Source organism: Pseudaquabacterium terrae, assembly GCF_013266755.1.
GTDB lineage: Bacteria > Pseudomonadota > Gammaproteobacteria > Burkholderiales > Burkholderiaceae_C > Pseudaquabacterium > Pseudaquabacterium terrae.
This window is the reverse complement of record NZ_JABRWJ010000006.1, coordinates 225,630-281,863: the sequence shown is the minus strand read 5'-3', so window position 1 is coordinate 281,863 and position 56,234 is coordinate 225,630. Positions and strand designations below refer to the sequence as shown.

Annotated in this window: 49 protein-coding genes (1 of these 49 only partly in view); 16 read left to right on the top strand and 33 right to left on the bottom strand. The window is 69.9% G+C overall.

The window, feature by feature from the left end:
• Positions 1-239: the 5' end (the start) of a YggS family pyridoxal phosphate-dependent enzyme gene (locus HLB44_RS20550; protein ID WP_173126184.1), read on the bottom strand. It extends 466 nt beyond the left edge of the window; the window shows 239 of its 705 coding nt (coding positions 1-239); its start codon is at positions 237-239; the stop codon falls past the left edge of the window.
• A gap of 27 nt (positions 240-266) precedes the next feature.
• Here HLB44_RS20550 and HLB44_RS20545 point away from each other — a divergent pair, with 27 nt between their 5' ends.
• From HLB44_RS20545 to HLB44_RS20535, 3 genes are read left to right on the top strand one after another with little or no spacing between them, the layout of a single operon-like run.
• On the top strand, positions 267-1,310 hold the full coding sequence (locus HLB44_RS20545) for a type IV pilus twitching motility protein PilT (protein ID WP_173126181.1): 1,044 nt from the start codon (positions 267-269) through the stop codon (positions 1,308-1,310).
• 28 nt (positions 1,311-1,338) lie between these two features.
• A complete protein-coding gene (locus tag HLB44_RS20540) occupies positions 1,339-1,965 on the top strand; it encodes a cyclic nucleotide-binding domain-containing protein (RefSeq protein ID WP_343051435.1) in 627 nt (208 codons plus the stop codon).
• Between the two features lie 18 nt (positions 1,966-1,983).
• Positions 1,984-3,120, top strand: coding sequence for a PilT/PilU family type 4a pilus ATPase (locus HLB44_RS20535; protein ID WP_173126178.1), 1,137 nt, complete (start codon positions 1,984-1,986; stop codon positions 3,118-3,120).
• Positions 3,121-3,124: 4 nt separating this feature from the next.
• On the opposite strand, the gene pbpC is transcribed toward HLB44_RS20535, so the two are convergent.
• Both pbpC and HLB44_RS20525 read right to left on the bottom strand, forming a co-directional pair.
• Complete coding sequence (gene pbpC / locus HLB44_RS20530) at positions 3,125-5,482, bottom strand: penicillin-binding protein 1C (protein WP_425500835.1); 2,358 nt, start codon at positions 5,480-5,482, stop codon at positions 3,125-3,127.
• Between the two features lie 9 nt (positions 5,483-5,491).
• The gene (locus HLB44_RS20525) at positions 5,492-10,591 is read right to left on the bottom strand and encodes an alpha-2-macroglobulin family protein (protein WP_173126175.1); all 5,100 of its coding nucleotides are present in this window, start codon (positions 10,589-10,591) and stop codon (positions 5,492-5,494) included.
• A gap of 120 nt (positions 10,592-10,711) precedes the next feature.
• Between HLB44_RS20525 and HLB44_RS20520 the strand changes: the two genes are divergently transcribed.
• Positions 10,712-11,599 carry an NAD(P)-dependent oxidoreductase gene (locus HLB44_RS20520; RefSeq protein ID WP_173126172.1) on the top strand — a complete coding sequence of 296 codons (888 nt, stop codon included), beginning with the start codon at positions 10,712-10,714 and terminating at the stop codon, positions 11,597-11,599.
• A gap of 6 nt (positions 11,600-11,605) precedes the next feature.
• On the opposite strand, the gene HLB44_RS20515 is transcribed toward HLB44_RS20520, so the two are convergent.
• The 3 genes from HLB44_RS20515 to HLB44_RS20505 all read right to left on the bottom strand — a co-directional run bounded on the left by HLB44_RS20515 (position 11,606) and on the right by HLB44_RS20505 (position 13,254).
• Positions 11,606-12,238 (bottom strand): BON domain-containing protein, encoded by a 633-nt coding sequence (locus tag HLB44_RS20515; RefSeq protein WP_173126168.1) that lies wholly within the window; start codon positions 12,236-12,238, stop codon positions 11,606-11,608.
• Entirely contained in the window at positions 12,235-12,795 is a 561-nt protein-coding gene (locus HLB44_RS20510; protein ID WP_173127103.1) for an SIS domain-containing protein, read from the bottom strand. The genes HLB44_RS20515 and HLB44_RS20510 overlap by 4 nt, the downstream gene beginning before the upstream one ends.
• 63 nt (positions 12,796-12,858) lie before the next feature.
• Entirely contained in the window at positions 12,859-13,254 is a 396-nt protein-coding gene (locus HLB44_RS20505; protein WP_173126165.1) for a YraN family protein, read from the bottom strand.
• Between the two features lie 10 nt (positions 13,255-13,264).
• Here HLB44_RS20505 and rsmI point away from each other — a divergent pair, with 10 nt between their 5' ends.
• The 4 genes from rsmI to HLB44_RS20485 all read left to right on the top strand — a co-directional run bounded on the left by rsmI (position 13,265) and on the right by HLB44_RS20485 (position 17,435).
• Entirely contained in the window at positions 13,265-14,152 is an 888-nt protein-coding gene (gene rsmI, locus HLB44_RS20500) for a 16S rRNA (cytidine(1402)-2'-O)-methyltransferase (RefSeq protein WP_173126162.1), read from the top strand.
• A 9-nt stretch (positions 14,153-14,161) separates the two neighbouring features.
• A complete protein-coding gene (tldD, locus tag HLB44_RS20495) occupies positions 14,162-15,625 on the top strand; it encodes a metalloprotease TldD (protein ID WP_173126159.1) in 1,464 nt (487 codons plus the stop codon).
• A gap of 239 nt (positions 15,626-15,864) precedes the next feature.
• Positions 15,865-17,004 (top strand): 3-deoxy-7-phosphoheptulonate synthase, encoded by a 1,140-nt coding sequence (locus tag HLB44_RS20490; RefSeq protein ID WP_173126155.1) that lies wholly within the window; start codon positions 15,865-15,867, stop codon positions 17,002-17,004.
• Between the two features lie 140 nt (positions 17,005-17,144).
• The gene (locus tag HLB44_RS20485; protein WP_173126152.1) at positions 17,145-17,435 is read left to right on the top strand and encodes an EF-hand domain-containing protein; all 291 of its coding nucleotides are present in this window, start codon (positions 17,145-17,147) and stop codon (positions 17,433-17,435) included.
• 10 nt (positions 17,436-17,445) lie between these two features.
• On the opposite strand, the gene HLB44_RS20480 is transcribed toward HLB44_RS20485, so the two are convergent.
• Entirely contained in the window at positions 17,446-18,030 is a 585-nt protein-coding gene (locus tag HLB44_RS20480) for a cob(I)yrinic acid a,c-diamide adenosyltransferase (protein WP_173126149.1), read from the bottom strand.
• Between the two features lie 165 nt (positions 18,031-18,195).
• Here HLB44_RS20480 and HLB44_RS20475 point away from each other — a divergent pair, with 165 nt between their 5' ends.
• A complete protein-coding gene (locus HLB44_RS20475) occupies positions 18,196-19,614 on the top strand; it encodes an FAD-binding oxidoreductase (protein ID WP_173126146.1) in 1,419 nt (472 codons plus the stop codon).
• Positions 19,615-19,623: 9 nt separating this feature from the next.
• Here the strand turns inward: HLB44_RS20475 and HLB44_RS20470 are convergent, their stop codons facing one another.
• The 6 genes from HLB44_RS20470 to HLB44_RS20445 form a co-directional block, all read right to left on the bottom strand.
• Positions 19,624-23,013 (bottom strand): sensor domain-containing protein, encoded by a 3,390-nt coding sequence (locus HLB44_RS20470; protein ID WP_173126143.1) that lies wholly within the window; start codon positions 23,011-23,013, stop codon positions 19,624-19,626.
• Between the two features lie 208 nt (positions 23,014-23,221).
• Positions 23,222-24,781 (bottom strand): SpoVR family protein, encoded by a 1,560-nt coding sequence (locus tag HLB44_RS20465; protein WP_173126140.1) that lies wholly within the window; start codon positions 24,779-24,781, stop codon positions 23,222-23,224.
• A gap of 82 nt (positions 24,782-24,863) precedes the next feature.
• Positions 24,864-26,156 carry a YeaH/YhbH family protein gene (locus HLB44_RS20460; RefSeq protein ID WP_217283749.1) on the bottom strand — a complete coding sequence of 431 codons (1,293 nt, stop codon included), beginning with the start codon at positions 26,154-26,156 and terminating at the stop codon, positions 24,864-24,866.
• Between the two features lie 49 nt (positions 26,157-26,205).
• Positions 26,206-28,128, bottom strand: a complete 1,923-nt coding sequence (locus tag HLB44_RS20455) for a PrkA family serine protein kinase (RefSeq protein ID WP_173126137.1) — start codon at positions 28,126-28,128, stop codon at positions 26,206-26,208.
• Between the two features lie 402 nt (positions 28,129-28,530).
• The gene (locus tag HLB44_RS20450; RefSeq protein ID WP_173126134.1) at positions 28,531-29,421 is read right to left on the bottom strand and encodes a ParB/RepB/Spo0J family partition protein; all 891 of its coding nucleotides are present in this window, start codon (positions 29,419-29,421) and stop codon (positions 28,531-28,533) included.
• Positions 29,422-29,517: 96 nt separating this feature from the next.
• On the bottom strand, positions 29,518-30,066 hold the full coding sequence (locus tag HLB44_RS20445) for an RBBP9/YdeN family alpha/beta hydrolase (protein ID WP_246312372.1): 549 nt from the start codon (positions 30,064-30,066) through the stop codon (positions 29,518-29,520).
• A gap of 64 nt (positions 30,067-30,130) precedes the next feature.
• Here HLB44_RS20445 and argC point away from each other — a divergent pair, with 64 nt between their 5' ends.
• The gene (gene argC / locus HLB44_RS20440; RefSeq protein WP_173126128.1) at positions 30,131-31,072 is read left to right on the top strand and encodes an N-acetyl-gamma-glutamyl-phosphate reductase; all 942 of its coding nucleotides are present in this window, start codon (positions 30,131-30,133) and stop codon (positions 31,070-31,072) included.
• A gap of 25 nt (positions 31,073-31,097) precedes the next feature.
• Here argC and HLB44_RS20435 read toward each other — a convergent pair whose 3' ends face one another.
• The 4 genes from HLB44_RS20435 to mnmG form a co-directional block, all read right to left on the bottom strand.
• Positions 31,098-31,874 carry a GNAT family N-acetyltransferase gene (locus HLB44_RS20435; protein WP_173126125.1) on the bottom strand — a complete coding sequence of 259 codons (777 nt, stop codon included), beginning with the start codon at positions 31,872-31,874 and terminating at the stop codon, positions 31,098-31,100.
• On the bottom strand, positions 31,874-32,647 hold the full coding sequence (locus tag HLB44_RS20430) for a ParA family protein (RefSeq protein WP_173126123.1): 774 nt from the start codon (positions 32,645-32,647) through the stop codon (positions 31,874-31,876). Before HLB44_RS20430 ends, HLB44_RS20435 begins: the two co-directional genes overlap by 1 nt.
• A gap of 62 nt (positions 32,648-32,709) precedes the next feature.
• Positions 32,710-33,393 carry a 16S rRNA (guanine(527)-N(7))-methyltransferase RsmG gene (gene rsmG / locus HLB44_RS20425; protein ID WP_173126120.1) on the bottom strand — a complete coding sequence of 228 codons (684 nt, stop codon included), beginning with the start codon at positions 33,391-33,393 and terminating at the stop codon, positions 32,710-32,712.
• A 3-nt stretch (positions 33,394-33,396) separates the two neighbouring features.
• Positions 33,397-35,403, bottom strand: coding sequence for a tRNA uridine-5-carboxymethylaminomethyl(34) synthesis enzyme MnmG (mnmG, locus tag HLB44_RS20420; RefSeq protein ID WP_173126117.1), 2,007 nt, complete (start codon positions 35,401-35,403; stop codon positions 33,397-33,399).
• 108 nt (positions 35,404-35,511) lie between these two features.
• Here mnmG and HLB44_RS20415 point away from each other — a divergent pair, with 108 nt between their 5' ends.
• Positions 35,512-35,772 (top strand): YkgJ family cysteine cluster protein, encoded by a 261-nt coding sequence (locus HLB44_RS20415; protein ID WP_173126114.1) that lies wholly within the window; start codon positions 35,512-35,514, stop codon positions 35,770-35,772.
• Between the two features lie 273 nt (positions 35,773-36,045).
• Here HLB44_RS20415 and HLB44_RS20410 read toward each other — a convergent pair whose 3' ends face one another.
• A complete protein-coding gene (locus HLB44_RS20410; RefSeq protein ID WP_173126111.1) occupies positions 36,046-36,774 on the bottom strand; it encodes a helix-turn-helix transcriptional regulator in 729 nt (242 codons plus the stop codon).
• A 116-nt stretch (positions 36,775-36,890) separates the two neighbouring features.
• Here HLB44_RS20410 and HLB44_RS20405 point away from each other — a divergent pair, with 116 nt between their 5' ends.
• A complete protein-coding gene (locus HLB44_RS20405; protein ID WP_173126108.1) occupies positions 36,891-37,337 on the top strand; it encodes a hypothetical protein in 447 nt (148 codons plus the stop codon).
• 24 nt (positions 37,338-37,361) lie between these two features.
• Here HLB44_RS20405 and HLB44_RS20400 read toward each other — a convergent pair whose 3' ends face one another.
• Genes HLB44_RS20400 through HLB44_RS20385 form a run of 4 tightly spaced genes read right to left on the bottom strand, consistent with a single transcriptional unit; the run spans position 37,362 to position 41,210 of the window.
• The gene (locus HLB44_RS20400; protein ID WP_173126093.1) at positions 37,362-38,528 is read right to left on the bottom strand and encodes an ABC transporter permease; all 1,167 of its coding nucleotides are present in this window, start codon (positions 38,526-38,528) and stop codon (positions 37,362-37,364) included.
• On the bottom strand, positions 38,525-39,307 hold the full coding sequence (locus HLB44_RS20395) for an ABC transporter ATP-binding protein (RefSeq protein WP_173126090.1): 783 nt from the start codon (positions 39,305-39,307) through the stop codon (positions 38,525-38,527). The genes HLB44_RS20400 and HLB44_RS20395 overlap by 4 nt, the downstream gene beginning before the upstream one ends.
• Positions 39,304-40,794 carry an alpha/beta fold hydrolase gene (locus HLB44_RS20390; protein WP_173126087.1) on the bottom strand — a complete coding sequence of 497 codons (1,491 nt, stop codon included), beginning with the start codon at positions 40,792-40,794 and terminating at the stop codon, positions 39,304-39,306. The genes HLB44_RS20395 and HLB44_RS20390 overlap by 4 nt, the downstream gene beginning before the upstream one ends.
• A gap of 44 nt (positions 40,795-40,838) precedes the next feature.
• The gene (locus HLB44_RS20385) at positions 40,839-41,210 is read right to left on the bottom strand and encodes a glutaredoxin domain-containing protein (protein ID WP_173126084.1); all 372 of its coding nucleotides are present in this window, start codon (positions 41,208-41,210) and stop codon (positions 40,839-40,841) included.
• A 102-nt stretch (positions 41,211-41,312) separates the two neighbouring features.
• Here HLB44_RS20385 and gstA point away from each other — a divergent pair, with 102 nt between their 5' ends.
• A complete protein-coding gene (gene gstA, locus HLB44_RS20380) occupies positions 41,313-41,921 on the top strand; it encodes a glutathione transferase GstA (protein WP_173126081.1) in 609 nt (202 codons plus the stop codon).
• 26 nt (positions 41,922-41,947) lie between these two features.
• Here the strand turns inward: gstA and HLB44_RS20375 are convergent, their stop codons facing one another.
• The 8 genes from HLB44_RS20375 to HLB44_RS20340 form a co-directional block, all read right to left on the bottom strand.
• Positions 41,948-43,528, bottom strand: a complete 1,581-nt coding sequence (locus HLB44_RS20375; protein ID WP_173126079.1) for a thioredoxin family protein — start codon at positions 43,526-43,528, stop codon at positions 41,948-41,950.
• Between the two features lie 87 nt (positions 43,529-43,615).
• Positions 43,616-44,332, bottom strand: a complete 717-nt coding sequence (locus HLB44_RS20370) for a hypothetical protein (RefSeq protein WP_343051431.1) — start codon at positions 44,330-44,332, stop codon at positions 43,616-43,618.
• On the bottom strand, positions 44,329-45,441 hold the full coding sequence (locus tag HLB44_RS20365) for a response regulator (protein ID WP_173126076.1): 1,113 nt from the start codon (positions 45,439-45,441) through the stop codon (positions 44,329-44,331). Before HLB44_RS20365 ends, HLB44_RS20370 begins: the two co-directional genes overlap by 4 nt.
• Positions 45,438-45,824 (bottom strand): response regulator, encoded by a 387-nt coding sequence (locus HLB44_RS20360; protein ID WP_173126073.1) that lies wholly within the window; start codon positions 45,822-45,824, stop codon positions 45,438-45,440. The genes HLB44_RS20365 and HLB44_RS20360 overlap by 4 nt, the downstream gene beginning before the upstream one ends.
• A gap of 94 nt (positions 45,825-45,918) precedes the next feature.
• Complete coding sequence (locus HLB44_RS20355; protein WP_173126070.1) at positions 45,919-49,410, bottom strand: GAF domain-containing protein; 3,492 nt, start codon at positions 49,408-49,410, stop codon at positions 45,919-45,921.
• Complete coding sequence (locus HLB44_RS20350) at positions 49,407-50,432, bottom strand: ABC transporter substrate binding protein (protein ID WP_173126067.1); 1,026 nt, start codon at positions 50,430-50,432, stop codon at positions 49,407-49,409. Before HLB44_RS20350 ends, HLB44_RS20355 begins: the two co-directional genes overlap by 4 nt.
• 85 nt (positions 50,433-50,517) lie before the next feature.
• Positions 50,518-51,510 carry an ABC transporter substrate binding protein gene (locus HLB44_RS20345; RefSeq protein ID WP_173126064.1) on the bottom strand — a complete coding sequence of 331 codons (993 nt, stop codon included), beginning with the start codon at positions 51,508-51,510 and terminating at the stop codon, positions 50,518-50,520.
• A gap of 23 nt (positions 51,511-51,533) precedes the next feature.
• The gene (locus HLB44_RS20340; protein WP_173126061.1) at positions 51,534-52,394 is read right to left on the bottom strand and encodes an ABC transporter substrate-binding protein; all 861 of its coding nucleotides are present in this window, start codon (positions 52,392-52,394) and stop codon (positions 51,534-51,536) included.
• Positions 52,395-52,740: 346 nt separating this feature from the next.
• On the opposite strand from HLB44_RS20340, the gene HLB44_RS20335 reads away from it, so the two are divergent.
• Positions 52,741-52,896, top strand: a complete 156-nt coding sequence (locus tag HLB44_RS20335; protein WP_173126058.1) for a hypothetical protein — start codon at positions 52,741-52,743, stop codon at positions 52,894-52,896.
• An 81-nt stretch (positions 52,897-52,977) separates the two neighbouring features.
• Here the strand turns inward: HLB44_RS20335 and HLB44_RS20330 are convergent, their stop codons facing one another.
• The gene (locus HLB44_RS20330) at positions 52,978-53,907 is read right to left on the bottom strand and encodes a LysR family transcriptional regulator (protein WP_173126055.1); all 930 of its coding nucleotides are present in this window, start codon (positions 53,905-53,907) and stop codon (positions 52,978-52,980) included.
• 115 nt (positions 53,908-54,022) lie between these two features.
• Here HLB44_RS20330 and HLB44_RS20325 point away from each other — a divergent pair, with 115 nt between their 5' ends.
• Positions 54,023-54,652: an FMN-dependent NADH-azoreductase gene (locus HLB44_RS20325; RefSeq protein WP_173126052.1), complete on the top strand. Its 630-nt coding sequence runs from the start codon at positions 54,023-54,025 to the stop codon at positions 54,650-54,652.
• A 25-nt stretch (positions 54,653-54,677) separates the two neighbouring features.
• Positions 54,678-55,550: a pirin family protein gene (locus tag HLB44_RS20320; protein ID WP_173126049.1), complete on the top strand. Its 873-nt coding sequence runs from the start codon at positions 54,678-54,680 to the stop codon at positions 55,548-55,550.
• Between the two features lie 18 nt (positions 55,551-55,568).
• Here HLB44_RS20320 and HLB44_RS20315 read toward each other — a convergent pair whose 3' ends face one another.
• Both HLB44_RS20315 and HLB44_RS20310 read right to left on the bottom strand, forming a co-directional pair.
• Positions 55,569-55,847, bottom strand: coding sequence for a DUF427 domain-containing protein (locus HLB44_RS20315; RefSeq protein WP_173126046.1), 279 nt, complete (start codon positions 55,845-55,847; stop codon positions 55,569-55,571).
• Between the two features lie 210 nt (positions 55,848-56,057).
• Positions 56,058-56,207 carry a hypothetical protein gene (locus HLB44_RS20310; protein WP_173126043.1) on the bottom strand — a complete coding sequence of 50 codons (150 nt, stop codon included), beginning with the start codon at positions 56,205-56,207 and terminating at the stop codon, positions 56,058-56,060.
• Between the last annotated feature and the right edge of the window lie 27 nt (positions 56,208-56,234).

Here is a 56,234-nt window from a genome sequence, read left to right as displayed (position 1 = left end):
CCGATCAGGTGCCACTCGAGGCCCAGGTCGGCGGTGGCGCGGATCTTGTCGAGCGCCTCCTGCACGTAGTTCTCGCCGAAGGCGCGCTGGCCGGCGGCGGCGGCCTCGCGCACCGCCTCGGCGCCGAAGGTCTTGCTCACCGCCAGCAGCGTGACGGCCTGCACGGGGCGACCGGCGGCGGCGCACGCGCTGGCAATCCGGTCATGGACTTGTTGTAACTTGGTCGGCACGCTCGTCATAATCGCCCGAGCCTACTGCACACCCATATGGACATCACGCAACTGCTGGCGTTCTCGGTCAAGAACAAGGCGTCGGACCTGCACCTCTCGGCCGGCCTGCCGCCGATGATCCGTGTGCACGGCGACGTGCGGCGCATCAATGTCGAGGCCCTCGAGCACAAACAAGTGCACGCGATGGTCTACGACATCATGAACGACGCCCAGCGCAAGCACTACGAGGACGTGCTGGAGGTCGACTTCTCGTTCGAGATCCAGGGCCTGGCGCGCTTTCGCGTCAATGCCTTCAACCAGAACCGCGGCGCCGGCGCCGTGTTCCGCACCATCCCGAGCAAGATCCTGACGCTCGAGCAGCTGAACACGCCCAAGATCTTCGCCGAGCTGGCGCTCAAGCCGCGCGGCATGGTGCTGTGCACCGGCCCGACCGGCTCGGGCAAGAGCACCACGCTGGCGGCGATGGTCAACCACCTCAACGAGAACGAGTACGGCCACGTGCTGACGGTCGAGGACCCGATCGAATTCGTGCACGAGTCGAAGAAGTGCCTGATCAACCAGCGCGAGGTGGGGCCCCACACGCTGAGCTTCGCCAACGCGCTGCGCTCGGCGCTGCGCGAGGATCCGGACGCGATCCTGGTCGGCGAAATGCGCGACCTCGAAACGATCCGCCTGGCGCTGACCGCCGCAGAAACCGGCCACCTGGTGTTCGGCACGCTGCACACCTCGAGCGCCGCGAAGACCGTCGACCGCATCGTCGACGTCTTCCCGGCCGCCGAGAAGGACATGGTGCGCGCGATGCTGTCCGAATCGCTGATCGCGGTGATCTCGCAGACGCTGTGCAAACTGAAGGACGGCTCGGGCCGCGTCGCCGCGCACGAGATCATGATCGGCACCTCGGCGATCCGGAACCTGATTCGCGAGAACAAGATCGCGCAGATGTATTCGTCGATCCAGACCGGCCAGAACCTGGGCATGCAGACGCTGGACCAGAACCTCTCGGACCTGGTGCGGCGCAACGTCGTCTCGCCGATGGAAGCCCGCGCGAAGGCCAAGTTCCCCGAGAACTTCCCGGGCTGAGGCCTGCTCCTGTGACCATCCAAACCCCGTGAAGCTGTTCAGTCGCCTGCGCAGCCGCCGCACCCCGGTGTCGGAGGAAGTCACCGATTCGGTGCTCGCCACCAGCCTGTTCCCGGCCGACGATGCGGCGCCGGTGGTCGACTGGGCGACCCGCGCCGGCGAGCTGAAAGCGCATCCGCTGCCGTCGGCTGAAGCCGCCGAACGCATGCTGCAGCTGTGGCACGCCGATCCGCCGCTGGCCGGGCTCGGGGCCGACGCACCGGCCCGGCTCGCGCGCTGGCTGCAAGGCGCCGACGTGCCGGCCGAACGCGAGCTGCTGAAGCAGGACGAGATCGGCGATCACCTGCTGGTGCTGCTCGAAGGCCGCGTCGCCGTCGAGCGCAAGCATCCCGGCGGCAGCGTCACGCGCCTGATGGAAGCGCGCGCCGGTGACCTGCTCGGCGAAATGGCCTTGTTCGACGGCGGCCCGCGTTTCTCGGCCTGCCGTACGCTGACCCCTTGTTGCGTTGCCGTGCTCGACAGCGCGGCGCTCGACGGCCTGCTGGCCGAAGATGCGCCGCTGGCTGCGGCACTGCTGGTATCGATCACGCGGCGCATTGCGCTGCGGCTGCGCCAGACCGGTGCGCGCTTGTCCGCGCTGCTGGCGCCGCAATGACTTGAAAGAGAGTTCTCCATGGAACGCGACCAGGCATCGAAGTTCGTCAACGACCTGCTGCGGCTGATGATCTCGCGCAATGGCTCCGATCTGTTCCTGACCGCCGACTTCCCGCCCGCCATCAAGGTCGACGGCAAGGTCACCAAGGTCTCGCCGCAGCCGCTGACCGGCCAGCACACGATGGCGCTGGCGCGCGCGGTGATGAACGACAAGCAGGGCGCCGAGTTCGAGCGCACGAAGGAGTGCAACTTCGCGATCGCGCCGCAGGGCATCGGCCGCTTCCGCTGCAACGCCTTCATCCAGATGGGCAACATCGGCCTGGTCTTCCGCACCATCCCGCAGCTGCTGCCGACGATCGACCAGCTCGGCCTGCCGCAGGTGATGAAGGACATCTCGATGACCAAGCGCGGGCTGGTCATCATGGTCGGCGCCACCGGCTCGGGCAAGAGCACGACGCTGGCGGCGATGGTCGACTGGCGCAACGAACACTCGCACGGCCACATCATCACCATCGAGGATCCGGTGGAGTTCGTGCACGCGCACAAGAACTGCATCATCACGCAGCGTGAGGTCGGCCTCGACACCGACGGCTGGGAGCAGGCGCTGAAGAACACGCTGCGCCAGGCGCCCGACGTGATCCTGATGGGCGAGATCCGCGATCGCGAGACGATGGAGCACGCGGTGGCCTTCGCCGAGACCGGCCACCTGTGCATGGCGACGCTGCACGCCAACAGCTCGAACCAGGCGCTCGACCGCATCATCAACTTCTTCCCCGAAGAGCGGCGCCAGCAGCTGCTGATGGACCTGTCGCTCAATTTGAAGGGCATCGTCTCGCAGCGCCTGCTGCCGCGCGAAGAAGGCAAGGGCCGCATCGCGGCGGTCGAGATCATGCTGAACACGCCGCTCGTCGCCGACATGATCTTCAAGGGCGAGGTGGCCGAGCTGAAGGAGCTGATGAAGCGCTCGCGCGAGCACGGCATGCAGACCTTCGACCAGGCGCTGTTCGACCTCTTCGAGGCCGGGCTCGTCACCTACGAAGACGCGCTGCGCAATGCCGATTCGGTCAACGACCTGCGGCTGACGATCAAGCTGCACAGCGCGCGGGCGCGCAGCAAGGATCTGGCGGCCGGCACCGAGCACCTGACGATCGTTTGAGCGCTCAGCGCGGCACGACGGTCACCGCGATGCGGTGATGTCGGCCGTGGCTGTCCAGGGCGGTGATCGTGTGGCGGCCGGGGTCCGACAGACGCAAGGTCCACGACTCGCTGCCGCGGCTGCGGCGCGCGTGCTGGCCGTCGACGAGCCAATGCACCCACGCCGCGTCGCCGCGCGCTTCGGCCTGGCCTTGCGCGGACACGGCCACATCGATGGCGGCGGCGCCGGGTGCCGCGCGCAGCACGGCGCCGTCGTCCAGGCCGGTGATGCGCAGCGGTGTGCCCGGGGCGGCCGCGCCGCCGCAGGGGGCCGGTGCCACGTCATGGCGGAAGGCGTCGAGCGCCGTCGGCCAGCGCGCCTGCGCCGGGTACGGACGGCCGTCGGCGCAGCGACCCTCAGCGAGCAGCAGCCCGTCGCTGCGGCCGCGCTCGGGCAGGGTCGGCGGCAGCGCGCCGTTCAGCGCCCAGCCGCTGCGGCGTTCAGCGCATTGCCCGGGCGCCGTCGCATCGAAGGCCAGGCCGAGCGGCCAGCAGCTGAGCGCCGGCCGCACGCTCGCCGGCCGGGACGGCGGCGCGCTCGTGCCCTCGGGCAGCACGGCGACGATGTCGTGCAGCAGCGGCGCCGCCGTGTTGGCGCCGAAATGGCCCGGGTTCGGCGTGCCGTCGGGCCGACCGACCCAGACGCCGAGCGTGTGGCGCGAGGTGACGCCGACCGCCCAGGCGTCGCGGAAGCCGAAGCTGGTGCCGGTCTTCCACGCCAGTCGCTGCGGCCCGCCGGCGAACGGCCGCTCTGGATGGCCGCCGCCCTCGAGGATGTCGCGCACGATGAAGGCCGCGCCTTCGCTCATCAGCCGGCTCTCGATGCGCGGCTCGTCCGGCGTCAGACGCGGGCGGCCGGCGATGCCCCCGCGCGCCAGCGCGCGGTAGGCGCCGACCAGCTCTTCGAGCGTCGTGCCGCCGCCGCCGAGGATCAGGCTCAGGTTCGGCGCGTCCCCCTGCAGCAGGCGCAGCCGCAGACCCGCGGCGCGCAACTGCGCCGCGAAGCGCAGCGGCCCGACCCGGTCCAGCAGATCGACGGCAGGAACGTTGAGCGACTTCTGCAGCGCCTCGGCGGCGCTGACCGCGCCGCTGAAGGTGGCCTGGAAGTTGCCCGGCTGATAACCGCCAAAGGACTGCGGCGCGTCGACCAGCAGGCTCTCGCTGTGGATCAACCCGTCGTCGAGCGCCATCGCGTAGAGGAAGGGCTTCAAGGTCGAGCCCGGTGAGCGCACGCCGCGGGTCATGTCGACGTGCGCGGCGCGCCGCTGGTCGCTGAAGTCCACCGAGCCGGCATAGGCGCGCACCGCCAGCGTATCGTTGTCCATCACCAGCACCGCCGCCGAGACCTTCGGCGGCAGCGCATGCACGCGGTCGAGCAGCAGCCGCTCGATGCTCGATTGCAGCTCGACGTCGATCGTCGAGCGCACCGGCAGGCCCGGCGGATGGCGCTGCATGAGCCCGCACGGCCGCCCGAAGGGCGAATACCGGAGGGCGCAGCCCGAAGGTGGCGCGGTCAACGCGCGCTGGCGCAGCCGCTCGGCCGCCAGCGGCGCGAGCCATTGCGCGCGGATCGGCTGCGCGGCGACCCGCTCGAGCCGCGCGTCGTCGACGGTCGCCGCAGTCCACTGCCCTTGCGCTTCGAGGCGCCGCAGCACCTTGTCGCGCGCGCTTGAAGCCGCGGCGGCAGCGCGGTCCGGTCGCAGCCGCGACGGCGCCTGCGGCAGCGCGGCCAGCAGCGCCGCCTCGGCATGGCTCAGGCTGGCCGCTGACTTTCCGAGGTAGGCGCGGCTGGCCATCTCGACGCCCTCGACGATCCCGCCCATCGGTGCATGGTTCAGGTACAGCGTCAGGATCTGTGACTTCGACAGGCGAAGCTCCAGCTGCAGCGCGCGCAGCGTCTGGCGCAGCTTGGCCGCCAGTGTGCGGCTGCCGCCGGGTGGCGGCGGCTCGAGAATGCGGGCGACCTGCATCGTCAAGGTCGAGCCTCCCGAGACCACGCGCCCGGCGCGCGCCCATTGCCAGCCGGCCCGCGCCAGCGCCAGCGGGTTGACGCCCGGATGCCAGCGGAACCAGCGGTCCTCGTAGCCGAGCAGCGCTTCGAGGTAGAGCGGCGACACCTGCGCCGGCGTCACCGGCTGCCGCCAGATGCCATCGGCGCCGGGATAGGTGCGCAGCGGCGTGCCGTCGGCGGCGACGATCACGCTGCCACGCTCGGTCGGCGGGATCGGCGGCGGCAGCGCCAGGTCGAGCACCAGCAGCGTGCCGAGCGCGCCGGCCAGCACCCGGCGCCAGCGCGAGGCGGTGACCCAGCGGGACAGCACCACCAGCCGCTCCTAGCGCCCCGAGGACGCGGCCGAGGCCGGCGCAACGGCTGCCACCGCGGCACTGCGGGGATCGGTGATCGTGATCGGCGGCTCCAGCGGCCCGATCCCGCGCAGCTCGGGCCGGTACATGTCCTCGGCGAACGCGCCCGGTACGACGTAGCGGCCCGGCGTGACGACGCGCAGGAGATAGAACACATTGAGCCAGTTGGGGTCGAGCCTCGCCGCGGCGACGTAGCGGTCGTCGCGGTACTCGCGGTGCTTGATGCGCGCATCGGCCATCGCCTCGCCGACGTTGACGTTGCCGACCGTGAACTCCTCGGCCTTCGGCCCCTGCGACAGGTTCAGGTTCTCGACCTCGAAGCCGGCCGGGATGCGGTCGACGATCAGCGCGTCCTCGATGCGCTGCTTCGAACGGGCCTGCACGCGCACGATCAGCATCTCGCCGACCGCGAAGCTGCGGCCGATGGCCGGCTTGCCGGTCATGTCGAACCAGTCGCGCTTGAGCTCGATCACGTCGCTGCGCGGCACCGGGGCCTTCAGCGGATAACCGCCGGCGTCGATCTCGACGAAGAGCGCGGCGTCGGACTGGCTGCTCAGGCTGACGCCGCGCGCCAGTGCTGCCGCATCGAAGCTGCGCATCTCGGTCGTGCGCGAGTCGATCGCCTGCACGTCGTTGCCGGTCTTCAGCTGCAGCCGCCACGGCTGGTCGGCCGCGCCGCCGGCGGCACGCGCGGCGAGGAACAGCGCGAGCCGCTCCTGCGTCGAGTAGTACTGCCGGCCGCCGACTCGCTCGGCCAGGTCGAACAGCAGATTCTCGCGCCGTGCATGCGGCATCTCGTGGCGGTGCAGCAGCGCATAGGCCAGCGCCAGGTCGCGCGGCGACGAGCCGTAGTCGCCCAGCCACTCGTAACCCCAGCCGAAGTCGCGCGGCTGGATGCCGTACGGCCGCGCCAGCGCATCGTCGAGCGCCACCTGCGCGCGGTTGGCGTCGCCCATCAGCTTCAGCGCGAGGGCCAGGTGCACCAGCGGCAGCGGCGAACGCGCGCGGTCGCGGTACTGGTCGTGCAGCAGGCGCAGCATCGCCAGCGGTGCCTTCTGCTCGCGCGCCAGCATGTAGCCCACGTGCGCCAGTTCGGCGAAGCGCTTGTGGCTGTCGCGCACCAGCTCGTAGTCTCGACCGGAGAAGGTGGGCACCGGGCCACTCGCGCGCGCCGAGGCCGGCAGCGACGGGAAGCGGTTCGGCGCCTGGTTCAACTCGCCCAGCAGCCAGTCCTGGCCGCGCTTGAGCATCGCCTCGGGCACGTTGAAGCCCTGCTGCTTGGCATCGGTCAGGAAGCCGGTGACATAGGCCGACAGCCACGATTCGTAAGGCCCGTCGCCCCACAGCGTGTAGCCGCCGTTGGCCTTCTGCATGCCGGCGAGCCGCCCGATCGCACCCTCGACGAACGCCGCGCGCTCCGCGCGGCTGCGCGGCGCCAGGCCCAGCGCCTGCGCGCCCGCTTCGTCGATGAAGAGGTGCGGATAGGCCGCACTGGTGGTCTGCTCCAGGCAGCCGTACGGGTAGTCGAGCAGGCCCTTGACGAGCCGGCTGACGTTCAGCGGCGGCTTGTTCGAGACGCTGACACTGAGCGCGCTGGAGCCACGGTAATAACGCTCCAGCAGCGCGGGTTCCAGCTTCAGTGTATTTCCGGGCTCGAGGCGTGCGCGGCGCACCTCGCGCTCCAGCGCGGCCGGCGGCTGCACCTGCAGAACGGACTCGCGCGCGATCGTGATGCCGCTCGCACTGGCCAGCTTCAAGCGCAACCGACCGAGGCCATAAGCATCGGTGGCCTCGGCCGCGAAGCGCAGCGTCGTGCGCTGCTGCGGCTTCAGCACCACTTGTCGCTCGCCGTCGGCGATGCGCACCGGCTCGGCCGCCTCCAGCTTGACCTTGACGGTCTGCGGCTCGGTGGTCAGGTTGGTCACGTCCAGCGCCAGCGTCGCGGCATCGCCCGGCGCGATGAAGCGCGGCATCGCCATCTCGGCCACCAGCGGTGCGGCCGAGACGGTCTCGCTTTCAGCATGCGCGAACTTCTCGGCCGTGGCGGCGACGGCCATCAGCCGCAGCGTGCCGTTGAAGTCGGGGATGGCAAGCGTCACCGTCGCCTCACCCTTGGCATCGAGCTGCACCGGGCCGCTGAACAGGTCGACCAGCTTGACCTTCTTCGGCATGCTCTGCGTGTCACGGGCGCGCGCGTCGCCGCCGTAGGCCAGCTTGCCGCGCTGGCCGTCCATCTTCTCGATCAGCTTGCCGTACATGTCGGCGAGCTCGGCATCGAAGCGGTGCTTGCCGAAGAAGAAGTCGGCTGGATCCGGCGTCTTGAAACGCGTGATGTTCAGGATGCCGACGTCGACCGCCGACAGCGTGACCCAGGCCGGCTGCCCGGCCAGGCCCTCGGCGCGCAGCTTGACCGGCACTGTCGTTTCCGGGAGCACCTTGGGCGGGGCCTGGATGGCAAGCTTCAGCTTGCGGTCGTCGCGGGCCAGCGGCAGGTGAACGAGGCCGAGTGAACGTGCCGGCGTCACGCGGTCCCCGGCACTGCCGGGGCGATACGCCGTGACCGTCGCATAAAGGTCATGCCGGTTCCACGCCGCATCGATCGGAATCGCCAGCGTCGTGCCCTGCGCCGACACTGCCATGCGCTTGCTCCACAGCAGCTTGTCGCCCTGCACCGTCACCAGCGCGTGGCCGTCGTGCGGCGGCGTGATGGTCAGCTGCGCGCTGTCGCCGGCCTTCAACGGCGCATTCGCGAGCTTCAACTGCACGCGGTCGGGCCGGTTGCCGATGCTCTCGGCATCCTGCGCGCCCCAGCCGGCATAGAAGCGGTAGCGCAGCTTGAGTTTCGTCTGCGGATCGTCGAGCTCGACGCGGTAGCGGCCGTAGCCGACCGGCAGCCGCAGCTTGGTGCGCGCGCCGGTCAGAGCGACGCTGCCACCTTCGAGCGGCTCATCGTTCTCGACGTAGCCCGAATGCCAGCCCTTCTGGTCGTCGTAGCGCCAGTAGTAGCGGCGCTCCTCGCGGATCAGTCGAACGGGGACGCTCACATTGGCCGGCAGGGCGACGAACTGGCCCTGCGCGTTGACGCGAATCAGCTCGAACTCGGCGATGGCGTTCTCCTGCGCAACATCGCGGTCGAACAGCGGGCGCAGCGCCAGCAGCTCGCGCGCCGGCCACACCGCGCGCTCGATCGAGCGCACCACCGGCCGGCCGCCCGATTCGAGCAGGCTGAAGCTGCCGCGCACCAGCAGCGGCGAGTGCGCGCCGGTGGCCGCCACCGGCAGCGTCACGGTCGCATCGCCGTCCTCGTCGAGGCTTTGTTCGGGCACCTCCTCGCGCTTCTTCAGCCGGTCGTCGGCGACGTCGCCGAAGATGAATCCCGGCCACTGCTGCGCTTGCGCGAAACGCAGCCGCTCGGTGGTCGCGCTGACCAGCAGCCGGTTGCCGGCCGCCGGCGCGCCGAACAGGTAGGCGCCGCGCACCTGCACGTCGAACGGGTCGTCGCGGCCGAGCACCGGCTTAGGCGTTGTCAGGTCAAGCTTCATGCGCTCGGGCAGGAACTCCTCGACCTGGAAGCTGAAACTCGCATCGGGCCGCTTGGCGCCCGGGTCGGCACGCAGCTCGAGCAGCCACGTGCCGGTCTGCGCGTCGGCGGGCAGGGCCACCGCACGCTGGAAGTAACCCGGCTGCTGGCCGCTGGGCGTCCAGGTGGCCGTCAGCACCGTGCGCCCGTCCGGCCGCTTCAAGGTCGCCGCCAGGGGCTGCGGCGCGATCGCCCTGCCATCGGCATTGCGCGCCAGCACCGAGGCCTGGAAGGTTTCGCCGGGCCGGTACAGGTCGCGCCCGGCGTAGACGAAGAGCTTGGTATTGCGCGACGGATGACCGCCGACGTCGAACTCCGACAGGTCGAGCCCCGGCTCGCGCAGCGCGATCACCGACATCTCCTTCGCGCGCCGCGCGACCAGCAGCGTCGCGGCGTCCGGCACGCTGGCGAAGAGCGCGTGGCCCTGTGCGTCCCCCGCGGCCTTGCCGAGCGAGCGCCCGTCGCCGTCGAGCAGCTCGAACTGGATGCCCGACAGCGGCTCGCCCGACTTCAGCGAGGTCGCGAAGGCGTCCAGCGAGCTGGTGTGGCGCTGCGCCTGCAGGCCGATGTCGCTGACGTAGAAGTAGGTGACCTGGTAGTCCTGCGCGAAGCGGCCCGGCTGCGACATCACCGCGACGTAGACGCCCGGCTCCTGCAGCTCCTTGATCTCCTCGACCGGCAGGAAGGTGACGCGGCGCTTGTTCGCCGCCGGCTCGGTCTTGAAGCGGCCGGCGTAGACGCTCTTCGTGCTGGCGTGCAGCTGGTCGAGGTCCCAGGAGCTGACGCGTCCTTTGAGTGATGGGTTCGAGCCGCTCTCGTAGTCACCCTCGCCTTCTTCGGCCGGTTCCTGGCTGCGGCGCGCGCCGGCGACCCGTTCGAAGAAGCGCGGCAGTTCGTCGGCCTGCACGCGCAGGAACTGCAGGTCGACCTCGGGCACGTTCAGCGTGACGATCGGCAGCCCGCCGTTCTGCTGCGCCGGCAGCACGACGCCGCGGCTGGCGAAGTAGAACGACGGCGACATCGCTTCGCTGGCCACTTCGCAGCGCTTGGGCTCGGCGAGCTTGCGGCCGTCGGCCGCCAGCACACCCGCCTGCACCTCGATGCGGAACTGGCGCTGCGGCGCGATGTACGGGAAGTAGGCGATGCGCGGGTTGTCGCCGATCACCCAGGCGCCTTGCAGCAGCTTGCCTTGGCGGTCGGCCTTGGCGCCGGCGGCCCCCAGGTCCGACACCAGCAGCTGCGTCTGCAGCTTCTGCTTGCGGTCGAGCGGCTGGCTGAACAGCACCGCCAGCGCCGGGCTGTCGTCGAGCAGCCGCGCGACGCAGTCGGTGGCGATGAAGGGCGCGTTCGGATCGCTTCCGGCGAGCAGCCCGGCACCGCCCTCACGCGCGGCGGGCAGTCGCCCCTGCTGCCACCACCAGCCGGCGGCCGCCGCGAGCACCACCACCGCGGCCGCAGCCGCTCCGATCCAGCGTGTCCTGGCTTGCATGCGAACTCTCCACACCCGATGGGCGCGCGATTCTGCAGTCTAGACAGCCGCCGTCGCACCCCCGTATCGATCGCGGCGCTGCGTGTTTCATTCGCTGCAGCGGCCTCTACACTCGTGTGGATGAAGACCTACGAACCGATCGCAGCGAAGACCGTCGCCTTTCTCGGCCTCGGCGTGATGGGCCATCCGATGGCCGGCCACCTGGCGCGCGCCGGGCACGCCGTGACGGTCTACAACCGCACGGCAGCCAAGGCCGCCGCCTGGGCCGCCGAGTACGGCGGCCGCGCGGCCGCGACGCCGCGCGAAGCGGCGCAAGGTGCGCAGTTCGTGTTCGCCTGTGTCGGCAACGACGACGACCTGCGTTCGGTCGTGCTCGGCGGCGACGGCGCCTTCGCCGGCATGGCCAGCGGCGCGGTGTTCGTCGACCACACGACGGCCTCGGCGGCTGTCGCGCGCGAGCTGAACGAAATCGCGATGCAGAGCGGCCTGCACTTCGTCGACGCGCCGGTCTCCGGCGGCCAGGCCGGCGCGGTCAACGGCCTGCTGACGGTGATGTGCGGCGGCGATGCGGCCGCCTTCGACGCGATGCAGCCGGTAGCGATGGCCTTCGCCCGCGCGGTCACGCGGGTCGGTGAGAGTGGCGCGGGTCAGCTGGCGAAGATGGTCAACCAGATCGCCATCGCCGGGCTGGTGCAGGGGCTGGCCGAAGCCATCGCCTTCGGCGACCGTGCCGGGCTGGACATGAAGCAAGTGCTCGAGGTCATCGGCAAGGGCGCCGCGCAGAGCTGGCAGATGGACAACCGCGGCAAGACGATGGTCGACGGCCAGTTCGAATTCGGCTTCGCGGTCGACTGGATGCGCAAGGACCTCGGGCTGGTGCTAGACGAGGCGCGCCGCAACGGCGCGAAGCTGCCGGTGACCGCGCTGGTCGACCAGTTCTACGCCGACGTGCAGGCGATGGGCGGCAACCGCTGGGACACGTCCAGCCTGATTCGCCGGCTGAAGTAGCGCGCGCTACTGTTGCTTCGGTGGCTGTCCGGAGGCCAGCTCGGCCTCGCTGATCAGCTCGAACACGCGCACCACCTTCTGCACGCCGCCGATCGAGCGCGCGACTTCGGTCGCGCGGTTCGCCTCGCGCTCGGTCACGCGGCCGAGCAGGAAGACCTGGCCGCGCTCGGTCACCACCTTGAAGGCGTTGGCATGCAGGTCGCGCGCGTCGATCAGGCTGGCCTTGACCTTGCTCGTCAGCACGACGTCGTTCGAGCGTGAACCGATCGAGCTGGCGGCCGTGACCGCCAGCTCGTTGACCACCGAGCGCACGTTCTCGATCTGGCCGAGCGCCTGCTCGACGGCGGCGCGGTCGGCGTCGCTGGCCACCTCGCCGGTGATCAGCACCATGCGGTTGTAGCTGGTGACGTTGACGTGCCCCCGATCGCCGATGGCCGTCTTGACGCGGCTGACCGCCTTCAGCTCGATCGACTGGTCCTCGACCTGCGCGCCCGAGGTGCGGCGATCGCTGGCCATCAGGCCGCCGACGACGGCACCACCGACCATCAGCGGCGCACAGCCGCTGAAGAGCGGGGTCGTGATCGCCGCCAGGGCCACCACGGCGGCGCAGCGCGAGACGGATGCGAAAAGTTGCTTCATGCAGGATCCTGTTGTTCACCGAGCAGTTGCAGATCGATCGCGTCGCACATGCAGTGCAACACCAGCAGCTGCACTTCGAGCACGCGCGCGCGGCGCTCGTGCGGCACCGTCAGCAGCACGTCGGTCTCGCCGAGCACCTCGCGCAGTGCGCCGCCGGTGCGGCCGGTCAACGCGATCACCGTCATGTCCTTGTCCTGGGCCGCGCGCGCCACATCGACCAGCGCGATCGCATTGCCGTCGGCATCGATCAGCAGCAGCAGATCACCGGGCTGGCCCAGCGTCTCGACCTGGCGCGGCCACGTGGCGGCATCGGGGCCGAGGGCCAGCGCGGCGAGCCCCGGCCGTTCACGTTCGAAGCCCTGCAGCAGATTGGCCGCCACCAGCTGCGCCAGCGGCGCGGCGCCGGCGAGCCCGGCGACCAGCATGCGTCCACCCGCGGTGAAGCCGGCAACGATGGCCTGCACCGCTTCGGCCACCGGACGGGACAACACTTCGGCGGCCTGGTATTTGAGGTCGGCGCTTTCGAAGAAGTGCTGCTGGATGCGCTGCTCGAGCATGCGCGGGATCATATGACAGGGGTCTGCAAGCGGCGGTTACGGAACTGCCGAAGTGCCGGTGACTCACCCGGCATCGAACGCGCCGCGCAGCCACTCGAGCTGGTCGCCGTCGATCGCGATCACGTCAAAGCGGCAGGGCGGCGGCGTGCGCAAGCGCATCAGGTAGTGCTGCGCGGCGCGCACGATGCGGCGCTGCTTCAGCCCGCTGACGCTGGCCGCGGCGCCGCCGGCGCGGCCGTCGGCGCGCGAGCGCACCTCGACGAAGACCAGCGTGCCGTCCCGATCGGCCACGATCAGGTCGACCTCGGCGCCGCGCGCATGCGGCCCACCCGCCAGCCGATAATTGCGGCACACCAGGCGCAAGCCCTGGTCTTGAAGAAACTGAAGCGCGCGCTCTTCCGCCACGTCGCCGCGTGACTTGGTCGTCGTGCCGCCTGACCTGCCGCCTGTCGTGACCATTGCTCCCTCGATGCTGCTTCAAGCCGCCGCCGCCGCCGCCGGGGGGCAGCGCTTTGCGGCCGGCGCACTCTACGTGGTCGCGACGCCGATCGGCAACCTGGCCGACCTGACGCTGCGCGCGATCCATCTGCTCGACCTGGTCGACGCGGTGGCCTGCGAGGACACCCGCGTCACCGGCCGGCTGCTGCACCACCTCGGCCTCGACAAGCCGCTGATCGCGCTGCACGAGCACAACGAGCTCGCCGCGTCGCAGCAGGTGCTGGCGCGGCTGGCCTCCGGCGAGCGCGTGGCCTATGCCAGCGATGCCGGCACGCCGGCGATCAGCGATCCCGGCGCGGCGCTGGTCGCCGCGGCCGCAGCGGCCGGTCATCCGGTGGTCGCGATCCCGGGCGCCAGCAGCGTCGTCGCCGCGCTCAGCGTCGCCGGCGATGCGCAGGCCACCGGCTTCGGCTTTCACGGTTTCCTGCCGCCGAAAGGCCAGGAGCGGCGCGACGCGCTCGACGCGCTGCTCGCGCTGCCGGGCAGCCAGGTGCTGTTCGAGGCCCCGCACCGCATTCACAAGCTGATCGAGCTGCTGGCCGAGCTCGCGCCGCAACGGCAGCTGACGATCTGCCGCGAGCTGACGAAGCAATTCGAGCAGGTGCACACCCTCGCCGCCGCCGACGCGCCGGGCTGGCTGGCCGCCGATGCGCAGCGCGGCCGCGGCGAATTCGTGCTGGTGCTGCATGCCGTGCCCGCCGCGTCGACGGCGCCGGCCGCGGCGGCCGAAGGCGAGCGCGTGCTGGCGCTCCTGCTGCGCGAGCTGCCGCTGAAGCAGGCGGTGACGCTGGCCGCCGACATCAGCGGCGCGCCGCGCAACGCGCTGTACAGCCGGGCGCTGGAGCTGCGCGAGGGCTAAGATCGGCCGATGATCTCCCGCGAACCCACCCTCGAACGCCTGGCCATCGCCCGCTCGATGCTGCTCGACCCCTTCGGCCTCGACGAGCCCGGGCTCGTCAAGGCGCTGGGCACGATCGGCGAGCACCGCGTCGACGATGCCGACCTGTATTTCCAGATCACCCGCCATGAAGGCTGGAGCCTGGAAGAAGGCATCGTCAAGAGCGGCAGCTTCTCGATCGACCAGGGCGTCGGCGTGCGCGCGGTCGCCGGCGAGAAGACCGCCTTCGCCTATTCCGACGACATCTCCGAGGCCTCGCTGCTCGACGCCGCGCGCACCGTGCGCAGCATCGCGGCGGCCGGTCAGAGCCGGCGCGTGAAGATCAGCGGCGCGCCGAAGATCGCCGGCAGCCGCGCGCTCTACGGCCCGACCGACCCGATCGCGACGCTCGACAGCGCGCAGAAGGTCGCGCTGCTGGAGAAGATCGAGCGCATCGCCCGCGCGCGTGATCCGCGCATCGTGCAGGTGATGGCCGGGTTGGCCGCCGAGTACGACGTCGTGCTGGTCGCCCGCGCCGACGGCACGCGCGCCGCCGACGTGCGGCCGCTGGTGCGCATGTCGATCACCGTGATCGCCGAATCGAACGGCCGGCGCGAGGTCGGCTCCGGCGGCGGCGGCGGGCGCTTCGGCCTCGGCTACTTCCAGGACGCTCAGCTCGAGCGTTATGTCGACCAGGCCGTCAACGCGGCGCTGACGAACCTCGAATCGCGTCCGGCGCCGGCCGGCGAGATGACCGTCGTGCTCGGCCCGGGCTGGCCCGGCGTGCTGCTGCACGAGGCGGTCGGCCACGGGCTCGAGGGCGATTTCAACCGCAAGGGCTCATCCACCTTCGCCGGCCGCATCGGCCAGCGCGTCGCCGCCAAGGGCGTCACGGTGCTCGACGACGGCACGCTGCCCGATCGCCGCGGCTCGCTGAACGTCGACGACGAGGGCCATCCGTCGCAACGCAACGTGCTGATCGAGGACGGCATCCTGAAGGGCTACATCCAGGACTCGATGAACGCCCGGCTGATGGGCGTCGATGCGACCGGCAACGGCCGCCGCGAGAGCTACGCCCACGTGCCGATGCCGCGCATGACCAACACCTACATGCTGGCCGGCGACAAGACCAAGGAAGAGATCGTCGCCAGCATCAAGCGCGGCCTGTACGCGACGAACTTCGGCGGCGGCCAGGTCGACATCACCAGCGGCAAGTTCGTGTTCTCGGCCAGCGAAGCCTTCTGGGTCGAGAACGGCCGCGTCCAATACCCGGTGAAAGGCGCGACCATCATCGGCAACGGGCCCGACGCGTTGACGCGCGTCAGGATGATCGGCAACGACCTCGAGCTCGACACCGGCGTCGGCGTCTGCGGCAAGGAAGGCCAGAGCGTGCCGGTCGGCGTCGGCCAGCCGACGCTGCGCATCGACGGGCTGACGGTCGGCGGCACCGCCTGAGCCGGCGCGGCCTGGGTCGGCGCTCGATGCAGGTATTGCGGCGCAGCAATCGCGTGCTACAGTCGCCGCCCATGCGTTCGGCCGTCTTCTTTTTTGGCTACTTTTGGTTCTCGCACCGCACCGGCGGAGGAGAGGCAAGCCTGCAGCCCAGATAGAGAAGCAAGCGAACCCTCAACGAACCGCCGGCAGCCCCGGCGGTTTTTTTTCGTCCTTTCGTCCTTTCGTTTCGGAGAGCAGCCATGACACCCAAATCCACCAGCAGCCATTCCTCCGACGGCGGTGGCTTCGGCTACGCGCTGAGCGAGAAGACCAGCGAAACCGACGACCAGCGCATCGAGGATGTCGTGCCCCTGCCGCCGCCCGAACACCTGATCCGCTTCTTCCCGATCGCCGGCACGCCGATCGAGAAGCTGGTCGGCAAGACGCGAGATGCCGCGCACCGCATCCTCTCCGGCAAGGACGATCGGCTGCTGGTGATCATCGGGCCCTGCTCGATCCACGACCCGGCCGCGGCAATCGAATACGCCCGCCAGCTGAAGGCCGAGCGCGAGAAGCACGCCGACACGCTGGAGATCGTGATGCGCGTGTACTTCGAGAAGCCGCGCACCACCGTCGGCTGGAAGGGCCTGATCAACGACCCGTACCTCGACGAGAGCTACCGCATCCACGAAGGGCTGCGCATCGCGCGCCAGCTGCTGGTCGACATCAACCGCCTCGGCGTGCCGGCGGGCAGCGAGTTCCTCGACACGATCAGCCCGCAGTACATCGGCGACCTGATCTCCTGGGGCGCGATCGGCGCGCGCACCACCGAAAGCCAGGTGCACCGCGAGCTGGCGTCCGGCCTGTCGGCGCCGATCGGCTTCAAGAACGGCACCGACGGCAACCTGAAGATCGCCACCGATGCGATCCAGGCCGCGTCGCGGCCGCACCACTTCCTGTCGGTGCACAAGAACGGCCAGGTGGCGATCGTCTCGACCAAGGGCAACAAGGACTGCCACGTCATCCTGCGCGGCGGCAAGGCGCCGAACTACGACAAGAAGAGCGTCGACGCGGCCTGCGCCGAGCTCGAAGCGGCCAAGCTGCCGTGCCGGCTGATGATCGATTGCAGCCACGCCAACAGCAGCAAGCAGCACCAGCGGCAGGTCGACGTCGCGCGCGACATCGGCGCGCAGCTCGCCGAGGGCAGCCGCTGCATCGTCGGCGTGATGGTCGAAAGCCACCTGCATGCCGGCGCGCAGAAGTTCACCCCCGGCAAGGACGACCCGGCGGCGCTGGAGTACGGCAAGAGCATCACCGACGCCTGCATCGGCTGGGACGATTCGCTGACGACGCTGCAGATCTTGAGCGACGCCGTCAAGGCGCGCCGCGGCCAACGCTGATGTAAGTGTGTGCTCGCAACGGTAGGTTGCAAGCAATCATCGAAGGTTACCCGGAGCAACCTACGGCAAGAAGGCTGGCGCGGCGCAGCGGCAGCGTTTGCAATGGGTTGCCTCTCATCGTTTCGAAAAGGAAACCCTCGATGATCCGTTCGCTGAAAGAAGCGCTGATTCCGGCACTTGCTGCCGCCCTTCTTGCCGCGCCGGCCTGGGCGCAACAGCCCATGCAGCCGCCACAGCCCGCGCCGCAGGCGCCGGCCGATCCCGCCGAAGCCGCCTTCCGCAGCGCCGACACCAACAAGGACGGCCAGCTCAGCCGCGAAGAGGCCGCCAAGCTGCCGGCGATCGCCGCGCGCTTCGACGAGCTCGACAAGAACAAGGACGGCGCACTGAGCTGGGAAGAGTTCCGCGCCGGCCAGCGCGCCGCGCCTTGATCGGCGTCGGTCAATCGTCCGCGGCCTGCTGCGCAGCGAGCCGTTCGCTGCGCCAGTAGACGTCGTCGCCGCCGAGCCCGTCGAGGTTCGCGCGGTTGAGCACTCGCGCCAGCACGAACAGCAGGTCCGACAAGCGGTTCAGGTACTGGCGCGGCGTTTCGTTGAGCGCTTCCTGCGCGCCGAGCGCGACCACCGCGCGTTCGGCGCGCCGCGCCACGCTGCGGCTGACATGCGCGAGCGCCGCGCTGCGCGTGCCGGCGGGCAGGATGAACTCGGCCAGCCGCGGCAACGCTGCGTTGTGCGTGGCCAGCGCCTGGTCCAGCCGCAGCACCGCTTCGGCCTTCAGCAGCGTGTAGCCCGGGATCGACAGCTCGCCGCCGAGGTTGAAGAGCTCGTGCTGGACCACCACCAGCAGCGAGCGCACGTCGTCGGGCAACGGCTCGGCCAGCAGCACGCCGAGGCTCGAATTGAGCTCGTCGACATCGCCCATCGCCTGCACGCGCAGGTGGTCCTTCGGCACGCGGCTGCCATCGCCGAGGCCGGTGCTGCCGTCGTCGCCGGTGCGGGTTGCGATCTGGGTCAATCGATTGGCCATGGTGTGCAAATTCGCAGCAGGGAAGCTGCGATCTTGCCCGAAGCGGCACTCCTAGAATGACCGCTTCCGTTGTTGTCGCCGCCGGCCCGCTCCCAAGGCGACAGCGCCCCCTCGGGGGGCCGACGCCGAAGGCGTCTTGGGGGCTAACGAACGCTGGGGATCGCCATGAACGCCACGCTGCCCGCCCACCTGTTGCCGCTGCAGCCGCGCCCGGTGCCCGCCGCGATGATCGACGCGCTGAAGTCGCGTTTCGGCGCCCGCTGCACGACCGCGCTCGCGGTGCGCGAGCAGCACGGCCGCGACGAATCGCCGTTCGACGTGCCACCGCCCGAGGCCGTGGTCTTCGCCGAGAGCACCGAGGACGTGGCGGCCGTGGTCACGCTGGCCGCGCAGCACGCGGTGCCGGTGATCCCGTTCGGCGTCGGATCGTCGCTCGAAGGCCATCTGCTCGCGGTGCAGGGCGGCGTCAGCATCGACGTCTCGCGCATGAACAAGGTGCTGCGCGTGCAGGCCGAGGACCTGACCGTCACGGTGCAGCCCGGCGTCACGCGCAAGCAGCTCAACGACGAGATCCGCCACACCGGGCTGTTCTTCCCGATCGACCCGGGCGCCGATGCGTCGATCGGCGGCATGGCCGCGACGCGCGCCAGCGGCACGAACGCGGTGCGCTACGGCACGATGCGCGAGAACGTGCTGGCGCTCGAAGTCGTGACCGCCAGCGGCGAAGTGATCCGCACCGGCACGCGGGCCAAGAAGTCCAGCGCCGGCTACGACCTGACGCGTCTTTTGGTCGGTAGCGAGGGCACGCTGGGCGTCATCACCGAGGTCACGCTGAAGCTTTACCCGCAGCCCGAATCGGTGTCCGCCGCGGTGTGCCATTTCCCGAGCATCGCCGACGCGGTGGCGACGACGATCGAGGTCATCCAGCTCGGCGTGCCGATCGCGCGCTGCGAGCTGCTGGACGCCAACGCGGTGCGCGCGGTGAACCGCCACGACAAGCTGACGCTGCGCGAGGCGCCGATGCTGCTGATGGAGTTCCACGGCAGCGAGGCCGGCGTGCGCGAGCAGGCCGAGATCGTGCAGGCTGCCGCCACCGAGCACGGCGGCGAGCACTTCGAGTGGGCGACGACGCCGGAGGAACGCTCGCGGCTGTGGACCGCGCGCCACCACGCGTACTTCGCCGCGCTGCAATTGAAGCCCGGCTGCCGCACCGTGACCACCGACACCTGCGTGCCGATCTCGCGCCTGGCCGATTGCATCGCGCTGGCGGTGAACGAGGCCCAAGCCGCCGGGCTGCCGTACTACATCGTCGGCCACGTCGGCGACGGCAACTTCCACATCGCCTACCTGATCGACCCGGCCATTCCCGCCGAGCGCGAGCTCGCCGAGCGGCTCAACGACCAGATCGTGCACCACGCGCTGAAGCTCGAAGGCACCTGCACCGGCGAGCACGGCATCGGCTTGCACAAGCAGGGCTTCCTGCTCGACGAGGCCGGCGCCGGTGCGGTCGAGATGATGCGGGTGGTCAAGCGTGCGCTCGACCCGAAGAACATCCTGAATCCCGGGAAGATCTTTCGGCTGTAGCCGAACCCGTCAGGCCGCCGCGAGCGGCGCGCCATGGCTGCGCAGCCAGTGCGTCAGCGCCGCGGCCTCCAGCGGCCGGCTGTACAGATAACCCTGGCCGCGCCCGCATTGCATCTGCTGCAGCAGCGCCGCCTGGCCGCTGCTCTCGATGCCCTCGGCGACGGTGGACATGCCCAGCGTCTGCGCGACGCGGATCGTCGCCTCGATCAGCGCCCGGTGGTACTCGCTGGTCTCGGCATGGCTGACGAAGGAGCGGTCGATCTTCACCGTGTCGACCGGCAGCTGGTGCAGGCAGGCCAGCGATGAATAGCCGGTGCCGAAGTCGTCGAGCGCGATCGTCAGCCCGAGCGCCTTCAGCTCGCGCAGGCGCGTGCGGGCGACCTCGTCCTGCGCCGCCAGGCTCTCGGTGACCTCCAGCTGCAGCTGCGACGGCGCGATGCCGCTGGCGTCCAGGCAGGCCTGCACGTCGGCCACCAGGCCCGCATGGCGCAGCTGCACCGTCGACAGGTTGACGGCGATCGATTGCGGCGCCAGCACCCCGAGCTCATGCTGCCAGGCGACGAACTGGCGGCAGGCGGTGTCGAGCACACGGCGGCCGAGCTCCACGATCAGGCCCGACTCCTCGGCGACCGGAATGAACTCGGCCGGCGTCACCAGCCCGCGCGTCGGGTGGCGCCAGCGCGCCAGCGCCTCGACCGCACCGGCGCGGCCGGCGCTGAAATCGACCACCGGTTGATAGACGACAAACAGCTCGTCCCGCTCGAGCGCGAGCCGCAGGTCGTTCTCGATCGCCAGGCCGCGCGCGACGCGCTCGTGCATCGACGGATCGAACACCACGTAGCGGCCGCGGCCGCCGCGCTTGGCCTCGTACATCGCGGTGTCGGCGTCGCGCATCACGGTGTGGGCATCGTTGGCCGCCTGCTCGGACGTGACGATGCCGATGCTGGCAGTCGAGTGCACGACATGCGGGCCGATGCGGTACGGCTCGGCCAGCCGCTCGAGCATGCGCCGCGCGACGGCGCAGGCATCGTCGCGGCCGCGCACGTGTTCGAGCACGACGACGAACTCGTCGCCGCCGATGCGCCCGGCGGTGTGCTCGTACGCCGGATCGTGGCCGATCACGTCGCCGGGGCGCAGCGTGCGGCGCAGGCGCTGCGCGATCTGGCGCAGCAGCTCGTCGCCGACCGCGTGGCCGAGCGTGTCGTTGACCTGCTTGAAGCGGTCGAAGTCCATGAACAGCACGGCATAGCCGAAGCCGGCCTGTTCCTGCGAGCGCTGCAGCGCCTGCTGCACGCGGTCGAACACCGCGGCGCGGTTCGGCAGCTGCGTCAGGCCGTCGGTGCGCGCGGCGTGGCGCAGCATCGCCTGCATCTGCATCTGCTCGGTCATGTCGAAGTGCAGGCCGGCCAGGCGCCGCGGCTGGCCCTGGTCGCCGCGCTCGATCACGGTGCCGCAGCTGAGCACCGTGGCCCAGTCGCCGTCGGGCCGGCGCAAGCGCTGCTCGCAGCGGAACGGGACCGCCGGATTCGCCAGGTGCAGCGCCAGCGCATCGCGACGCGGTTGGCGGTCATCGGGGTGGACCAGCGACTCGAGCACGTTGTCGCCTTCGAGGTCGAGGTCCCCCGGGCGGTAGCCGAGCATCGTCACCAGCCGGTCGTTGCACTGGAAGTGGCCGCTGGCCATGTCCCACTGCCAGGTGCCGACGCCCGCCGAGTCGACCGTCATCTCCAGCAGCACGCGCTGGTTGCGCTGTTCGGTGACGTCGATGAAACACGAGACGACACCGGCCGAGCGGCCGAGCGCATCGATCACCGGCTCGGCATTGACCATCAACCAGCGCAGCTCGCCGTCGGCGCGCGTGACACCGAGGATGCGGCCGTGCAGGCCCTCGCCGCTGCGCAGGGCGATCGTGCCCGGGCGGTCGGCCATCAGGCATTCGCTCAGGTCCTCGTTGAGCACTTTCCAATGCGGCGGCAGCGGCTCGTGGCGCAGGACCTGGTCCCGCGTCAGCTCGAGCATGCGCAGCGCCGCCGGATTGCATTCGACCGATTTGCCGTGCTCGTCCTGCATCAGCACGCCGGTCGGCAGCGCGGCCAGCAGCGCCGCGGTCTTCAGCCGTTCGGTGACGCGCTCGGTGACGTCACTGGCAACGCCGACGAATCCGGACAGCGCACCGGCGCCGTCGCGCAGCGGCTGCAGGTCGAGGTCGAGCCAGAAGTCGCGGCCTTCGCGGGTGCGGCTCAGCACCTCGACGCGCACGCCGGCGCCATCGGCCTGCGCCTGGCGAATGCGTTGCACCGCGGCGGGGTCGGCGCCGCCGGCGAGCAGCATGCGCACCGGGTGCTGGCCGATCACCTCGGCCGCACCGTAGCCCGTGATGCGGGCAAAGCCTTCGTTGATCCAGACGATGCGGCCCTTTTCGTCGGTCAGGATCACGGCCAGATGGGTGCGCTCGGCCACCAGCGCCAGGCGGGCCAGCTCATCGGCCTGGGCCGCGAGCTGGCGCGTCTGGCGCCGCACCGCGCGCGCCGTCGGCTCGGCGACACCGAGTGCCAGGAAGATCAGCATCGCCGCGATGTACAGCGCCGACGAGCGCTGCGCGCCGATCGCCTCGTCGCTGCGCGCGCGGGCGGCCTCGCTGGAGCGCACGGCCAGCGTCTGCGCGGCGTCGAGCGCCGGCTCGACCTCGATCTGCAGCGCGACGACCGCGGCGCGCAGCCACTCGGGGCCCTCGCGCTCGATCAGGCTGCGGCGCACGTTGTCGCTGCGGTACCAGAGCCGCTCGCGCGCCTCCTGCCAATCGTGCAGTGCCGGCCGCAGCAACGCGGCGGCGGTCGGCGAGGAGCGGGTCTGCACGTCGACGAGCTCGGACAGCCGCCGTGCTTCGACCTGCGACTCGGCCACCGCCTGCTGCAGCGCGCTGTCGATCGCGTCGCGGTCGTCGGGTTGCGTCTGCAGCAGCGCCGCCAGCCGCGCGATCTGCTGGCTCCACATGCCTTGCCGTCCGGCCAGGCCGACGATCTCGGTGTCGACCGCCCGTTCGTGCTCGAGCCACTCGCCTTGCTGCTGCTGACCGATGACCACCGCGGCGACCAGCACCAGCACGCTGAACAGCGCGACGCGCACGCGCTGGTGCATGCCGCCGGACAGGCGACTCTGCAATTCGTCGCCACCGGCTTCGGCGCCGGCATCGACCACGCGCCGCGCACGGTAGCGCACGCCGATGTACAGCACCGGCGCCAGCAGAACGCTCATCAGCAAGGCTCTGAGCAACGCGCCGAGCCAGCCGCTGACCGGCCCGCTTCCGTCGAACGCCAGGGTCACCATCGTGGCCGCGGCGAAAACCGCGGCCACGATCGCGAGCAGATCCAGCGCCAGGTGCAACCTGGACGACGGCATCGCTCGACGGGGGACCGGGGTCGACGGCAAACGCAAGCTCCGGACAAAGAGGGGGCCTTCGGGCGACACGCCCGATGGTCTGCTCGTCGTATCGACCCGTAATGGTGCGAACTTGAATGAGCGCGATGTGCAGGGCGTGCGCAAGCGGCCGCGCCGTGACATCGATCGCTCGACGAGAGGCCCTCGAGGGCCTCTCGCCCGCGGGCCGCTATTGCTGCGGCGCGCCGACGGACCAGCGTTTGGTCACGTCGCTCTTGGAGTTCACGCTCTCCAGGTGCACACCGAACCCCCACAGGCGGGCGACGTGCTTCAGCACTTCCTGCGCGCCGTCGTCCAGCGGCCGGTCGTTGTGCTGGAAATGGCGCAGCGTCAGCGAGCGGTCGCCGCGCAGGTTGACGTTCCAGACCTGGATGTTCGGCTCGCGCGAGCCGAGGTCGTACTGGCGCGACAAGGCCTCGCGCACCCGCTTGTAGCCGGCGTCGTCGTGGATCGCGCTGACTTCGAGCTCACTCTGCTTCTCGTCGTCGGTGATCGCGAAGAGGCGGAAGTCGCGCATCATCTTCGGGCTCAGGTACTGGCCGATGAAGCTCTCGTCCTTGTAGTTGCGCATCGCGTGGTCGAGTGTCGGCACCCAGTCGGAGCCGGCGATCTCGGGGAACCACTGCCGGTCTTCCTCGGTCGGCGATTCGCAGATGCGCTTGATGTCGGTGTACATCGCGAAGCCGAGCGCATACGGGTTCAGCCCGCTGTAGCCGCGCTCGCCGACGCGCGGCTGGAAGACGACGTTGGTGTGCGACTTCAGCCACTCGATCATCACGCCGTCGGTCAGCCAGCCTTCGTCGTACATCGTGTTCAGCAGCCGGTGATGCCAGAACGTGGCCCAGCCTTCGTTCATCACCTGGCTCTGGCGCTGCGGATAGAAGTACTGCGCCACCTTGCGCACGATGCGCACGACCTCGCGCTGCCACGGCTCCAGCAGCGGCGCGTTCTTCTCGATGAAGTAGAGCAGGTTCTCCTGCGGCTCTTCGGGGAAGCGGCGCACCTCGGCCGGCTCGTCGGCCTTGCCGGCGCGCTTGGGCAACGTGCGCCACAGGTCGTTGACCTGCTGCTGTGCGTAGGACTCGCGGTCCTTGCGGTCGGACAGTTCCTGGGCCAGGCTCTTGCGGCTCGGCCGGCGATAGCGGTCGACACCGTGGTTCGACAGCGCGTGGCAGGAGTCGAGGAAGGACTCGACGGTATCCATGCCGTGGCGCTCCTCGCACTCGGCAACGTAGTTCTTCGCGTAGACCAGGTAGTCGATGATCGACGACGCGTCGGTCCACATGCGGAACAGGTAGTTGCCCTTGAAGAAGCTGTTGTGTCCGTAGGCCGCATGCGCGATCACCAGCGCCTGCATCGCCATCGTGTTCTCCTCCATCAGGTAGCTGATGCAGGGGTTCGAGTTGATGACGATCTCGTAGGCCAGCCCCATCGCGCCGCGCTTGTAGTTGCGCTCGGTGGCGATGAATTCCTTGCCGTAGGTCCAGTGCCGGTAGTTCACCGGCATGCCGACGGACGCATAGGCGTCCATCATCTGCTCGGCGGTGATGATCTCGAGCTGGTTCGGGTAGGTGTCGAGGCCGTAGCGCTCCGCCGTGCGGCGGATCACCTCGTGGTAGCGCTCGATCAGCTCGAACGACCAGTCGCTCGGGCCGTCGAGTTTCTGGACCTTGCCGCCCCAGGGCAGCGGGCCGCGCAGCGGACGTTCGGGAATCAGGACAGCGCTCATGGGGTCGCCCGCCGGGCCGCCCCAAGGGCGATGGCTCCCCCTCGGGGGGAAGCGAACGGAGTGAGCAAGGGGGTCATGGTCGTCACGCGGCAGCCGCAGTGCCTTCCTTCTTGAACAGGTCGCGGAACACCGGATAGATCTGCGTCGCTTCGGTCGCCTTGCGCATCGCGAAGTGTCCGTAGGTCTCGGCGAGCTGGGTGTATTCCTCCCACAGATTCTGTTCCTCTTCGGCGACCTGCACGTAGGCGAAGTAGCGCACCAGCGGCAACAGCTTCTCGGCCAGCAGCTCGCGGCAGCGGCCGGAATCGTGGTGCCAGTTGTCGCCGTCGCTGGCCTGCGCGCCGTAGATGTTCCATTCGGCCGGGTTGTAGCGCGCGCGGATGATCTCTTCCATCAGCACCAGCGCGCTCGACACCACCGTACCGCCGGTCTCGCGGGCGTGGAAGAAATTCTCCTCGTCGACCTCCTGCGCCTGCGTGTGGTGGCGGATGAAGACGATGTCGATCTTCTCGTAGTGGCGCGTGAGGAACAGGTACAGCAGGATGAAGAAGCGCTTCGACAGGTCCTTGCGGCCTTCGTCCATCGAGCCCGAGACGTCCATCAGGCAGAACATCACCGCCTTGGAGGTCGGCACCGGCACGCGGATGCGATTGCGAAAGCGCAGGTCGATCGGGTCGAGGTAGGGAATGCGCTCGAGGCGCGCGCGCAGCGCGGCGATCTCTTCCTCGAGCGGCTTGATCTCCTTCTCGGCCGTCTTGTCGCCGGCCAGCGCCGCCGCCTTCAGCTCGATCAGCTTCTCTTCCATCTCGCGCAGCTCGCGGCGTGAGCCCGAGCCGATCGCGAGGCGCCGGCCGATCGCGCCGCGCATCGAGCGCACGACGTGCAGGTTGTTCGGCGTGCCGTCGGACACGTAGCCGGCGCGCTGGCTGCGCCACTCGGGCGTCTCGGCCAGCTGCGTGCGGATCAGGTGCGGCAAGGCCAGGTCCTCGAAGAAGACCTGCATGAACTCTTCCTTGCTCAGCGTGAAGGTGAAGTCGTCTTCGCCCTCGCCCTGGTCGCTGGCCTGGCCCTTGCCGCTGCCGCCGCCCTGGCCACCCTTGGGCCGCTCGATGCGGTCGCCGCGGATGTACTCGCGGTTGCCCGGGTGCACGACCTCGCGCACGCCACCCTGGCCGTGGTGGAACACCGGCTCGTTCATGTCCTTCTTGGGAATGCGGATCTCTTCGCCGCGCTCCAGGTCGCGGATGCCGCGACCATCGACGGCGCGCCGCACGGCGTCCCTGATGTGGCCCTTGTAGCGCCGCATGAAGCGCTCGCGGTTCCCAATCGACTTGTTCTTGCCGGCCAGCCGCCGGTCGATGATCTGTTGCAGCATCCCGTCCTCTCGCTTTGGCGGTTAGTTGCGCTGCCCCCTGATTCGGTTCTCAGCTCGACTTGCGAACGCGCAGGTACCACTCGCAGAGCAAGCGCACCTGCTTGGGCGTGTAGCCCTTGGCGACCATGCGGGTGACGAAGTCCTCGTGCTTCTTGGCTTCGTCGGCGCTGGCCTTGGCGTTGAAGCTGATCACCGGCAGCAGCTCCTCGGTGTTCGAGAACATCTTCTTCTCGATCACCGTGCGCAGCTTCTCGTAACTGGTCCAGTTCGGGTTCTTGCCGGCATTGCTGGCACGCGCGCGCAGCACGAAGTTGACGATCTCGTTGCGGAAGTCCTTCGGATTCGCGATGCCGGCCGGCTTCTCGATCTTCTCGAGCTCGGCATTCAGCGCACCGCGGTCGAAGACCTCGCCGGTGTCGGTGTCACGGTACTCGTGATCCTGGATCCAGTAGTCGGCGTAGGTGACGTAGCGGTCGAAGATGTTCTGGCCGTACTCCGAGTAACTTTCGAGGTAGGCGGTCTGGATCTCCTTGCCGATGAACTCCGCATAGCGCGGCGCCAGCTGTTCCTTGATGAACGAGACGAACTTCTGTTCCTGCTCCTGCGGGAACTGCTCTCGTTCGATCTGCTGCTCGAGCACGTACATCAGGTGCACCGGGTTGGCGGCGACTTCCTGGCTGTCGAAGTTGAACACCCGCGACAGGATCTTGTACGCGAAGCGCGTCGAGATGCCGCTCATGCCTTCGTCGACGCCGGCGTAGTCGCGGTACTCCTGGTAGCTCTTCGCGCGCGGGTCGGTGTCCTTCAGGTTCTCGCCGTCGTAGATCTGCATCTTCGAGAACAGCGACGAGTTCTCCGGCTCCTTCAGCCGCGTCAGGATCGCGAACTGGCTCATGATCTTCAGCGTGCCCGGTGCGCACTTGGCCTCGGCCAGCGACGAGCCGCGAATCAGCTTCTCGTAGATCTTGACCTCTTCGCTAACACGCAGGCAGTACGGCACCTTGACGATGTAGACGCGGTCGAGGAAGGCCTCGTTGTTCTTGTTGTTGCGGAAGGTCTTCCATTCGCTCTCGTTCGAGTGGGCCAGGATGATGCCGTCGAAGGGGATCGCGCCGAAGCCTTCGGTGCCCTTGAAGTTGCCTTCCTGCGTCGCCGTCAGCAGCGGGTGCAGCACCTTGATCGGCGCCTTGAACATCTCGACGAATTCGAGCAGGCCCTGGTTCGCGAGGCACAGGCCGCCCGAGTAGCTGTAGGCGTCCGGATCGTCCTGCGCATAGGTCTCGAGCTTGCGGATGTCGACCTTGCCGACCAGCGAGCTGATGTCCTGGTTGTTCTCGTCGCCCGGCTCGGTCTTGCAGACCGCGATCTGCTTGAGCACCGACGGGAAGCGCTTGACGACCTTGAACTTGCGGATGTCGCCGCCGAACTCGTCGAGCCGCTTGACCGCCCACGGGCTCATGATGCGGTTGAGGTAACGCGCCGGGATGCCGTATTCCTTGTCGAGGATCGCACCATCTTCGATCGCGTTGAACAGGCCCAGCGGCGACTCGTTGACCGGCGAGCCCTTCAGCGCATAGAAGGGCACGTCCTGCATCAGCAGCTTCAGCCGCTCGGCGATCGAGCTCTTGCCGCCGCCGACCGGGCCCAGCAGGTAAAGCACCTGCTTCTTCTCTTCGAGGCCTTGCGCGGCATGGCGGAAGTAGGAGACGACCTGCTCGATCGAGTCCTCCATGCCGTAGAACTCGGCGAAGGCCGGATAGATCTTGATGACCTTGTTCGCGAAGAGGCGAGACAACCGTTGATCGTTGCGCGTATCGATCATCTGCGGCTCGCCGATCGCCTTGAGCATCCGCTCGGCTGCGGTGGCGTAGGCGAGCGGGTTGCGCTTGCACTCGGCGAGGTAGTCCTCGAGGGACAGCTCCTCTTCCCGCGTGCGTTCGAAGCGGGCGGCGAAACTGCTGATCACGTCCATTCGGACCTCCTTAGGCGGACACAGCGCCGATGCGAGAGAGGCTCCCCATCGGCGTCGGGGAAGTTCTGATGAAGTCCCGGCTTCACGGGCCCAGGCTCCATCAGAGCTTTCCGGTCAGCATGCAGCTATGTGATCAGTTCAGTGAGTCTCCAGCATGGATCAATCGTGTCGGCTGCGAGGCACTGAGAAAACCCCGTAAGCGGGTGCTTTTCTCGGCCAGACCAGCAAGGCCCGCGCCAGGCTCGTCGCCATCGTATACGCGCTTCAACGTCGGCGCATCGGGCCTCGCCGACATGGACACACCGGCTGATGAACATCATGCGCCGAAACGCGAAGTGATGCACGCCTGCGGACGCGTGCGCGCCACAGTCTGGTGCGCGCGCCGCGAGGTGCATGATCTCGTCAACGCTCGCCGGCACCGAGCCGATCGAGCAGGCCACTGAGCTCTTCGAACGACGCGAAGGCGATCGCCACCTCGCCGCGTTGACCGCGTGCACTGCGGCGCTGCAGCCGGATCTCGACCTTCGCGGTCAGCGCATCGGCGAGCTGCTCTTCGAGGCGCAGGATGTCGCGCGACTTGTCCTGCTTCACGCGCAGCAAGGTCTTCTGCCGGCCCGGCGACTGCGTGCGCGCGACCAGCTTCTCGGCTTCACGCACCGAGAGCTTCTTGGCGACGATCTCGTTCGCACTCAGGATCTGCTCGGCCGCATCGAGCGACAGCAAGGCGCGCGCGTGACCCATGTCGAGGTCGCCGGCGATCAGCATCTGCTGCACCGGCGCGCTCAGGTTCAGCAGCCGCAGCAGGTTCGTGGCCGCGCTGCGCGAGCGGCCGACGGCTTGCGCCGCCTGCTCGTGCGTCAGGTGGAATTCGTCGACCAGGCGCTGCAGGCCCTGCGCTTCTTCGAGCGGATTGAGGTCTTCGCGCTGGATGTTTTCGATCAGCGCCATCACCGCGGCGGCTTCGTCGGGCACGTCCTTGACGAGCACCGGCACCGCGTCGAGGCCAGCCAGCTTCGCGGCGCGGAAGCGGCGTTCGCCGGCGATGATCTCGTAGCCGTTGGCGCCGACCGGGCGCACCAGGATCGGCTGCATCACACCCTGGCTCTTGATGCTTTCGGCCAGCTCGTACAACGAGCCTTCGTCCATGCGCGTGCGCGGCTGGTACTTGCCGGGCCGCAAGCGGGTCAGCGGCAGGCTGCTCGGATGCGCATCGCTGGCCGCGGCCTCGCTGACCTTGGGCCCGAGCAAGGCTTCGAGTCCGAGCCCGAGGCCCTTGGGTTTCTTCGTGACCATCAGTGCCCGCCCGGCCGTCCGAAGGGCACTGAGCGCCCCTCGGGGGCTGCGAGCGAAGTGAGCTGGGGGCTGGTCATCTCTGCGATTGTGGGCCAATCAGGTCGATGCTTCGACCGCGCCGGCACCCAATCGCATCAGCAGTTGCCACCCCTCGGCCCAGTCGCCGAGACCGCTGTCGCCATTGATGTGCCCGCGCGCGCCGATCGCATGGACATCGCAGCCCCAATCGGCCGCCATCTGCTGCCCACGCGCCAGCGTGCAGTACGGGTCGTCGCTGCTCAGCACGGCGGTCGACTTGAACGGCAGCCGCCGCGTCGGGATCGGCGCCCAGGCCTGCAGCTGCGGCGGCATGTCGGCGCGCGCGATGTCCGGCAGCGCGACCAGCAAGGCGCCGCGCACGCGGCCCAGCTGCTGCGAGTGCGCGGCCCAGGCAGCGACGAGCTGGCAGCCCAGGCTGTGCGCGATCAGCAGCGCCGGCCGCGGATCGGCGAGCAATGCCTCCTCCAGCCGCGCCATCCAGTCGCCGCGGCGCGGCCACCACCAGTCGTTCTGCTGCACGCGCTCGGCGCCGTGCAGCTGCTCCCAGCGGCTTTGCCAGTGGCCGGCAGCCGAGTCCTGCCATCCGGGCAACAGCAGCATTCGCATCCCATCGATCATGCTTGGCTTATCCTTCGGGTTCTCCCGCACTGATGACCGCAGGACTGTAGCCATGACTTATCGCATCTTCGTCGACGGCCAGGAAGGCACGACCGGCCTTCGCATCCACGAAATGCTGGCGCGCCGCAACGACGTCGAGGTCTTGCGCATCGATGCCGACAAGCGCAAGGACGCCGCCGAGCGCGCCCGGCTGCTCAACGCTGCCGACGTCGCCTTCCTGTGCCTGCCCGACGCCGCGGCACGCGAAGCGGCCGCACTGGTCACCAACCCGAACACCTGCCTGATCGATGCCAGCACCGCGCACCGCACGACGCCGGGCTGGGCCTTCGGGCTGCCCGAGCTGGCGCCCGAGCAGCGCCGGCTGATCCGCGACAGCAAGCGCATCGCCAACCCCGGCTGCCACGCCAGCGCGTTCATCCTGCTGCTGCGCCCCTTGGTCGATGCCGGTCTCGTGCCGGCGGCGCTGCCGGTTTCGGCGACCTCGATCACCGGCTACTCCGGCGGCGGCAAGAAGATGATCGAGCAGTACGAAGCCGGCGGCGACCCGGTGCTGCAGGCGCCGCGGCCCTACGGGCTGGCGCTCGGTCACAAGCACCTGCCGGAGATGGCGGCGCATGCGCGGCTCGCCCACAAGCCGAACTTCATGCCGATCGTCGCCAGCTTCTACAAGGGTTTGGCGGTGAGTGTGCCCTTGCACTTCTCGCAGCTGAAGCCCGGCACCGATGGCGCGGCGCTGCAACGCGCGCTGGCCGAGCGTTATGCCGGCGAACGTTTCGTGAAGGTGCTGCCGCTGTCGGATCCGGCGACGCTGGAGAGCGGCTTCTTCGACGTGCAGGCGTGCAACGACACCAACCGCAGCGACCTGTTCGTCTTCGCCAATGCCGAGCAGGCGATCCTGATCTGCCGCCTCGACAACCTGGGCAAGGGCGCCAGCGGTGCCGCGGTGCAGGCGATGAACGCGCACCTCGGGCTCGACGAAGGGCTGGGGCTCTAGGGCCTGCCCCCGCCGGGTGCTCCGTCTAGTGGGCGTCCGGCTCCGGCGAACGGTAGTGGTAGGCGTAGGCGTCGGCAAAGCCGAGGCGCCGATACACCGCGCGTGCGGCTGCGTTGCCCGCATCAACCTGCAGATAGGCGACCGAGGCGCCGCGGGCGCGTGCCATCGCCAGCAGGTTCGTGCATAACAAGCGCGCCAAGCCCTGCCCACGTTGGGCGGGATCGGTGAAGACGTCGTACAGGCCGACCAGCTCGGCTTCGGTCGCGATCTGCCCGCAGGCGGCAACGCGGCCATCCTCGCGCCGGCGCAGCACCCAACCTTCGTAGGGCACCGGCGACTGGTTCAGCCGTTCGGCGTGCGCCGTGCGCTGGGCGGCCGTCGAGCCCCGCAACGCACCCACCTGTTCGGCAAACGCGGCCAATGCCAGGCGTTCCATCGCGTAGCCCGGCGGCAGCGGCTCGGCGTCGACCGGACCCGCTGTCGACACCATCACGCGGGTGTCGTCGATGCGGTGCATGCCGCGCGCGGCGAGCAGCCCGTCGAGCCCGCTCGGCTGCGAGAACGGCGTGATGCGCACGAACAGCGGCAGGCCGGCGTCGCGGAACACCGCCGCGCACAGGGCCAGCCGCTCGTCGACGGGCAGGCGTCCGGCTGCCACGGCATGGATGCAGCGTGCGCGCTTGGCCTTGCCGGGAGAGAAACGCACCAGCCAGCCGTCGATCCACAGTTGTTGCGGCGGCGCGCTGGCGTTCAGGCCGGCGTCATCGATGCGCGACAGCAAGGTGTCGGACCACGCCGCCATCAGTGCAGGCCCTTCACGCGCTGCACCAGCTCGCGCGCAAACTCGATGTAGGCCTGCGCACCCTTGGCCGCCGGGTCGAACACCACGCCCGGCTGGCCGTAGCTCGGCGCCTCGGCGAGGCGGACGTTGCGCGGGATCACCGCGTCGAACACCTTGTCGCCGAAGTGCGCGCGCAGCTGATCGCTGACCTGCTGCTGCAGCGTGATGCGCGGATCGAACATCACCCGCAGCAGGCCGATGATCTGCAGGTCGCGGTTCAGGTTGGCATGCACCTGCTTGATCGTGTTGACCAGGTCCGACAGGCCTTCGAGCGCGAAGTACTCGCACTGCATCGGCACGATCACGCCATGCGCGCTGCACAGCCCGTTCAGCGTCAGCAGGCTCAGCGACGGCGGACAGTCGATCAGCACGAAGTCATAGTCCCCTTCGGTGGGGACCAGCGCGCGGCGCAGGCGTTCGTTGCGGTGCTCCAGCCCGACCAGCTCGACTTCGGCGCCGGCCAGCTCGCGATTGGCGCCGAGCACGTCGTAGCCGCCCTTGTCCGAACGCTGACGCACCTCGGCGATCGCCGCGGACTCGAGCAGCACGTCGTAGACCGACAGCGGCATCGCGCGCTTGTCGATGCCCGACCCCATCGTTGCATTGCCCTGCGGGTCGAGATCGACCACCAGCACCCGCTGCTTCACCTGGGCCAGCCCGGCCGCCAGGTTCACCGTCGTGGTCGTCTTGCCGACGCCGCCCTTCTGGTTCGCGATGCAAAAGACTTTCGCCATGCTTCGAAGTATCGCCGCTGGGGCCCAAGGACCGGCCGTCGCTCAGGCGCGCCGCTGGCGCGTCAACGTGTGCCGTGGGGCCGCAGCCACACGAGGCAACGTTGCTCGTGCAGTCCGGGAACGCGCAATGGTTCCACGTGAAACACCGACACGTTTCCTGGCAGCGCCGCCGCTTCTTCATCCGGGGCGCGCCCCTTCATCGCCAGCCAGACACCGCCCGGCGCAAGCTGCGTCCGCGACAGTTCGGTGAAGTCGGCGAGCGACGCGAAGGCCCGCGAGACGATCACATCGAAGCGCCCTTCCGCCGGCAGCGCCTCGACGCGCCCGTGCACCGAGCGCAGATTCGGCAACGCAAGCTCGCCGGCGACTTGGCGCACGAACCCGGACTTCTTCGCCACCGCATCGATGCAGGTGACCGACCAGTCCGGCTGCGCCACCGCCAGCACGACGCCCGGCAGCCCCCCGCCGCTGCCGACGTCGAGGATGCGCAGCGGCCGGCCCTTCGCGTGGCGAGCCAACGCCGGCAGCACCGCCAGGCAATCGAGCAGGTGGTGGCTCAGCATCTCGCTCGGCTCGCGCAGGGCCGTCAGGTTGTAGACGCGGTTCCAGCGCTGCATCAGCGCCAGGTAGGACAGCAGCCGGTCGAGCGCGGCGGCATCGAGCGGCACACCGAGCTGCTCGGCGGCGCCGGCGAGTATCGAGCGAGGCGCGGCGTCTTCGCCGCCGGTGATTGGAATGGCTGCCATGAATCAGGCCGCGTCGCGGTCGCCGTCGGCGGGGCGCAGGCCCGACGCTTCGCCGCGTGCTTCGCTGAACCCGGCAAACCGGCCCCGCTTCAGGTGGACCAGCAACAGCGAAATCGCCGCCGGCGTCACGCCGGAAATGCGCGACGCCTGCCCCAGCGTCTCGGGCCGATGGCGAGTGAGCTTCTGCCGTACTTCGAAGCTCAAGGCGCTGACCTGGTTGTAGTCCAGCTCGGCAGGCAGGCGCAGGTGTTCGAGGTGGGCAGCGCGCTCGACTTCCTCGGCCTGCTTGCCGATGTAGCCGGCGTACTTGGTGGCGATCTCGACCTGCTCGATCACCGCGTCGGCCAGCAAAGGATCGAGCTCCGCGCGCAACGTTTCACGTGAAACACCGGCCTCGGGCCGCGCCAGCGCCGCGATCTCTGCCACCGTGTCGAAGCCAACGCCCGGGCGCCGCAACAGGTCCGCCAGGCTGTACTCGCGCTCGATCGCCTTGCCCAACAGGCGCTCCGCATCATCTGCCGCCAGGATGCCCGGGTGCACCCAGGTCGACTTCAGGCGCTCGGTCTCGCGCGCCACCGCGTCGCGCTTGCGGTTGAAGGCCGCCCAGCGCTGCTCGTCGACCAGGCCGAGCGCATGGCCCAGCGTCGTCAGGCGCGCATCGGCGTTGTCCTCGCGCAGCTGCAGCCGGAACTCGGCGCGGCTGGTGAACATCCGGTACGGCTCGCTGACGCCCTTGGTGATCAGGTCGTCGACCAGCACGCCGAGGTAGGCCTGGTCGCGCCCCAGCGTCATCGGCTCGCGCCCCTGCGCCTGCAGCGCGGCGTTGACGCCGGCGTACAGGCCCTGCGCCGCCGCCTCCTCGTAGCCGGTGGTGCCGTTGATCTGCCCGGCAAAGAACAGCCCGCCGATCGAACGCGTCTCGAAGCTCGACTTCAGCTCGCGCGGGTCGAAGTAGTCGTACTCGATCGCGTAGCCCGGCCGCAGGATGTGCGCGCTCTCCAGCCCCGGCATCGACTGCACCGCCGCCAGCTGGATGTCGAAGGGCAGCGAGGTCGAGATGCCGTTCGGATAGAACTCGTTCGTCGTCAGCCCCTCGGGCTCGAGGAAGATCTGGTGCGCGTCCTTGTCGGCGAAGCGGTTGATCTTGTCTTCGATGCTCGGGCAGTAACGCGGACCGACCCCCTCGATCACGCCGGTGAACATCGGGCTGCGGTCGAACCCGGAGCGGATGATCTGATGCGTGCGGGCATTGGTGTGCGTGATCCAGCACGGCACTTGGCGCGGGTGTTGACCGGCATGGCCGAGGAAGCTGAACACCGGCACCGGATCCAGATCGCCGGGCTGCTCGACCAGGCGACTGAAATCGATGCTGCGGCCGTCGATGCGCGGTGGCGTGCCCGTCTTGAGCCGGCCCTGCGGCAGCTTCAGCTCCTTCAGCCGGGCCGACAGCGTCACCGCCGGCGGATCGCCGGCGCGGCCGGCAGCATGGTTCTGCAGGCCGACGTGCACGCGGCCGTCGAGGAAGGTGCCGGCGGTCAGCACCACCGTCTTCGCGCGAAAGCGGATGCCGACCTGCGTCACCGCGCCGACGACGCGTTCGCCGCCCGCGCCGTCGGATTCGACGATGAGGTCGTCCACCGCCTGCTGGAACAGCCACAGGTTGGGCTGGTTCTCCAGCCGGCGTCGGATGGCGGCCTTGTAGAGGATGCGGTCGGCCTGTGCGCGCGTCGCGCGCACCGCCGGTCCCTTCGACGAATTGAGGATGCGGAACTGGATGCCGGCCTCGTCGGTGGCGGCCGCCATCGCGCCGCCGAGCGCATCGACCTCCTTGACCAGATGCCCCTTGCCGATGCCACCGATCGACGGGTTGCAGCTCATCTGCCCCAGCGTCTCGATGTTGTGGGTCAGCAGCAGGGTCGCGCAGCCCATGCGCGCCGCGGCCAGCGCGGCCTCGGTACCGGCATGGCCACCGCCGACGACGATGACATCAAAACTCTGGGGGTGCAGCACGATGGGTGGGCCGCGCGGTGAACGCGCTTGGCTGGCAGGAGGAATCGAGCCGCGAATTGTAGGAATTCGCACTCGACCGCGGGCGGCTGCGGCCTAATATCGCCGCCGATGGAATGCCGCCCTCATTGCGCCGCCTGCTGTATCGCGCCGTCGATCAGCTCGCCGATTCCCGGCATGCCGAACGGCAAGCCGGCCGGCGTGGCGTGCGTGCAGCTGGATGAGCAAGGCCGCTGCCGGCTGTTTGGTCAGCCGCAGCGGCCTGCAGTGTGTGCCTCGCTCCAGCCCGCGCTGGAGATGTGCGGCCAGTCGCGGCAGCAGGCCATGCTCTGGTTGGCACGGCTCGACCACCTGACCCGACCGCTCGCGTAGTTTCCCTGAGCAGTGTTCGTATTCGAGGCGAAGAAGAAGGGCCTGGGACTCACCAGGCCGTCGCCGACGGCCGTTGCCGGTCGCGGCAAAAGCGGTTCCGGCTACCAGCCTCCCTTCGGATTGCGACGGATGGTGGCGGTGGCGTGGCGGCTGGCTTGCATGGCGGACCTCGTGTCTCGCTGAGGAACCCGACTCGTCGGGGATGGGCGTCATTCCAGCCCGTCCGACGCATGCCAACAATCTGTCAACTCTGACAGGTGCCTCCGCCCCCGCTCAGTGGATGAGTCCGAGCCGCAAGGCCTTCAACACCGCCTGGTGCTTGTTCGAGCAATCGAGCTTGCGCATCGCATTGCTGATGTGCAGCACCGCGGTCCGCTCCGAGATGCCGAGGATCCTGCCGACCTCCCACGCCGTCTTGCCGGCCATCGTCCAGCTCAGCGCCTCGACCTCGCGCGGCGTCAGCGCGGGCCGTTCCGGCTGCTGCCGAACCGGCACCAGCAGGCGCATCGCCGCGTCCATCGCGTACACCGTGAAAAGCTGAACGTCCGACAGCAGGCGTTGCATTTCCACCGGGTCGTTCGGCAACTCGCCATCGCGCTCGACACCCAGCATGAAGTGGTGCCGGTCGGGCAGGTGCAAGGCCAACGCCACGCCCGCGCGATAGCCGTACACGGCCTGTTCCTCCCACATCGGGCCGGCCAGCGCGTTGACGTACGTGTCCTGGTTCCACGCCAGCGGCACGCTGTACTCCTTGCAGTACTGCATCACCGGATCCGCCTGCTGCGCTCCGGGGCTGTCGAAGACGTTGCGGTACGCCGGCGGCGTGTTGTCGACGACGATGAAGCGGCTCGTCGCGCCCGCGGCTTCGCCCGGTTCGGGATCGATCACCGTCATCGCCGCCACGGTGTCGAAGCCGAGCTGCCGCGCCGCGCGCACGATCTCGTCGCGAAACTCTTCGCGGCTGCGCGCCTGCAGGATCGAGGAATACGGGACGGGCAACATCGTGCAAAGTAAGCGGCCCTTGGCCGCCCGGGAGTGGGCCCCCTGCAAGGGTTTACAGATATCCAGCACGGACCGCTTGCCGAAAACTGTCCGTCACCATCCGAAGGGAGATCGCCGTGACCGCAACAGCCGCCCCGTACTGCCCAACCTGGAGCCTGCACGCATGGAAACCGGTATTTTGGCAGCTCGACCGCATTTCTACGCTGCGACTGCGCCATCTCGGGACGCATGTCACGCAATCGCCGTCGCCGTCGCCATCGGGGCCGCAGGCCGACCCCGCCCACTGGCCCGGCGGGCACACGCTCTGGGCCGCGCACCACGAGCGGCATGGGGATGTCGCGCTGGCGTGGAACTGGATGGTCGACGAGCGTTGCGGGGCCGTGCTGATCCGCGACCCCTTCGGCATCGTCACCAACCTGCGCTTCGTCGCAGCGGACGGCGAAGTGCTCACGGCCTACCACGCGACGCTGCACCTGGGCGTCATCGTGCGCTCGCTGCCGTGGACCGAGGAGGTGCTGCGCGGCGTCTACGGCACGGAGCTGACGCTGGCCGCGGCGGCCTGAGCCGCACGCGTGCAGGAAGCGAACTCAGCGCACTGCCGCGCCGCGCAGCTGTCGCGCGACGAAGACCACACACAGCGCGGTGCCGATCGCCGCGACGAGCAGCGGCGGCAGCAGGTCGGCGCCGCTGATCAGCTCACCCTTCAGCACGCGCGCCATCAGCGTGATCTGCGCCAGCGCCGGCACCCACAGGTGCCAGGCCTTCTCGCCTTCCTGGTTGAACAGCGTCACCAGCGGCAGCAGCGAGACGGCGAGGATCACGACCGTGTTGTTGGCCTGCGCTTCCTTGAAGCTCTTGCAGCGAATCGCCACGGCCATCAGCAGTGCCGACAGCATCGCCGCCAGCGGCAGCAGCAGCGCCACGAAGAGCGACGCCTCGCGCCAGCCGAACTGAAACATCGCCGCCAGCGTTTCGCTGCGCAACAACCACTGCGCCGGCAGGAAGCTGAAGCTCGACAGCAGCGCGATCAGCATGCCGAGCGACGCGACTGCCCCCCACTTGCCGAGCACCAGCGCGGCGCGCGAAGCCGGGTTCATCAGCAGCGGCTCCAGCGAGCCGCGCTCGCGCTCGCCGGCCGTCGTGTCGAGTGCCGCATTCAGCGCGCCGTACAGCACCGCCATCAGCACGAAAAACGGCAGCATGCTGCTGGTCAGCTGCGCGGCACGCGCGCGCGGATCGGCGAGATCCCGCTCCTCGATCTGCAGTGGCTGCAGCAGCGACGGCGCGACGCCGCGCCAGGCCAGCCGCAGCAGCGCCTGCTCCTGGCCGAAACTTTGCAGCAGCCGCGCCACGCGGCCGATGCTGCCCTGCGCGCGGTTGTTCCCGCTGGCGCTGACGATCTCGACCAGCGGCGCGATGCCTTGCGCCAGGTCGGCCTCGAAGCGCGGCGGCACGACGATCACCGGATCGCCGAAGGCCTTCGTCAACAGCGAGCGTTCGTAGTCCGCCGGCGGCGACTTGATCACGTAGGTCTGGCGCTCGAGGTAGTTGCGCAGCGTCGGCGCATGCTCCATGCCGACCGCGTAGAGCTCGCGCGATTCGGCGCGCTCCTCGATGCCGGCGATCAGGAAGGACATCGCCACCAGGATCAGCGGCCCCATCGCCACCGACGACAACATCACGACCAGCAACGTGCGGCGGTCGCGCAGCGCATCGACCAGCTCTTTCAGGAAGACGATCCACGCCAATTTCATTCCGCAACCCCTGCCCCGGCGCCGGCCCGTTCCGCCGGCTCGAAGGCCAGCTGCACGAAGCAGGCCTCGAAGTCGGTCAGCCCGGTGCGCTCGAGCAGCTCGTTCACCGTGCCCTCGGCGACCGTGCGGCCGTGCGAGACCACCACCACCTGATCGCACAGCCGCTCGACCTCCTGCATGATGTGCGTCGAGAAAACGATGCACTTGCGCTGATCGTCGCGCAGCCGCCGCAGCGCCTCGCGCAGGCTGCGCGTGGCGATGACGTCGAGACCGTTGGTCGGCTCGTCGAGGATGATGTGCGAGGGGTCGTGCACCAGCGCGCGGGCCAGCGCGGTCTTCATGCGTTCACCCTGGCTGAAGCCCTCGGTGCGGCGGTCGAGCAGGTGGCGCATCTCCAGCGTCTCGGCCAGCTGCTCGGCGCGTTGTTGCGCCTGATCGTCGCCCAGGCCATGCAGGCGGCCGTAGTAGAGGATGTTCTCGCGCGCCGTCAGACGCGGATAGAGCCCGCGCGCATCCGACAGCACGCCCATGCGCGCCAGCGCCTCGCGCGGCGCGTCGGCCACGTCGATGCCGTCGACGGTGATGCGCCCGGCATCGGGCTTGATCAGCGTCGCGATCATGCGCAGCGTGGTCGTCTTGCCGGCACCGTTCGGCCCGAGCAGCCCGGTGATGCAGCCCTCGGTGGCGCGAAAGCTCAGGCCCTGCACCGCATCCACCGTGCGCGCCCGCCGGCCGCGGCCCTGCACGAAGCGTTTGGCCAGGCCCTGCACGTCGATCATCGCGACTCCTTGCCGGCCGGCGCGACCGGCGCAACGGGCACGAAGGCCGGCGGCCGTGGCAGCTTCGCCGCGCAATCGGTTTCGACCTTCAGCGCCGCGGCCTCGTCGGCCGCATCGACGAAGCGCACCACCGCGTCGCGCACGCAGGCCAGCTGCAGCACGCCGTGCCCCGCCTGCGCGACGATCACGTGGCGCGCCTTCGCGCCGAGCGCCTGCGCGATGCGCTCGCCGTGGCGCGGCGGCGTCACCGGATCGGCGCCGCCGGACAGCACCAGCGTCGGCGCCGGTGCCAGCGGGATGCGGTAGAAGTCCGCCGGCGGCGTGCCGCGCGGCCAGTCGGCGCAGACGCGGCGGTAGAGCGCGGCAAAGTGATCGCCGAAATCACGGCCCGCTGTCGCCGTGTCGGTGGGCGTGGCACCAGGCGCGACCGTCGGCAGGTCCTCGGCACAGACCACCGAGAAGTGCATGCCGGTGGCCAGGCCCTCGCTGCCGCCGAGCGCCGACGACAGGCCCAGCAGCGGCTCGAAACGCCCGGCAGCGGCGGCGTCGATCGCCGCCGGCAAGCCGGCCGCCAGCGGCGGTGCGTACAACGGCCCGCGCACCGCACCGAGCAACATGCCGCGGCCCAGGCGCACCGTCTCGAACGCGCCGGTGACCGGATGCTGGACGCGTATTTCACGCGGTAGCGAGGCCAGCAGCTGCTGCCAGCGCTCCCGCAGCGCCGGGTGGCTCCGCCGGCAGGCGTCGTCCTGTTCGCAGGCGGCGAACACCGCATCGAGCGCGGCCTGGTTGTCCTGCGAGAACGCCGCCGGCAGCACCATGTCCGGCGGCGCGACGCCGTCGATCACCGCCCGCCGCAACCGCTGCGGGAACTGGCGCTGGTACTCGAGCACCGCGCGCGTGCCGTAGGAGCCGCCGATCGCGTTGATGCGCTCGACGCCGAGCGCCTGGCGCACCGCGTCGATGTCGGCCATTGCGATCGTCGTCGTGTACTTCGTCAGGTCACCGTGCGGCAGCTTCTGCAGCACCGCGCGGCACGCCGCGAGGCGCTCGATCATCAATGCCTCGTCGAGCAGCTCGGCCAGCGGCCGCGGCGGCTGGCGCTCGGCGTCGTCGGGGCACTTCAGCGGCGCGCTCTCGCCGGTGCCGCGCTGGTCGACGAAAACCAGGTCGCGGCGGTTCGAGAAGCGCGCGAAACGCTTCGACAAGGGCCCGGCCAGCTCGACCGCGCTCTGCCCCGGCCCGCCGGCGAAGAAGAACACCGGGTCCGGCCGCTTGTGGCGCGCCAATGCCGGCAGCACCGCATAACGCAGCGTGATCCGGGTGCCGTTCGGCAGCGCCGGATCGAGCGGCCGCGACAGCGTGCCGCACAGCGCCTCGTGCTCCACGCCTTTCAGGCGGCAGGGACGCAGCGACGCGGCGTCGGCCGGCGGCGTCGCCAGCGCGGCGGCAGCGGCGAGCACGGTCATCCATGCGAAAGGCTTCATGGGGCGCGATTCTGGCGCGGCCCGTCCCGCCGCCTCACCGGCGCTCAGCGCTGCTGCAGCAGCCGCTGCAATTCGCCGCTGTGAATCAGCTTGCCGAGGTCGTTGGCGCCGCCGACCAGCGTGCCCCTGACGAAGACCATCGGGAAGGTCGGCCAGCCGGTCCACAGTTTCAGCGCCGTGCGGCGCCGCCACTGGCTCAGGTAGCTGCCGTACTCGAGGTAGTGGTAGAGCACGCCGGCCTGCTCGAGCAGGCGTCGAGCCTTGCGCGGGAAGGGGTTCTGCTTCATGCCGACGACGAGCACCGGATGCGCGGCGGCTGCGGCCTGCACCTCCTGCACGATCGCCGATTCGTGGGTGGCAATCCTCGAGCGGATCGCGGGGTGGATCAGGGATTCGTCGAGGATCGGTCGTGGCATGGGCGCCTAGCATAAGCGCGTCGGCACTGCGATGGGCGCACTGGTCGATGGGGGCATTCGTGCCGGGGCTATCGTACGCACCCCATTCCAAGGAGGTTGACGATGAAGCTCTACTACAGCCCGGGCGCTTGTTCGCTGAGCCCGCACATCGTGCTGCGCGAGGCCGGCCTGCCGTTCGAACCGGTGCTGGCCAGCACCAAGACGCACCAGCTCGCCGACGGCACCGACTACTACACGATCAACCCGAAGGGCTACGTTCCGCTGCTCGAGCTCGACGACGGCCAGCGCCTGTCAGAAGGTCCGGCGATCGTGCAGTACATCGCCGACCAGGTGCCCGCAAAGGGCCTGGCGCCGGCCGCCGGCACGATGGCGCGCTATCGGCTGATCGAGTGGCTGAACTTCATCACCACCGAGCTGCACAAGACCTACTCGCCGCTGTTCAACCCGGCGATGCCGGAAGACGCCAAGGCGATCTTCCGCACCAAGCTGCTCGGCCGCTACAAGTACATCGACGAGCAGCTCGAAGGCCGCGACTACCTGACTGGCGAGCAGTTCACGGTCGCCGACGCCTACCTCTTCACCGTCACCAACTGGGCCAAGCCGGTCGGGCTGGACCTGGGCGACTTCCCGCGCGTGCTGGCGTTCCAGAAGCGCGTTGCCGCGCGGCCGGCCGTGCAGCAGGCACTGGAAGTGGAAGGGCTCAAGAAGTAGGCCCGCCCGCTAATAGGCCCGCCCGCTCAGGCCGCCGGCTTGGCGGCCAGCGACTTGGCCAGCGCGTCACAGGTGGCGCGCTGTGCATCGCCGGCGTCGATCTTCCCGCAGACGCCGGCGAGCTGCGTGCGCAGCCGCTCGATGGCCGCCGCCTGCTTGCCGCCGCTGTTCCACGCCACCAGCTTGGTGCCGACGCGCTGCAGCGAGCGCGCGCTGCGCTCGTAGAACGCGCCCTTGTCTTGCGCCGCCTCGCCGAACAGCTGCGCAGCGGTCTTCTCGATGCGCGCCGCGTCCTGCGGCGCCAGCTCGACCAGCGCGGTGAAGTACGACGCACCCCATTGCAGCCGCGTCGCCGGCCCTTCGCTCTTGTCGAAGGCCTCCTGGTACCAGCGCAGCGCGTCGTCATTGCGGCCGAGCTTGCGCGCATTGCCGCCGAGCTGACTCATCAGGTAGTACGGCGAATGGCTCTTCGCGAGGTTCGCCTTCAGCAGCGCGTCGCTGTCGTTCCACAGCCCCGCCTGACCCAGCAGGTAAGCGGCCGAGGTGATCACCGCCTGACGCTCGTAGCCGTCGCTGATGTCGCGGTCGTCCCGCGTCACCTGCTCGCGCACGTCCTTGAGCAGCGCCGCATCCAGCTTCGGCTGCCGCTCGTCCTTCGGCAATTCGATGCGCGCCAGGTCGACGCGCGCGATCAGCGCGGACATCCGGTCGGCGCGCGACAGCGTGGCATCGGCCTGCAGCCGCTTCAGCGCGCCATCGAAGGCCGTCACCAGCCGGGCGCGGTCGGCCCCTTCGTCGGGCGCCAGCGCCCGCGTGATGTCGCGCGCGTCGTTCACCAGCGTCTCCATCTGCGCGCGGCTGGCGGCCGGGTCGGCGAGGACCTTGCCGATGCGCGTGCGCAGCGCGGCGTCAGTCTTCAGGCCCTTCCCGTCGTCGCTCGCGCCCAGCGCCTTCAGCAGCAGCCGCGTCGACGACTCGGCTTCCTTGGCCGGGCAGGCGGCGGCCAGTTGCGCGAGCAGCGCCGGCCGCTCCGCCTCCGCCACCAGCGTGTCCTGGTCGGTATCCCACGAATACAGCGCCAGCGCACGCCATTCGTTGCCCGCCAGCTTCTTGCCGGCACGCGCATCGGCCAGCACCGCGTTGATCGGCCGGCCGCCGGCCAGGCCCTGCTGCAGCAGCGCCATCACCTTCGGCGCATCGGCCTCGCCGGGCAGGCGGGTGATCTCGACGCCTTCCGGATTCATCAGGATCACCGTCGGATAACCGCGCACCTTGAAGCGCGCGCCCAGCTTCTGCGCACCGGGCAGGTCGCCGTCGACGTAAACGGCGACGAAGTTCTTCGATTGCGCGATGAAGTCCTGGCGGTTGAACAGCGTCGCCTTCAGCTGGTTGCACGGCGGGCACCACTTGGCGCCCCAGTACAGCAGCAGCGGCTTCTTCTCGCTCCTGGCCTGCGTGAAGGCCGCGTCGACCTCGGCATCGGCGGCGGCGGCGATCCAGGCGACACCGGGGCCGGGCGGATTCGCGGCGGCGACCGGCAGGCTGGCCAGCCACAGGCTGGTGGACAGGATGGCAGCGCGGGCGACCAGGGTCAGGTGGCGACGCATCGGATCGAGCTCCTTCGTGGGGGTTGGCGAATTGTGCGCCGCGTGCAAGGCCCGAGTCGCAACGAGGCCTGATCGTCGTCGAGAACCTCAGAACGACGCCTGATCGTCGTCGTGGTGCGGTTCGGGCGTCGCGCGCGCCAGCGCCATCCAGATACCGAAGGGCAGTTTCAGTGCCCGCTGCGGCGCGGCGCGCTGCACGTCGAGCGCGCCGTCGTCGCGCGCCAGCATCACGCCGTAGCAGGCCGGCACGTCGTCGGCGTCGCCGATGCCTTCGCGCAGCACGTACCAGCACTGGCCGCCGATCTGCCGGTAGGCCTCGCCCTTGGCCGGCTTGCGCAGATCGGCCAGCAGATCGGCGCGGCGCACCTTGATCTCGTGCACCACCGGTTCGAGGTAATCCTCGACCGTCGTGTGGCGGATCGAATAGACATCCGGCATCGCCATCACCCAGGCCGCCGTTTCCCCTTCGCCGACCAGCGCGCGCAGCGCCAGCCCACGCCACACGATGCGCCCGGCGCGCTGCATCGTGCGCGCGATGCGGCCGACCAGCGCCTCGTGCGCGTCCCGCGCGGCGCGGTTGCGCTCCAGCGTGCGCATCAGCAGTGCGACGCCGGCATCGGTGACGCGCACCGTCTCGCGGCCGTGGCCATCACGCTCGCGCGACAGCAGCCCGGCGGCGATCAGCTCCAGCTCGACCAAGTCCTGGTACGGCCAGCCGGCCGAGCGCCAGAGCTCGCGCAGCCGGCGCTGGTGCACGGCGCCGAGGGCCGGCAGCGCCGGCGGCGATCCACCCGCCCCGTTCACGCCGCGGCGGCCCGGATCCGGAAGGCCGGCACCGGCCGCTGGAAGCCCTTCAGCGTCAGGCTGCCGGCCGGCTCGGCGACGCCCTCGGTCAGGCCGTCGAGCGCCGCCAGCACGCGCTGCGAGACCAGGATCTCGCCGCCGGCGGCCTCGCCGCACAGCCGCGCGGCAAGGTTCGTGACGTTGCCGATCGCGCCGTAGTCGATGCGGCCCTCGAAGCCGATGCCGCCGATCGTCGCGAACCCCTGCGCGATGCCGATGCCCATGCGCAGCGCGTAGCCGCGGCGCTGCCAGCCGTCGCACAGCCGGGTCATCGCCTGCTGCATTTCCAGCGCCATCCGCACCGCGCGCGGCGCCGGGTCGGGGATCGGTTGCGGGTCGTTGAAGAAGATCATCATGCCGTCGCCGGAGAAGCGCTCCAGCGTGCCCTCGTGGGCCTGGATCAGCGCGCCCATCGCGGCATGGTATTCGCGCAGCACGCCCATCACCTCCTCGGGGTCGGCGGTCTCGGTGAAGGCGGTGAAGCCGCGCAGGTCGAGGAACACGACGGTGATCTCGCGCCGGTGGGTCTGCAGCGGATCGGCCGCGCCGCCGGCGAGGATGGCCTCGGCCAGCGCCGGCGAGAAGAAGCGCTTCAGGCGCCCCACGCGTTCGAGCTGCGCTGCGCCGTCGGCCACCCGCTGCTCCAGCGTGCGGTTCCACTGCTGCAGCTCGGCCTTCTGGCGCTCGACCTCGTCGTACAGCGCCTTGATGCGCAGCAGCGAGCGCACGCGCGCCAGCAGCTCGGCCTGCTGCACCGGCTTGCTGATGAAGTCGTCGGCACCGGCATCGAGCCCCTGCACGCGCTCGGCGCCCGCATCCAGCGCGGTCACCAGCACCACCGGCAGCATCGCCCACGCGGCTTCGGCGCGGATGCGCCGGCACACCTCGTAGCCGCTCAAGCCCGGCATCATCACGTCCAGCAGCACCAGGTCGGGCAGCCCAGCGTGCAGCGCGGTGAGCGCCGCCTCGCCCGACAAGGCCGTCGTCGTGCGGTAGCCCTTGACCGCCAGCACGTCGGCCAGCAGCTTGGCGTTCTTCGCGATGTCGTCGACGACCAGGATGTGTTTCACGGCGGTCCCTTCCCTCTGCCGTGCTGCAGGAAGTGGTTCACCGTCGCCAGGAAGGGCTTCAGCGAGATCGGCTTGGCGACGAAGGCGTCGAAGCCCGACTGCGTGATGCGGTGCTGCTCCTCGGGCATCACCGACGCCGAGATCGCCAGCACCGGCATCGCGTCGAGCGCCGGCTCCTCGCGCAGGCAGCGCAGCACGGTGATGCCGTCGATGTCGGGCAGCTGGATGTCCAGCAGCACCAGGTCGGGCCGCTCGTTCAGCGCAAGGTCGCGGCCTTCGCCGCCGGTGACGGCGGCCAGCACCTCGTGGCCCTGGTGCGCCAGCACGTCGCGCAGCAGCTTCAGGTTCTTCTCGTTGTCCTCGACGATCAGGATGCGGCTCATGTTGCCCCCTTGGCGCTGCGCGCCGTCCCCCGTGGACCCGAAGGGGCCGCTTCGCGTCCCTTGGGGAATTCGCCCTTCGGGCGGCCGTGCGGTCTCATGAAATGGTCTCCGTGTCCTGCAGCGGCAGCGTGAAGCGGAAGGTCGATCCGGCGCCGGGCACGCTGTCGAGCCCGATGGTGCCGCCGTGCAGCTCGATGAAGCGCCGCGCCAGCGCCAGCCCGAGGCCGCTGCCCTCGGCCTTGCGCAGGTAGTTGCCGCTGGCCTGGCGGAATTCCTCGAACACCTTGGCGTGGTCCTGCGCCGCGATGCCGACGCCGGTGTCGGCGACCTCGATCTCGGCCACGTCGCCCGCGCGGCGCGCGCGCAAGGTCACGGTGCCGCCGGCGGGCGTGAACTTGACGGCGTTCGACAGCAGGTTGACGACCACCTGCTTGACCTTGCGCGCGTCGGCCACCCACTCCTGCAGGCCGTCGCCCACTTCGAGCGTCAGCGCCAGCCCCTGCCGCGTCGCGCGCTCGCGCACCAGCGTCAGCGAATGCTCCAGCAGCAGCCCGAGGTCGAAGCGCGACAGGTCCAGCTCCATGCGCCCGGCCTCGATCTTCGACAGGTCGAGCACGTCGTTGATCAGCGCCAGCAGGTGCTGGCCCGACGAGTGGATGTCCTGCAGGTACTCGGCCTGCTTGTCGTTGAGCTCGCCGAACAGGCGCTCCAGCAGCACCTCGGAGAAGCCGATCACCGCGTTCAGCGGCGTGCGCAGCTCGTGGCTCATGTTGGCGAGGAATTCGCTCTTGTGGCGATTCGCGACCTCGAGCTGGCGGCTCTTGTCCTCGATCTCGTGGAACATGCGCACGTTCTCCAGCGCAATCACCGCCTGGTCGGCGAAGGTCTTCAGCAGCGCCGCCTCGCGTGCGTCGACCGGGCCGGGCTCGTTCCACGCGACGATCAGCGCGCCGACCGGCGCACCGTCCTTCAGCAGCGGCGCACCGAGCATGCGGCGCCAGCCGCCGGCACGGCCCCAGTGGTTGTACTCGGGATCTGCGGTCGCGATGTCCTCGACGACCTGCACCTCGCCACTGAGGATCACGCGCCCGCTGACCAGGTGCGGGTTCGGCGCGGCCGGCTCGTGGTTGATCACCGGCTGGCCGGTCGCCGACCAGTTGCGCTCGGCCACCAGGTGCAGCAGCTCACCGTCGTAGCGGAACACGACCACCGTCGGGCAGCCGAACAGCCGCATCGCGCGGTCCATCAGCACGTCGAACACCGGCTCGGCGCGCCCGGGCGATTCGCTCATCACGCTCAGAACGTCGCTGATCGCGGTCTGCCGGTCGAGCGCGTCGCGGATCTCGCGGAACAGCCGCACGTTCTCGATCGCGATCACCGCCTGGTCGGCGAAGGTCTTCATCAGCTCGATCTGGTCCGGCGCAAAGGCCTGGCCGCCGGCGGAGTTGCTGAGCGCGATGACGCCGATCGGCTCGCCTTCGCGCAGCAGCGGCACCGCCAGCACGTTGCGGAAGCGGCCGAGGTCGGCCAGGTCCTGGCGCAGGTATTCCGGATCACTGCCGACGTCCTGCACGCAGACCACCGCACGCTGCAGCAGGGCGCGGCCCGCCGCGCTGTCGCGCGAGGCGCGGATCGGCCGCTGCCGCATCGCCTCGAGGTAGCGCTCGTTGGCGTCGCGGTCCTGCCAGAAACGCCAGGCCGACGGCCGGTAATCGCCGTTGGCGTCGGGCCGGAACAGCACGGCCCCTTCGGCGTCGCACAGCCGCGTCGCGCTTTCCAGCAGCGTCGCCAGCACCGCGTCGAGGTCGAAGCTCGTGCGGCTGATCAGCTTGAGCACCTCGGCGGTCGCCGTCTGCCGCTCCAACGCGTCGCGCGTCTCGAGGAACAGCCGCACGTTCTCGATCGCGATCACCGCCTGGTCGGCGAAGGTCTGCACCAGCTCGACCTGGCGCGGCGGCACTGGGCCGGGCTCGTTCCAGGCGACGACGATCGCGCCGATCGGCGCGCCGTCCTTCAGCAGTGGCGCGCCGAGCAGCCGGCGCCAGCCACCCAGGCGCGACGACGCGCTGTCGAACGCGTCGTCGGCCCAGGCGTCCTCGACCACCACGACGCGGCCGCCGAGGATCACGCGGCCGCTCATCAGCGCCGGATCGGGCGCCATCGGGAAGCGCTGGCGCATGTGCTCGATCACCTGCGGCGTCCAGTTGCGGTGGGCCGCCAGGTGCAGCTGCGTGCCGTCGTAGCGGAACATCGCCGCGGTCGAGCTGCCGAAGAGCCGGATCGCGCGGTCGAGGATCGACTCGAACACCGGCATCGCATCGCCGGGCGATTCGCTGATCACGCGCAGCACGCCGCCGATCGCGGTCTGGTGCTCGAGCGCCTCGCGCAGCTCGGCGGTGCGTGCGTCGACCTGGCGCTCCAGCCCGGCGTAGGACTCGGCGAGCCGCGCGCTCATGCGGTTGAACTGCTCGGCCAGCGCCTGCAGCTCGTCGCCGGTGCGCACGTCGATGCGCTGGTCGAGCTCGCCCGCACCGATGCGCTGCGCGCCGGCGTCGAGCACACGGATCGGCCGCACCATGCTGCGCGCCAGCAGCAGCGCGGCGAGCGCCGACAGCAGCAGGCCGCCCGCCAGCAGCAGCACGGTGCGCACGATGGCCGCGTCCAAGCGGTGATAGACCTCCGAGACCGGCTGTTCGGCGAAGACGCGCCACTGCAGCGAGTCGATCGGCGCCACCGCGGTCAGCACCGACCGGCCGGCGAGGTTGACGGACTGCAGCGCGCCGGCCGCCAGCGGCGTGGCATGAGCCCCCGAGGCCGTTGCCGCCACGTGCGGCAGCGCGGCGAGGCTGGTCTTGCGCAGCACCAGGCCGATGTCCGGGTCGGCGACGAGGAAGCCCTGCGCGTCGACGACGTAGGCCTTGCCCTCGCGGCCGACCTGGATGCGCGAGATCACGTCCCAGATGAACTTCAGGTTCAGCTCGGCCACCGTCACCGGGCCCTTGTCGCTGCCGCGCACCGCCACCGTCATGTACGGCTCGGTCTCCTTGCGGAAATACACCGGCCCGTACCACGGCTGGCCGCGGCGCGGCTCGGTGAAGGCGGCTTCAGCCGAGCGGTCGCGGCCGCCGCCCACCGTCTCCAGCGCCAGCCGCGACACGCTGACCTGCTCGCGCCCGGCGGCGTCGAGCCACGCGGCATCGGTCACCTCGTGCTGCTGGCGCAGCAGCTTGATCAGCTCGAGGCGGCGCAGCTCGTGGTCGTCGGCATCCAGCTGCGGCAGCGCGGCCAGGCTCAGCTGGCGCGTGACCTGGCCGAGGTACTGCTCGATGCGCGCCGCCGCGCCCACCGCCTTCTCGTGTTGCAGCCCGGCCAGCGCGGCGCGCGTCTCCTGGTACGAGAAGTACAGCCCGATCGCGCCCGAGGCCAGCAGCGACAGCGTGACCAGCGTCAGCATCAGCAGCAGGTACTTGCGGAACAGCCGTCCGTGGTAACGCGCCTCATCCGCGGCCAAGGGCGACGCCGGCGCGGTCACCGGCACGCCCGGTTCGGCGTCGACCGGGGGCGTGATCGGCTCGCGCGCGGTCATTCGATCACCTCGCTGGCGCGCGCGACGACCGATGCCGGTACCCGCAGGCCGAGCGCGCGCGCCGTGCGCAGGTTCAGCACCAACTGCAGCACCATCAATTGCTCCACCGGCAGCTCGTCCGGCCTGGCACCGGAGAGGATGCGGTCGACCTGGCGCGCGGCCATGCGCGCGAGCTCCTCGCGGTCCTGCGTGATGTGCAGCAGGAAGCCGGCCGCGGCGTAGCCGTAGGCGGGCAGGCGGTGCGCGATGCAGGCTTGGGCGATGCGCGCCTGGTCACGCGCGTAGCGCGGGAAGTCGAACACGATCGCGGCATCGGTACGCTCCTGCTTCAGCGCCGGCAGGCGTTCGATCAGCGCGTCGGCGCTCGCCGGCTCGGCGAACACCAGCCGCACGCCCATGCGCTCGGCCGTCGCGCGCAGACGCGGTTCGAGGCCGGCGACGCCCGGCAGGCGCCGGTCCGTCGGCGGCACGAAGAAGACGACCTGTCGGACCTGCTGGACCGCTTCGGCCAGCAGCTCGAGCCCTTTGCTCGCCGTTTCGTAGCCGAGGCCCATGCCACCCGTGACGTTGCCGCCCGGCCGCGCCAGGCTTTGCACCAGACCCAGGCCGACCGGATCGGCCGAGCTGAAGAAAACGATCGGAATCGTCGCCGTCGCGCGGGCGGCCGCCACCGCCGCCGGCGAGCCGTTTTCGGCGTAGATCACGTCGACCTGCGCGGCGACCAGTTCCTGCGCCAGCGCCGGCAGCCGATCGGGGCGGTCCACCTCCGCGCGCCGGCGCAGCAGCTCGAAGTCGCGTCCCTCGGCACGGCCCAGCCGCCGCAGCTCGGCGATGAATGCAGGCCACGCGCGATCGACGTTGCCCTCGTCCACGCCGAGCGCGCCCAGGCGCGGCAGCCGGGGCGAGGCGCCGGGCGGCAAGGCCGCGCCGCGCACCGCTCGGGCGACCGGATGCAGCGCCAGCGCCGCCAGCAGCACCGCCCGGCGTGCCCGCCGCAGCGGGTGCGCAGCGCCCGTCCTCACCGCAGCACCTCGTCGGCACGCGCCAGCAGCCCAGGCGGCACGGTCAGCTCGAGCAGGCACGGGGCCAGCAGCAGCGCACGCCGCCTCATTCGACCACCCTGTCGGCTTGCAGCAGCAGCGGCCGCGGCAGCGTCACGCCGATCGCCCGTGCCGTCGCGACGTTGAGCGCCAGTTCGTAACGTGTCGGCAGCTCGACGGGCAAGGCCGCGGGCGGCGTACCGCGCAGCACCCGGTCGACGTAGTCGACGGCACGCCGCGCGGAGTCCCCGAGGTGCGGACCGTAGCCCAGCAACCAGCCGGTGTCGACGAAGTGCAGGCCGTCGGTGGCCGTCGGCAGGCGGTGGCGGCGGGCGAACTGCGCGAAGCGGCCGCTGGTGCGATTGATGAACGCCGCCGGTCCGCCGGCCACCGCCTGAACGCGGGTGTTGAGGATCGCGGCGCACATCGCGTCGACATCCTCTTCGCGGCGCCCGACGACCATCGTCGGCTCGAAGCCGAGGCGGGCCACCGCGGTCTCGAAGAGGCGAAAGGTGAGCGGCGTGCCGTCGACGGCCTGGCCGAAGGTCGACGATTGCAGCAGCGCGACCCGCACCAGCGACGGCTCGATCTGCTTGAGCAGTTGCAGCGGCTTCGCGAACTGCACCTCGCCGGCCGCGTTCCAGGCCACGCCGGTCACGTTGCCGCCCGGGTGCGCGAACGACGCGACCAGGCCGGACTCGATCGGCAGCGGCACGGCCCAGAAGACGATCGGCGTGGTCTTCGTGGCTCGGGCGGCGGCGATGGCTGCTTCGTGCCCGATGGCCAGGATCAGCTCGACGCCGCGGCGCACCAGCGCCTTGGCCAGCGCGGGCAGCTCTTCTTCGCTGCCGCGCGCCTGTTCGATGTCGAGGTTGCCGCCTTCGATCCAGCCGAGCTCGCGCAAGCGTTGCGCGATCGTGCTGCCGCGCCAGCGTTCGGCAACGAACGGCAGCGGGCTCAACAAGCCGAGCAGGCGGCGCTCATGACGCTGCGCGCGCGCCGCCGCCGGCAGCAGCAGCCCACCGGCCGCGGCGGCGAGCAGTCGACGCCGGGTCCGCACGCACCGGGAGCATGCCTGCGGCGTCATTCCAGCACCTCGTCGGCCGCCAGCAGCAGCGTGCGTGGCACGGTGAGGCCCAGTGCGCGCGCCGCCTTCAGGTTCACGACCAGGTGGAACTTGCTCGCGCGCTCGAAGGGCATCTCGGCGGGGTCGGCGCCCTTGAGCAACTGGTCGGCCATGACCCCCGCGCGTCGGAACATGTCGGGGAAGTCGGACTGGTACGACGCCAGGCCGCCGCCGTGCAGGTAGTCGCGGCCGCCCCATACCGACGGCAGCCTGTACTGCGTGCAGAGCTCGGCGATGCGCGCGCGATGCACGTAGATCAACGAGTCGGCGAGCACCACCACGGCCTCGGCACGGGCCAGCTTCAGCCGTTCGAAGGCGGCGACGAACTGCTCCGGCGCCTCGGCCAGCACCAGCGTGATCTGCAGCCCCAGCGTCCGGCCCAGCTCCTCCAGGCGCAGCGCGAACTCGCCCGCATCGATGGACTGCGGATTGCTGAACATGCCCACGCGGCGAACCTTCGGCAGCAGCTCGCGCACCAGCTCGAGCCGCTTGATCACCATCTCGATGCCCCAGCTGCTGATGCCGGTGATGTTGCCGCCCGGCCGCGCCAGGCTGCGTGCAAAGCCGAGCACCACCGGGTTATCGACCGCGACCGCCAGGATCGGCACGCTGCTGGTCGCCTGCTGGGCGACCCGGGTCGCCCGCGGCGCCAGCGTCACCAGCAGGTCGACCTTCCACTGCAGCAGCTCGTCGATCTGCGCCGGCAGCAGTTCGTAGCGGCCCCCGTGGTAGCGGAACTCGATCACATGGTCCTGGCCCTCGATGCGGCCGCGGGCACGCAGGCCGTCGCGGAAAGGCTGGATGATGTTTTGCTGCATGCTCTCATCCGGCGAGGAGGAACCGACGAAACCGATGCGCTGCGGGCGTGCCTGCGCCAGCGCACGCGGCGCAAACAGCGCGGCTCCCATCGCGCCCAGCGCGCGGCGTCTCGCCGAGACACGTGGATCCGACATCGGCCCTACCCCATCAGAGGTTCGGCCGCGGCACGCGCTGCGGCCTTGGTGCATTGAACCACCGTTGCCACGGCGGCGGCGCACCGGGGCGCTGGTCGTTTTGCACTGCGGTGGAGTGCGCTCCGTCACTGCGGCACGGTGATGCGCGAGGCTGGGCGCCGGGCATCCGCACGCCTAGTCTCGACGCATGACCAAACCAGGAGATCAAGACATGTCCAGCGCCGAACTTGCTGCGCCGCCAGCCGGGCTGGCCGATGCGCCGGCCGACGACGTGCCCGCACTGCTGCGCGCGCTGCTGCGCCACGTCGTCTACGCCGGCGCGGTGCTGCTGCTGCTCGCCGGGGCCGGCGCACTGCTGGCGCGCTGAAGCGCAGCGCCGTGCCGCGACCCGCGCGTCAGACGCGAATGCTGGCGCGCTGAAGCGCAGCGCCGTGCCGCGACCCGCGCGTCAGACGCGAACCGACGGCTCGACGCACGTCGCCATCGTGGCCGCCAGCGCGTCGAGGAAGACGCGCGTGCGCGCAGGCATCAGCCGCCGCCCCGGGAACACCGCCCAGCAGTTGGTGGCCGGCAGGCACCACTCGGGGAGCACCCGGCGCAGGCGGCCCTCGCGCAGCCGGGAGGCGGCATAGAAGTGCGGAACCGCGACGACACCGCTGCCGGCCAGCGCCATGTGCAGCAGCACCTCGGGTGAATTGGCGCTGCTGAGCCGCGCCGGAGCCCCCTCCCAGCGCACGCGGGTCTCGTCGGCACCGCGTTCGAGCTGCCAGCCCTTGGCCTCGCCGCCCCTGCCGAGCAGCAACAGGCCGTGCAGCGCGAGCAGGTCGTCGGGCGTGGCCGGCTCGCCGACCTGGTCCAGGTAACCCGGCGCCGCGTAGAGCCCCATCGCCATTTCGGCCAGGCGCCGGGCCGCGAGCTGGCTGTCGTCCGGCAGCTCGCCCATGCGCACCGCGAGGTCGAAGTTCTCGCCGATCAGGTCGACGCGCCGCGGCGACAGGTCGAGCTCGAGCTGGATCGCCGGATGCTCGCGCACGAAGTCGGCCAGCATCGCGGGCAGCGCGAAGCTCGCGAAATCGCCCGGCATCGACACGCGCAGCCGGCCGCTCGGCTTGGCCTGGCGGTGCTGGGCCAACGCCTGCGCGCTGTCGACCTCAGCGGCCAGGGCGCGCGCATGGTCGAGCACGCCGAAGCCGAAGTCGGTGATCGACAACTTGCGCGTGCTGCGCTGCAAGAGCCGTTCGCCGAGGCGTTTCTCCAGCGCGGCAATGCGCCGCGACACGGTGGATTTGGGCAGCCGCACGCGCTCGGCGGCCCGGCTGAAGCTGCCGGCCTCGGCGACGCGGGCGAACAGCAGCAGGTCGTTGGCATCGAGGTCCATCGGCCAATTGTTCCGCTAGTGCAACCAAGTTATCCAGATTGACCACTATCGTTGCTAGGATATCACCAATACAGTGTGTTCCATCGACTCACCCCCCGACACCACGGAGCCCCTGATGAACATCCTGCAAGTCAATTCCAGCGCTCGTTCCTATGCCAACGGCAGCGGCTCGATCTCCACCCGCCTGGCCGACGAGCTGGTGCGGCAGCTGCGCGAAGCCCAAGCGGACGCCGGCTTCACGCTGCGCGACCTGGCGCACGAGCCGCACCCGGTGCTCGACGAAGCCACGCTCGGCGCGCTGTTCACGCCGGCGGAATCGCGCACGCCGGCGCAGACCGAACGCGTGGCGCTCGACGACGCGCTGATCGCCGAGCTCCAGGCCGCCGATGTCGTCGTGCTCGGCGTGCCGATGTACAACTTCGGCGTCAGCACGCAACTGAAGAACTGGATCGATGCGATCTCGCGCGCCCGGGTCACCTTCCGCTACACCGAGCAGGGTCCGGAAGGCCTGCTCAAAGGCAAGACCGTCTACGCGGTGATGACGCGCGGCGGCGTGCACCGCGGCCGGCCCAGCGATACCGTCGTGCCCTACCTGCAGACGGTGCTCGGCTTCCTCGGCATGACCGACGTGCGCTTCATCTACGCCGAAGGTCTGGGCATGGGCCCGGAAGCCGAGGCGCGCGGCATCGCCGACGCGCAGGCGCAGATCGCGCAGCAGCTGCAACCGGCGGTCGAGACCGCCTGATCAACGACACACAAGGAGCCAAGCGATGAGTGCCACCACCCTCGACACCCCGACCGTCGCCCGCGGCCGCACGGTCGAGCGTCTGGTCACCGGCCAGCCGACCAGCGACGGCGCCGGCGTCAAGCTGACGCGCGTGCTGACGCAGCCGTTGCAGCCGCGCCTCGACCCGTTCCTGATGCTCGATGCCTTCGGCTCGGACGAGGCGGGCGACTACATCGCCGGTTTCCCCGACCATCCGCACCGCGGCTTCGAGACCGTCACCTACATGATCGCCGGCCGCATGCGGCACCGCGACTCGGCCGGCAACGAAGGCCTGCTGACCAACGGCGGCGTGCAGTGGATGACCGCCGGCCGCGGCGTGATCCACAGCGAGCTGCCGGAGCAGGAAGCCGGCCGCATGGAAGGCTTCCAGCTGTGGCTGAACCTCGCAGCGGCCGACAAGATGCAGCCGGCCGGCTACCGCGACATCCCGTCGGCGGAGATCCCGGAGTTCACGCGCAACGGCGTGCAGGTGCGGGTGATCGCCGGCACGAGCTACGGCGTCGCGGGCGCAGTGCAGCGGCCGCGCACCGAGCCGCTGTACCTGGACCTGCATCTCGCGCCGGGTGCGCGCTTCGAGCAGCCGCTCGATCCGGCGCTGAATGCCTTCGTCTACGTCTACCGCGGTGGGCTGACGATCGCCGGTACCGAGGTGCCGATCCAGCGCATGGCGGTGCTGGCGAATCGCGCCGACAGCGACGGGGTCGTACTGCAGGCCGGCAACGAGCCGACCCGCGCGCTGCTGATCGCCGGCCGGCCGCTGAAGGAGCCGATCGCGCAGTACGGACCGTTCGTGATGAACACGCGCGAGCAGCTGATGCAGGCGGTCGAGGACTTTCGCAACGGCACGCTGGCCTGAAGCGGCGGGATGTGCGGGTCAGTCGACGACCTGCACGCCCTTCCAGAACGCGACGCGGCCCTTGATCTGCCGCACCGCGTCGCTCGGCTCGGGGTAGTACCAGACCGCGTCGGGATTCATCTCGCCGTTGACCAGCAGGCTGTAGTAGTGCGCCTGGCCGTTGACGCCACTCGTGCGGTGGTTGCTGAAGGTCGTGTATTCACGCTTCAACGCCGCCTCGGGAAAGTAGTGGTTGCCATCGACGACCACCGTGTCGTCGCTCTCGGCGATGATCACGCCGTTCCAGATCGCTTTCATCGTTCACTTCCCTGCTGATTCGAGCGCGCGATCCTAGCCTCGAAGAAAAAACCCGCCGGCCTTGCGGTCCGGCGGGTGTGAAAGTCCCCGAGGTCACGGGGGACGGGAGGAGTGGGATCGTCGAAGGCGCGGCTCAGTCCAGATCCGGGTCCCCCGGTCGGATCTGATCCCCCTGGGGGACCAGCCCGCAGGGCTGTCGGGGTCGATGATTCAGGCGCGCAGTTCGGCCGTGGCTTGCGCCAGCTCGTGCGCCGATTGGTACTTGCTGCTGGCCAGGCCGTTGAGGCCGAACAGCACGCCCAGCGTGACGAAGGCGGCGAAGCTGAAAGCGACGGCGTGGTGGGTGATCGAGTTCGTCATGGTGGGCTCCATTCGGTGGGTGTTGCG

Excerpts from the sequence above, each read along its gene's own strand:
- HLB44_RS20465 (WP_173126140.1), bottom strand. The coding sequence starts at position 24,781 with ATGAGCGCTGTCCTGATTCCCGAACGTCCGCTGCGCGGCCCGCTGCCC.
- HLB44_RS20415 (WP_173126114.1), top strand. The coding sequence starts at position 35,512 with ATGGAATGCCGCCCTCATTGCGCCGCCTGCTGTATCGCGCCGTCGATC.
- HLB44_RS20435 (WP_173126125.1), bottom strand. The coding sequence starts at position 31,874 with ATGGCGGCGTGGTCCGACACCTTGCTGTCGCGCATCGATGACGCCGGC.
- HLB44_RS20320 (WP_173126049.1), top strand. The coding sequence starts at position 54,678 with ATGAGTGCCACCACCCTCGACACCCCGACCGTCGCCCGCGGCCGCACG.
- HLB44_RS20505 (WP_173126165.1), bottom strand. The coding sequence starts at position 13,254 with ATGGTCACGACAGGCGGCAGGTCAGGCGGCACGACGACCAAGTCACGC.
- HLB44_RS20395 (WP_173126090.1), bottom strand. The coding sequence starts at position 39,307 with ATGATCGACGTGCAGGGCCTGGCCAAACGCTTCGTGCAGGGCCGCGGC.
- tldD (WP_173126159.1), top strand. The coding sequence starts at position 14,162 with ATGATCTCCCGCGAACCCACCCTCGAACGCCTGGCCATCGCCCGCTCG.
- rsmI (WP_173126162.1), top strand. The coding sequence starts at position 13,265 with ATGCTGCTTCAAGCCGCCGCCGCCGCCGCCGGGGGGCAGCGCTTTGCG.
- HLB44_RS20315 (WP_173126046.1), bottom strand. The coding sequence starts at position 55,847 with ATGAAAGCGATCTGGAACGGCGTGATCATCGCCGAGAGCGACGACACG.
- HLB44_RS20525 (WP_173126175.1), bottom strand. The coding sequence starts at position 10,591 with ATGCAAGCCAGGACACGCTGGATCGGAGCGGCTGCGGCCGCGGTGGTG.
- HLB44_RS20520 (WP_173126172.1), top strand. The coding sequence starts at position 10,712 with ATGAAGACCTACGAACCGATCGCAGCGAAGACCGTCGCCTTTCTCGGC.
- HLB44_RS20375 (WP_173126079.1), bottom strand. The coding sequence starts at position 43,528 with ATGCGTCGCCACCTGACCCTGGTCGCCCGCGCTGCCATCCTGTCCACC.
- HLB44_RS20390 (WP_173126087.1), bottom strand. The coding sequence starts at position 40,794 with ATGAAGCCTTTCGCATGGATGACCGTGCTCGCCGCTGCCGCCGCGCTG.
- HLB44_RS20475 (WP_173126146.1), top strand. The coding sequence starts at position 18,196 with ATGAACGCCACGCTGCCCGCCCACCTGTTGCCGCTGCAGCCGCGCCCG.
- HLB44_RS20480 (WP_173126149.1), bottom strand. The coding sequence starts at position 18,030 with ATGGCCAATCGATTGACCCAGATCGCAACCCGCACCGGCGACGACGGC.
- HLB44_RS20400 (WP_173126093.1), bottom strand. The coding sequence starts at position 38,528 with ATGAAATTGGCGTGGATCGTCTTCCTGAAAGAGCTGGTCGATGCGCTG.
- HLB44_RS20325 (WP_173126052.1), top strand. The coding sequence starts at position 54,023 with ATGAACATCCTGCAAGTCAATTCCAGCGCTCGTTCCTATGCCAACGGC.
- HLB44_RS20445 (WP_246312372.1), bottom strand. The coding sequence starts at position 30,066 with ATGCGAATGCTGCTGTTGCCCGGATGGCAGGACTCGGCTGCCGGCCAC.
- HLB44_RS20455 (WP_173126137.1), bottom strand. The coding sequence starts at position 28,128 with ATGGACGTGATCAGCAGTTTCGCCGCCCGCTTCGAACGCACGCGGGAA.
- HLB44_RS20535 (WP_173126178.1), top strand. The coding sequence starts at position 1,984 with ATGGAACGCGACCAGGCATCGAAGTTCGTCAACGACCTGCTGCGGCTG.
- gstA (WP_173126081.1), top strand. The coding sequence starts at position 41,313 with ATGAAGCTCTACTACAGCCCGGGCGCTTGTTCGCTGAGCCCGCACATC.
- HLB44_RS20410 (WP_173126111.1), bottom strand. The coding sequence starts at position 36,774 with ATGTTGCCCGTCCCGTATTCCTCGATCCTGCAGGCGCGCAGCCGCGAA.
- rsmG (WP_173126120.1), bottom strand. The coding sequence starts at position 33,393 with ATGGCAGCCATTCCAATCACCGGCGGCGAAGACGCCGCGCCTCGCTCG.
- HLB44_RS20485 (WP_173126152.1), top strand. The coding sequence starts at position 17,145 with ATGATCCGTTCGCTGAAAGAAGCGCTGATTCCGGCACTTGCTGCCGCC.
- HLB44_RS20430 (WP_173126123.1), bottom strand. The coding sequence starts at position 32,647 with ATGGCGAAAGTCTTTTGCATCGCGAACCAGAAGGGCGGCGTCGGCAAG.
- HLB44_RS20470 (WP_173126143.1), bottom strand. The coding sequence starts at position 23,013 with ATGCCGTCGTCCAGGTTGCACCTGGCGCTGGATCTGCTCGCGATCGTG.
- HLB44_RS20330 (WP_173126055.1), bottom strand. The coding sequence starts at position 53,907 with ATGGACCTCGATGCCAACGACCTGCTGCTGTTCGCCCGCGTCGCCGAG.
- HLB44_RS20450 (WP_173126134.1), bottom strand. The coding sequence starts at position 29,421 with ATGGTCACGAAGAAACCCAAGGGCCTCGGGCTCGGACTCGAAGCCTTG.
- HLB44_RS20355 (WP_173126070.1), bottom strand. The coding sequence starts at position 49,410 with ATGACCGCGCGCGAGCCGATCACGCCCCCGGTCGACGCCGAACCGGGC.
- HLB44_RS20310 (WP_173126043.1), bottom strand. The coding sequence starts at position 56,207 with ATGACGAACTCGATCACCCACCACGCCGTCGCTTTCAGCTTCGCCGCC.
- HLB44_RS20460 (WP_217283749.1), bottom strand. The coding sequence starts at position 26,156 with ATGCTGCAACAGATCATCGACCGGCGGCTGGCCGGCAAGAACAAGTCG.
- HLB44_RS20545 (WP_173126181.1), top strand. The coding sequence starts at position 267 with ATGGACATCACGCAACTGCTGGCGTTCTCGGTCAAGAACAAGGCGTCG.
- HLB44_RS20510 (WP_173127103.1), bottom strand. The coding sequence starts at position 12,795 with ATGCTCGAGCAGCGCATCCAGCAGCACTTCTTCGAAAGCGCCGACCTC.
- HLB44_RS20335 (WP_173126058.1), top strand. The coding sequence starts at position 52,741 with ATGTCCAGCGCCGAACTTGCTGCGCCGCCAGCCGGGCTGGCCGATGCG.
- HLB44_RS20490 (WP_173126155.1), top strand. The coding sequence starts at position 15,865 with ATGACACCCAAATCCACCAGCAGCCATTCCTCCGACGGCGGTGGCTTC.
- HLB44_RS20360 (WP_173126073.1), bottom strand. The coding sequence starts at position 45,824 with ATGAGCCGCATCCTGATCGTCGAGGACAACGAGAAGAACCTGAAGCTG.
- HLB44_RS20385 (WP_173126084.1), bottom strand. The coding sequence starts at position 41,210 with ATGCCACGACCGATCCTCGACGAATCCCTGATCCACCCCGCGATCCGC.
- HLB44_RS20340 (WP_173126061.1), bottom strand. The coding sequence starts at position 52,394 with ATGCAGCAAAACATCATCCAGCCTTTCCGCGACGGCCTGCGTGCCCGC.
- HLB44_RS20515 (WP_173126168.1), bottom strand. The coding sequence starts at position 12,238 with ATGAAGCAACTTTTCGCATCCGTCTCGCGCTGCGCCGCCGTGGTGGCC.
- argC (WP_173126128.1), top strand. The coding sequence starts at position 30,131 with ATGACTTATCGCATCTTCGTCGACGGCCAGGAAGGCACGACCGGCCTT.